Raw genomic sequence first — 56,229 nt, 5'->3', positions numbered from 1 at the left:
CAGGTGCGAAAGCCCTTCATGGTGTTGGCGTCCACCTTGTAGCCCTCCTGCACGGTGTAGAGCGGCTTGTCCTGGGCCTGCGCACCAGCGGCGCCGAACACGAGGACAAAGGGCAGGGCCAGGGCGGCGAGTTGCTTCACTTGCATGGTCTCCAGGTCGTGGTGAGGACGGGCCGGGTAGGCCACCCGGCCAGGGAACACGGGAAAGAGAAAGGGCCGGCGTTGTTCACCTGTCAACGCCGGCCCCGGTTGCTCAGACCCTGGGGCTTACCCGGGGGTCTGTCTCCACTCAGTTGGGCAGCGTGAAGACGGTCAGCGAGCCACCGAGTTCGGTGTACTGGCTCAGTTCACGGTAGCCACCGACGGCGCCCAGGCCATCCTGGTCCTTCTCGAGGCCCGCGGCCATGCCGATGCCGGCCCAGCCACCAATGCCCGAGAACACGCCGATGTACTGCTTGCCCTTGTGCTCATAGGAGAACACGTTGCCGATGATGCCCGACGGCGTCTTGAACTTGAAGAGCTCCTTGTTGATGTCCTTCTTGTCCACGCACTTCAGGTAACCCTCGAGGGTGCCGTAGCAGCTGATACCACCTGCGGTATTGAGCGCGCCGGACCAGACCGAGAACTTCTCGGGCTTGGACTGCACGATCTTGCCGTTGCCAGCGTCCCAGGTGATGTAGTTGCCCATGCCGCCATGGCTGCCCGGGGCCGGGAACATCGACAGGGTGGCACCGACGTACGGCTGACCCGCGGTGTACTCGACCTTGAACGGCTCGTAGTCCATGCAGACGTGGTTGGTCGGCACGTAGAACAGGCCGGTCTCGGGGTCGAAGGCCGCCGGCTGCTGGTCCTTGGAGCCCAGAGCCGCCGGGCAGATGCCCTTGGTGTTGACGTCAGGACCGTTCTGGGCGGTGGAGTACTGCTTCACCACCTGCGGACGACCGGTCTTCATGTCGACGTGCGTGGCCCAGTTCACCTTCGGGTCGTACTTCTCGGCGACCAGCAGGGCGCCGTTGGTGCGGTCCAGGGTGTAGGCGAAGCCGTTGCGGTCGAAGTGCACCAGCGCCTTGGTCTGCTTGCCCTTCACAGGGATGTCAGCCAGGATCATCTCGTTGATGCCGTCGAAGTCCCACTCGTCGAACGGGGTCATCTGGTAGACCCAGTTGACCTTGCCGGTATCAACGTCACGCGACCAGATGGACATCGACCACTTGTTGTCGCCAGGACGCTGCGACGGGTTCCAGGTCGACGGGTTGCCGGTGCCGTAGAACACGGCGTTCAGGCCCTTGTCGTAGCTGTACCAGCCCCAGGTGGTGCCGCCGCCGATCTTCCACTGATCGCCCTGCCAGGTCTTCAGCGAGGAGTTCGGGCCGACCGGCTTGACGGCGCCGTCCATCCAGGTGGTGGTCTTGTTCGGGTCGATCAGCATCTCGGCGTCGGGGCCGGTGGAGTAGCCCTTCCAGACCTGCTTGCCGGTGTTGATGTCGTAGGCGGCCAGGTAGCCGCGCACGCCCCACTCACCACCCGAGATGCCGGTGATGACCTTGTCCTTGAAGACGTGCGGCGCGTTGGTGTTGACCGCGCCCAGCTTCGGGTCGCCGTTCTTGACGTCCCAGACCTTCTTGCCGGTCTTGGCGTCCAGCGCCACCAGCATCGAGTCGGCCTGCTGCAGGAAGACCTTGCCTTCGGCATAGGCCAGACCGCGGTTGACGGTGTCGCAGCACATCTGCGGGATCACGGCCGGATCCTGCTTGGGCTCGTACTTCCACTTGATCTTCTGCGTGTCGAGGTCGATCGCGAAGACCTTGTTGGGGAAGGGCGAATGCAGGTACATCGTGCCGTCGATGACCAGCGGCGAGCCTTCGTGGCCGCGCAGCACGCCGGTCGAGAAGGTCCAGGCGACCTGCATCTTGCCGACGTTGCCCTTGTTGATCTGGTTGAGCTTGCTGTAGCGCTGGTTGTACATGTCACCAGCTTGCATGGCCCAGTTCTTGGGGTTGGCCGTGTTTTTCTCGACGTCGGCATTGGCCATGGCGAGCGCCGGCAAGGCCAGCAACGCCAATCCGATGCGTTGGCTGAGCTGCCGGGTCTTCATCCCGTGGAATCGCATGTGTGTCTCCTCGCTCGTGGGGTGGCTAGACAGATGGACGTCGGCCCCACCCGGAACCGACGCAACCGCTACGGATAGCAGGTGGCTTTCCGCAACTAGCGTGCCTGTCCCCTGAAGCCTGGACAGCCGGTGCAGGCTCCGTGCCTGCGGGTTGGTGTCTGGCTGCAGAGGCGCTACAGAGGGAAAACTTCCCTGCCGGCCGTTCTCATCGTCCCGGCGAACCCGGCTGTTGATCAGGGAAAGTCCGCAGGCTGGTTGGGGCGCGATGTCGGTGTTTCGGTCGTGCTGCATTGCAGCATCCGCCCTGTCCCTGCGGAGGGGGACACAGATATGACGCACTGTGTGCCAGTCGCCCTGCAGTCGTCTGGTGACACTGCCCTGAGGGCGTGTCACTCAGGTGCTGCGTTGGCGTGACAGCGCCGGATTGCGGGCGAAGTAACGGCGGATGCCGCTGTACAGCGCCTCGACCAGGCGGGCCTGGTAGTCGGGGTCGCGCAGGCGGGATTCTTCCTGCGGGTTGGAGATGAAGGCGGTCTCGACCAGGATGGACGGGATGTCGGGTGCCTTGAGCACCGCAAAGCCGGCCTGCTCAACCTGGCGCTTGTGCAGGCGGCCGACGCCGCCGATGCGCGACAACACCTCCTGACCCACCTTCAGGCTGTCCTTGATCTGGGCGGCGGTGCTCATGTCGAGCAGGGTGCGCAGCACCTGGGCATCCTTGGCAGCGATGTTGACGCCGCCCACCACGTCGGCCGCGTTCTCCTTGTTGGCCATCCAGCGCGCGGCGGCACTGGTGGCACCGCCGTGGCTGAGCGCGAAGACGCTGGCGCCGCGCGCCTCGGGCGTGAAGAAGGCGTCGGCGTGGATCGAGACGAACAGGTCCGCCTGCACCCGGCGCGCCTTGTTCACGCGCTCATGCAGCGGCACGAAGAAGTCGTCGTCGCGGGTCAGCATGGCCCGCATGGTGGGATGGGCATTGATGCGGTCGCGCAGCTGCAGCGCAATCTGCAACACCACGTCCTTTTCCTTCAGCCCGCTGGGGCCGATCGCGCCGGGATCTTCACCGCCATGGCCGGGATCGATGGCGATCACGGTCAGGCGGTTGATGCGCTCGCGCTGAGCGGCGCTGACCTCGGGCGCAGGCGTGGTCTGGCGCGGCCGGGCTGGCGCGCTGGCGGCGGGCGCCTGGGCCAGCACCGGACCGCTGGGCAGCGGGCGCTCGAGCTGTCCGATGAACTCGCCCAGTGCATCCTGAATGGCCTGGCCGGCGGCGCGCTCGGCCTGGTCGCGCTCCAGGATCATGGCCGCCAGCGGGTCGACCGCTTCGGTCGGATAGAGGTCGAACACCAGGCGATGCTGGTAGGCCGCCACCGGCGGCAGTGCGAACTGCTGCGGCTTGACGGCCTGCTTCAGGTCGATCACCAGGCGCACCACGCGCGGCTGGTTCTGGCCCACGCGCACCCCGGCAATGAAGGGGTCGTCCGGGCGCACCTTGCCCACCAGCTCGCGCAGCGCCGGGCTGAGCTCGAGGTTTTCGATGTCCACCACCAGGCGCTGCGGGCCCTCGGTGAGAAAGTGCGCGGCCTGCAGGGCCTTGTCGGACTCGATGGTGAGTCGGGTGTAGTCGCTGGCCGGCCACACCCGCACCGCGACAATGCTGGCCCCGAAAGCCAGCTCGGCCGGGCCCAGCGCCAGCACCACCGTGCCCAGGGTCTGCAGGGCCTGGCGGCGCTTCATGCGCGTGCTCCGGCCGCCAGCAGGGCCTGCCCAAGCGCACTGCCGGCCAGGGCGGTGACACGGCGGCTGTCGTCGTCCTGGGGCTCGATGGCCAGGCGCAGGTCGGGGGGCGGCAGCACGGCGCGGGCCTTGTCGGCCCATTCGCTGAGCCTCAGGCCAGGCGCGGCGAACAGCTCGCGAAAGCCGGCATCCTCCCACTCGCGGGGGTCGTTGAAGCGGTAAAAGTCAAAGTGGGAGACGGCCAGGCCGTTGACCTGGTAGGGCTCGACCACGGTGTAGGTGGGGCTCTTGATGCGGCCGCTGACGCCCAGCGCGCGCAGCAGGTGCCGCACGAAGGTGGTCTTGCCGGCGCCCAGCGGCCCGTCGAGTTCGATGCCGGCGCGGCGCAGCGCGGGCTCGGCGGCCAGCGCGGCGGCGAAGCGTTCACAGGCCGCTTCGTCGGGCCAGGAGAAGGTGCGGCTTTCTAGAATCGGCGGATGGATCAAGACGGGCGTCAGCGACAGGGGCAGGTGGAGCCACGGGCCCAGGCACTTGCGCAGCAGGTGGCGCAGGCATTGCCGGCGTGGGCCGCTGAGCTCGGATTTTCCCAGATCGGCGTCGCCGATGTGGATTTGCGCACCGCCGAGCCGGGTCTGCTGGCCTGGTTGTCGGCTGGCTGCCACGGCGAGATGGGCTACATGGCCCGCCATGGCCTGCTGCGCGCCCGGCCGGCCGAGCTGGTGCCGGGCACGCTGCGGGTGATCACCGCCCGCATGGACTACCTGCCGCGCGCCACACCCCCCACCTGGTGCCAGGACGAGCAGGCCCGGCTGGACCAGCCCGGCGAGGTGGTGGTGTCGCTCTATGCCCGCGGTCGGGACTACCACAAGGTGCTGCGCCAGCGCCTGCAACAGCTGGCCACGCGCATCGAGGCGCTGGTGGGCCCCTTCGGCCACCGCGTCTTCACCGACTCGGCGCCGGTGCTGGAGGTGGAACTGGCCAGCCGCAGTGGCCTGGGCTGGCGCGGCAAGCACACGCTGGCGCTGTCGCGCCAGGGCGGCTCGATGGCCTTCCTGGGGGAGCTCTTTGTGGACTTGCCGCTGCCGCTGACCGCGTCCGACAGCGCCCACTGCGGGGACTGCACGGCCTGCCTGTCGTCCTGTCCGACTGGCGCGATCGTGGCGCCGTACCGGCTGGATGCGCGGCGTTGCATCTCCTACCTGACGATCGAGCATGCCGGGCCGATCGACCCGGCGCTGCGGCCGCTGATCGGCAACCGGCTCTATGGCTGCGACGACTGTCAGCTGGCCTGCCCCTGGAACAAGTACGCCCAGCGAGCCATGCTGCCCGATTTCGACGCCCGCGCGCCCTGGTCGGCGCCGGGACTGCTGCCGCTGTGGGCCTGGGACGAAGCAGCCTTTCTGCGCCACACCGAGGGCAGCCCGATCCGCCGCATCGGCTGGGCGCGCTGGCGGCGCAACCTGGCGGTGGTCAGCGGCAATGCGCTGGCCGCCGGCCTGCCCGCAGACGAGGCCTTGGCACTGCGCGCAGCGCTGGCCCAGGCTCTGGAGACGGCCGAGCCGCAGGTGGGCGAGCACATCGCCTGGGCGCTGGACTGCGGTTGATCAGGCGGCCTGGGCCCAGCCCAGCGCGGCCAGCGCCAGCGGCAGACCCAGCATCGCGATCAGCGTGGACAGGCTGACCAGACCGGCCACGAAACCGCCATGGCCGCCCATGCGCGTGGCCAGCACGTAAGCGCTGGAAGCGGTGGGCAGGGCGGCGAAGGCCACCACCACGCTTTGCTGTGCGGACGGCAGACCGGCTGTGATCACCAGCGTGATGGCCCACAGGGGCAGCAGCAGATGGCGGATGCCCAGGAAGGCTGCCGCCAGCCGCGGTGCGTCGCGCAGCGCCCCCATCTGCAAGCCGGCACCCACGGCCATCAAGCCCAGCGGCAGCGCCGCGCTGCCCACCCGCGTCAGGGTGATGTTCAGCGGCTCGGGCAGGCGCAGTCCAGCGAGGTTGCACAGCAGCCCGGCCACGGTGGCGACGATCAGCGGATTGCGCGCCAGTTCGCGACCGAAGTGCTGGCCCGAGCGCCGCGCCAGCGGCCACACCGCGGCCACGTTGCACACCGGCACGCACAGCGCGATCAGCAGCGCGATCCAGGCCACGGCCTGCACGCCGCCCAGGCGCTCGGCCATCGCCAGGCCGACATAGGAATTGAAGCGGAACGCGGTCTGGGCGCCCGAGGCGTGGGTCAAGGCGTCCACCCCCTGCAGGTGACCCAGCGCATAGGCCAGCGCGATGCCCAGGCCGACCACCGCCAGGCCGCAGCCGGCAAAGCTCAGCATCTCGCCGGCCTGCAGCGGCTGACGCAGGATGGCCACGAACAGCAGCACCGGAAACAGCAGCCAATAGACCAGGCGCTCCACGCCGTCCCACACCGGCCGGTCCAGGGCGGTGTGGCGGCAGACGAGGTAGCCCGCAACAATCAGCAGGAAATCGGGCAGCAGCAGCAGGACCTGGGACATTCCCCGAGTGTGCCAGCGCCCGCCGTACGCAGTTTCCACAGCCCGGCCAGGGCCGGATGCGCTTCATCATGGCCCGGCGCTGCCTGGCGCGGTCACAATCAGTCATTGCCCCTTCTTGCGGAGACCTCCCGATGCGTTCACGCCCCCGTCTCGTCGTCCTGGCCGCGCTGTTCGGCCTGCCGCTGTGGAGCCCATCGCTGTGGGCCCAGTCCTACCCGTCCAAGCCGGTGAAGCTGGTGGTGCCGTTCGCCCCCGGTGGCACCACCGACATCATTGCCCGCGTGGTGGCCGAGAAGATCTCGCCGGCGCTGGGGCAGACGCTGGTGGTCGAGAACAAGGCGGGCGGCGGCGGCTCGGTCGGCGCCAACGAGACATCCAAGGCCACACCTGACGGCTACGCGCTGGGCATGGCCACGGTGTCGACCACCGCGGCCAACCCCGCGATCAACGCCAAGATCCCGTACAACCCGCTGACCGACTTCACGCCGATCATCAACATCGCCGCCACGCCCAATGTGATCGCGGTGCACCCGTCGTTCCCGGCCAAGGACTACAAGACCTTCCTCGAGGTGGTGCGCAAGAACCCCGGCAAGTACAGCTTCGCGTCCTCGGGCACCGGCGGCATCGGCCACCTGCAGATGGAGCTCTACAAGAGCCTGGCGGGCGTGTTCATCACGCACATCCCCTACCGGGGCGCCGGTCCGGCGCTGAACGACACCGTGGCTGGTCAGGTGCCGATCATCTTCGACAACCTGCCGTCGGCGCTGCCCTTCATCAAGGACGGCCGGCTGGTGCCGATCGTCGTGGCTGCGCCGCAGCGCCTGACGGTGCTGCCGAATGTGCCTACCTTCAAGGAAGTCGGCCTGGAGCCGGTGAACCGCATGGCCTACTACGGCGTCTACGGCCCCAAGGGCCTGCCCAAGGAGGTGGTGGACAAGGTCCATGACGCGGTCAAGCGCACAGCCGAGTTGCCTGAGGTGAAGAAGCGCATCGAGGACACCGGCTCGCTGCTGGTGCTGAACACGCCGGACCAGTTCCGCGAGCAGATCCGCGCCGAGTTTGACGTCTACAAGCAGGTGGTGGCGCGCCAGAAGCTCACGCTGGAGTGAGCACCTCGGGCGGCGACGCCGCCGTGGTTCGCCGCTTCAGCGACGCGCTGTGGCTGGAGGACGGGCTGTCGGCCAACACCCTGGCTGCCTACCGTCGCGACCTGGTGGCGCTGTCCGACTGGCTGGTCGGACAGCGCCAGACCAGCCTGCTCACGGCATCCGAATCTGATCTGCGTGCCTACACCGCGGCTCGGCACGCTGGCACGCGCGCCACCACGGCCAATCGGCGGCTGTCGGCCTTCCGCCGCTTCTACCGCTGGGCGCTGCGCGAGCGCCTGCTGGATGCCGATCCGACACTGCGGCTGGATGCTGCGCGCCAGCCGATGCGTGTGCCGCACACCCTCAGCGAGGCGCAGGTCGAGGCCCTGCTGAACGCCCCCGACACCGACACCCCGCTGGGCCAGCGCGACCGCTGCATGCTGGAGTTGATGTATGCCAGCGGACTGCGCGTGAGCGAGCTGGTGGGCTTGCAGAGCCTGCATGTCGGCCTGGCCGAAGGCGTGCTGCGGGTGACCGGCAAGGGCAACAAGGAGCGCCTGGTGCCCTTTGGTGAGCAGGCCCAGGTGTGGATCGAGCGCTACCTGGCCGAGGCCCGCGGTGCGCTGCTGGGCGCGCGCGCCTCATCGGCGCTGTTTGTCACCGTGCGCGGCGGGCCGATGACGCGCCAGATGTTCTGGCGACTGGTCAAGCAGTACGCGTTGCGGGCGGGCATCCGCGCGCCACTGTCGCCGCACACCCTGCGCCATGCCTTTGCGACCCACCTGCTCAACCACGGCGCCGATCTGCGCGTGGTGCAGCTGCTGCTGGGGCATGCCGACATCTCGACGACAACGATCTACACGCATGTGGCACGCGAGCGGCTCCAGCAGCTGCATGCGCGGCACCACCCGCGCGCCTGATTGCCGTTGTGGCGCAGCCATGAAAAAGGCCACCCGAAGGTGGCCTCGTGATGCGCTGGAGCACCCCTTTGCGGGGCGCCGCAGGATCAGAAGTTGTGGCGAACGCCCAGAGCCAGCGAGCTGACGTCGGCACCGGCGCCAGTCGAGTAGTAGGCGGCGGCGGCCTCGTTGTTGACCTTGGTGTAGAAGCCGTACACCTTGGTGCGCTTGCTCAGGTTGTAGTTCACGCCCAGGGTGACCTGGGTGGCGTCGGTGTTGGCCACGCCGCCGATTTCGCCGGCCTTGCCGTAGTTCAGGTGCAGCTCGGTGGCACCCATGGTGTACATGCCCGACAGGCGCCACGAGGTGCGATCGGCACCGGCCACGCCGCCGATGTCGCTGTTGCGGATGTAGTACGCGCCCAGGGTGGCGGCGCCGATGTCATAGGCGCCACGGACGCCCAGTTCACGGTGATCGCCGTCCTTTTCGTAGGAAGCGCCCAGGTGCAGCGGGCCACCTTCGTAGTTGCCGGTCAGCACCACGGTGCGGCCCAGGTCGCCCACGCGCTTTTCGGCGACTTGGGCGTCGATGGTCAAGCCACCCAGCGAGGGCGAGGTGTAGGCCACCATGTTGCTGCCACGACCCGGGTACAGGTAGAAGGCGTCCGACGAGATGCCGGTGTCGTGGTTGTGGTTGCTGATGTAGTCAGCCAGGGTGAAGTAGGCCATGTTCGGGCCCATGTTGCCCAGGCGCAGCTTGCCGAAGCTGCCCGACAGCCACACATTGCTTTCGCGGCCCCAGAAGGTGCCAGCGGCTTGACCGCTGGCGGCGTTGAAGCCGTGCTCGATCAGGAAACCAGCCTTCAGGCCGCCACCCAGGTCCTCGACGCCCTTGAAGCCGATGCGCGAGGAGTTGTCGTAAACGCCCTTGTCGGTGGTGTTGCCGGTCTTGCGGCTTTCGACGGTGACGTTCAGGCGGCCATAGACGGTGACCGAGCTCTGAGCGAAGGCGGGCGCCACGGTGGCGGCGGCCAGGGCGGTCAGGATGAGAGTCTTCTTCATAAGTACCTTGTACGGAAGAGAGTTGAAAACCACGCCGGTGCGGGTCTCGCCGGGCGGCGCAGGCGCTCTGAAGGCGTCGTGTCAAGATTTTAAGGGGCGGACCCGGGCCCGGTGCGTCACCACCCCCCCAAGGCCCCGCTGGCGCACTCAGACCGTGGCGTCGGCGCAACTGATCAAGGCAATCCAGGCGGTCGGCCGGCTGGGCACAATCACGCCATGGACCATACCTTTGCCTCGGCCCTGGTGCTGCTGCTGCTTGTGCTCGACCCTTTTGGCAGCCTGCCGATCTTCATTGCCGTGATGCGGGGCGTGGCGCCTGAGCGACGGCGCCTGGTGGCGCTGCGTGAGGCGGGCATCGCGTTCGCGGTGCTGCTGGCCTTCATGGTGTCGGGGCAGGGCTTCCTGAGCATCATGCACCTGTCCGAGCGATCGCTGGAAGTGGCGGGCGGTGTGATCCTGCTGATCATTGCCATGCGCATGATCTTCGCGTCGGGGGGGGAGATCTACGCCACCGACGGCGCCCGTGAGCCCATGATCTTTCCGCTGGCCGTGCCCCTGCTGGCCGGCCCGTCGGCCATGGCCACGGTGCTGCTGCTGGCCTCGCGCCAGCCGGAGAAGCTGTGGTCCTGGGTGGGCGCGCTGACGCTGGCCATGGTGGTCAGCACGGTGGTGCTGATGTCGGCCGAGCGCATCCGCAAGCTGATCGGCACGCCGATGGTCTCGGCGCTGGAAAAGCTGATGGGTCTGGTGCTGACGGCCATCGCCACCGAGATGGTGCTGGCCGGGCTGAAGCGCTATTTCTTCGACAGCCCCTGAGGCGAGCCCAGCTCAGCGGCCGCGCAAATGGTCCGGCGCCTCCAGGCGCGTGGCCAGCGTTGACAGGATCAGCGTCAGGACCAGGTACATCGCCGAGATGGCCAGGTAGGGCTCCCAGTAGCGCGAATAGGCGCCCGCCACCGTGCGCGCGGCCAGGGCCAGCTCGGCCAGGCCGATCGCCGACACCAGCGACGAGTCCTTGATGAGGGTGACGCCCTCGTTGACCAGGGCCGGCACCATGCGGCGGAAGGCCTGCGGCAGGATCACGAAGCGCATCGCCTGACTGTGGGTCAGGCCCAGGCTCCAGGCGGCCTGGGTCTGGCCGCGGTGGATGCTTTCAATGCCGGCGCGGAAGATCTCGGAGATGTAGGCGCCGGCGTTCAGCGACAGGGCCACGGCGCCCGAGAAGAAGGCGCCGTACTCCTGGCGGAACTCGCGGGCGGTGTCGCCCGCCAACAGCAGACCGCTGTCAGGGTGCACCAGGGCCGGCATCACCGCGAAGTGCACCAGCAGGATCTGCACGAACAGCGGTGTGCCGCGGAAAAAGGTGACGTAGGCCAGCGTGACGCCGCGCAGCGCCCGCAGACCCCAATCCAGCGCCATCGACTTGGGGCGAGGCGCATCGCGCGAGCTGCTGACCAGCCCGAACAGCGCGCCCAGCACCAGGCCTGCGGCGATGGCCACCACGGTGATCTTGACCGTGGTGATCAGGCCGTCCATGAACAGCGGCCAGTAGCCGCTCAGGATGTCCCAGCGCAAGTCCATGGACGGCGTCTCCCCGCGACGATCAGTTCGACGCGGCGGAGGCCGGGGCGGCCGGGGCGGCTGCCGGCGGCTCGGTGCCGAAGGTCTTCTTGTAGATCGCGGCGTAGGTGCCGTCGGCCTTCACCGCGGCCAGGCCCTTGTTGACCATGGCCAGCAGTTCGGCGTTGCCCTTCTTGACGGCGATGCCGTATTGCTCCGGCGCGAAGGACTTGGTGTCGGCCACGGTCTTGAACTTGGCACCCGGGTTGTTGGCCACATAGTGGATGACCACGCCGTTGTCGGCGACCACGGCGTCGACGCCACCGGCCTCCAGCTCCTTCAGGGCCAGCGGGGTGGACTCGAAGCGCTTGGTGGTGCTGGCGGTCTTGCCTTGCAGCTTGGTCACGACCTCGTCACCGGTGGTGCCGGTCTGCACGCCGACCTTGGCCTTCTTCAGGTCATCGAACTTGGCGACCTTGGAGCTTTCCTTCACGGCGATCAGCTGGATCGCGTCGAAGTAGGGGTCGGAGAAGTCCATGCTCTGCTTGCGCTCGTCGGTGATGGTGATCGACGAGATCAGCAGGTCGCGGTCGCCCTGGCCCAGCGCGTTGAAGATGCCTTCCCAGGGGGTGTTCTGGAACTTGACCTGGAAGCCGCCCTTCTCGGCCACGGCGGTCAGCAGGTCGACCGAGAAGCCGACGATCTCGCCCTTCTCGTTCTGGAACTCGAAGGGGGCGTAGGCGGCATCGGTGCCCACCACGTACACCTTGGGCGCCGGGGCGGCGGCGGACGCGGGGGCGGCGGCCGATGCGGCCGGAGCCGGCGGCGCCTCCTGCTTGCCGCAGGCGGCCAGCACCAGGGTGGCCAGCAGGGTGCCGGCGGCCTTCAGGAAGCGACGGGTGTCGTGTTGGGCCATGAGTTCCTCGTTTGCCGTGGGTTCGGCGTAGTGGTGAAACGGTCAGTTTACGGCGCCTGCCACCGAATGGCATGCGGTTTGTCCCGCGGAAGGCTTGCAAGCCTCATGCCTTGCTGTCGGCCTCCAGGCGCACCAACTCGGCGTCGCTGAAGCCGGCGCGGCGGCGGGCTTCCAGGTTCAGCGGTGCGCGCAGGCGCGGGGCCTGGTAGCGCTGCGCCAACTCGGGGTACAGCGCCAGCGCGTCCAGACCGCGCTGCTGGCACAGCCACAGGTACCAGTGGTTGCCGATGGCGACATGGCCCACCTCGTCGCGCAGGATGATGTCCAGGATGGCCACGGCGGCATGGTCGCCGGCCTTGGCCAGGCGCGCCTGGATCGGGGGCGTGGCGTCCAGGCCGCGCGCCTCCAGGGTGCGCGGCACCAAGGCCATGCGGGCGACGATGTCGCTGGCGGTGGCCGCGGTCATGCGCCACAGGCCGTCGTGGGCGTCGAAGTCGCCGTAGGCGTGGCCCAGCGTGGCCAGGTGGTCGCGCAGCAGCCGGAAGTGCAGCGCCTCTTCGGCGGCCACCTGCAGCCAGTCGCGGTAGAAGTCGGGCGGCATGCCGGCGAAGCGCCACACCGCGTCCAGCGCCAGGTTGATGGCGTTGAACTCGATGTGGCAGATCGCGTGCAGCAGCGCCGCACGGCCCGCCACGGTGTGGACCGAGCGCTGCGCCACCTGGGTGGCTGCCACCAGCCGTGGCCGCTGCGGACGGCCGGGCAGGGCGGCGTCATCGGCGCTCATCGTCGCCTGCGGGTCGGCGGCCGCACCTTGCTGCACCGCCTGGAAAAGGGCGGTGACCGCGACACACTTGGCCTCGGGATCGGTCAGTTGCAAGACCCTCAGTGCTTCGGCGCGGACGTCCATCCGTAGAATTATCCCCATCGCGCCCCTGGAAAACCGCCCCGGGCGCCCCACCTGAGCATCCGGCCGCCGCTGCCCCTTGTCGCAGCCGGCGGCTTTTTCCATGAGCGAACTCCACACATTCATCTTCGAAGGCCTGCCGGTGCGCGGCATGCTGGTGCGACTGACCGACAGCTGGCGCGAGGTGCTGACCCGCCGCGAGGAAGCCGGCGCCTTCCCGCCTGAGGTGCGCCAGTTGTTGGGCGAAATGGCCGCTGCCGCCACGCTGATGCAGGCCAACATCAAGTTCAACGGCGCGCTGATCCTGCAGGTGCTGGGCGACGGCCCGGTCAAGCTGGCGGTGGCCGAGGCCAACAGCGAGCTGGGTTTTCGGGCCACCGCCAAGGTGGTGGGCGAGGTGCCGGCGGGCGCCCAGCTGGAGGCCCTGCTGAACGTGCATGGGAAGGGTCGCTGCGCGATCACGCTGGACCCCAAGGACCGCCTGCCCGGGCAGCAACCCTACCAAGGCGTGGTGCCGCTGCATGGTGACCAGCGCGAGCCGCTGCAGCAGCTCTCGCAGGTGCTGGAGCACTACATGCTGCAGTCCGAGCAACTCGACACCCGCCTGGTGCTGGCTGCCAACGACGAGATCGCCGCCGGGCTGCTGATCCAGCGCTTGCCGGTGGAGGGCGAGGGCAACCTGGGGGGCCGGTACGGCGCCGGGCCGTCCCAAGCCGGACCGAGCCCCCGCGGGGGGCAGCCGGCGCAGCCGGCGTGGGGGCAGTCATGGGGCAACGAGGACGAGATCGGGCTGTCCGAGGCCTTCAACCGCATCGCCCACCTCAGCGCCACGCTCACGCGCGATGAACTGCTGACGCTGGACGCCGACACCATCCTGCGCCGGCTGTTCTGGGAAGAGACGGTGCGTCGCTTTGAGCCGCGGGCACCGCGCTTTGCCTGCAGCTGCTCGGCCGAGCGGGTGCGCGGCATGCTCAGCTCGCTGGGCCGCGACGAGGCCGACAGCATCCTTGCCGAGCGCGGCGAGATCGAGGTGGGCTGCGACTTCTGCGGCCGCCACTACCGCTTCGATGCGGTGGATGTGGGCGAGCTGTTCACGCCCGGGGCGCACCCGGGCGACGAGGGCGCGACCCGCCACTGATCAACGTTGCGCCAACTGGCGCAGCGCGTGTTCGCAGCCCGGGTCGTCGCAATGGTCGCAGCGCCACGGCCGGCCCGCCGGGCCGCTGTCACGCTCGTCCAGTCGGCTGAAGAGGCCACGGCCCGGGGTGCGCCGGGCGCGCAGCAGCGGGGCCACCGCGTCCACGGCCGATTCCAGCCGGTCCCGGCCGCTTCCGCGCACGACCGAGAACGGCAGGCCGGCGCCGACCAGCAGGCGACGCAGGCGCGCATCCACCGGCGCGCGCACCTGCGGGCCATCCCGCTGCAGCCCGTCGGCCTGCCAGGGCAGGTCCAGCGCGGTCAGCAGCGTCAGCGCGCAGTGCTTCTGCCAGGCCTGGGCGGGGGCGTCCAGGCTGTCGTCGCCAAACACCTGGTGGTGGTAGACCGCGGTCATCAGCGGCGTGGTGTCGGCCACCACCACCGCATGGGTGGCGCAGGCCTCGGCCAGGTGGCGCGCCTGCTCGGCGGCGATGCCGTCCTGCTCGTGCTGGCGCGGCGTGCGGCCCTGGCGGTCGCACCATGCGCGCAGCACCTCGGGCACAGCAGTGCAGGCCAGGCCGGTGTCGTCCACCAGGCGCTGTGCCAGAGCGGCGGCCAGCGTGCTTTTGCCGGTGCTTTCGGCGCCGACGATGGCCAGCAGCAGCGCGCCGTGCGGCGGTTCAGGCCAGCGCATCGCGGCGCTCCAGCTGCAGCCAGGCGCGCCAGCCGGCCATGGCCATCAGCGCAAACAGGCCGTACAGCGCCGTGGTCAACCACAGCGCCTTGCTGGCGAACAGCACCACGCTGATGAGGTTCACCGCCACCCACACCGGCCAGTTCTCCAGCGCCTTGCGGCCCAGCAGCAGCGTGCCGGCGATGCTGCCCACGGTGGGCAGGGCGTCCAGCCACGGTGTGGTGCTGTCGGTGGCGCTGATCAGCAGGCCGGCCAGTGCCGGCCAGGCCAGCAGGGTGGCCGCGGCGATGCGCCAGCGCTGGGCGGCGCTGAGCCGGTGCACGCGCAGTGGCGTGCCATCCTGACCGGTGCCGCGCAGCCAGCACCACCAGCCCCAGGCGGCCATCCCCACGAAGAACAGCTGCAGCGCCGCCTCACCGTACAGCTTCGAGCTGGCAAACAGCAAGGCATAGAGCAGCGAGCTGGCAATCGCCAGCGGCCAGGCCGCCGGGTGTACCCGCATGTTCAACACCACCATGGCCAGCGCCAGCAGCGTGCCCAGCAGCTCGGCGCGGCTGACCGGTGTGCCGACCAGCGTGAACACCGGCGCGAGCAGCGGCGCAGCGGCCTGCAGCAGGTCCACGGGGGCGCAGGGTCAGCGGCGCGCGCCGGAGACGACCACCAGGGTCTCGTCGGGGCGCACCATGCCCAGCTCGCGCCGGGCCTTTTCCTCGACCATCTCCAGGCCCTCCTTGAGGTCGGCGACCTCGGCCTGGGTGCGCTCGTTGCGCCCGCGCAGCACGTCGTTGGCCGCGAGCTGGGCGCTCAGCTCGGACTGCAGCGCCATCACATGCGGCACGCCGCCCTTGCCGAACCACAGCTCCGCCTGCACCAGCACCAGCAGCGCGGCCAGGACGAAGGGGACGAGTCGCATGGGCAGGGATTGTGCCGCTTACTTCAGGTTGTAGAACGCCGCACGGCCCGGGTAGACCGCGACATCACCCAGGTCTTCCTCGATGCGCAGCAACTGGTTGTACTTGGCCATGCGGTCCGAGCGCGACAGCGAGCCGGTCTTGATCTGGCCGGCGTTCAGGCCCACCGCGATGTCGGCGATGGTGGAATCCTCGGTCTCGCCCGAGCGGTGCGACACCACGGCGGTGTAGCCGGCGCGTTTGGCCATCTCGATCGCGGCGAAGGTTTCGCTGAGCGTGCCGATCTGGTTGATCTTGATGAGGATCGAGTTGGCGATGCCCTGGTCGATGCCCTGCTTCAGGATCTTGGTGTTGGTGACGAACAGGTCGTCGCCGACCAGCTGGACCTTCTTGCCCAGGCGCTCGGTCAGGTGCTTCCAGCCGTCCCAGTCGCCTTCGTGCATGCCGTCCTCGATCGAGACGATCGGGTACTTGTCGCACCAGGTGGCCAGGATGTCGGTCCACTCGGGCGCGGTCAGCTGCAGACCTTCGCCGTCCAGGTGGTACTTGCCGTCCTTGTAGAACTCGCTGGCGGCGCAGTCCAGGCCGATGGCGATCTGGGTGCCGGCGGTGAAGCCGGCCTTGTCGATGGCCTCCAGGATCAGCTGGATCGCGGCCTCGTGGCTGGGCAGGCTGGGGGCGAAGCCGCCCTCGTCACCCACGGTGGTGCTCATGCCCTTGGCGTCGATGATCTTCTTGAGCGCATGGAAGACCTCGGCGCCGTAGCGCAGCGACTCGCGGAAGCTCGGCGCACCCACCGGGATGATCATGAACTCCTGCAGGTCCAGGCTGTTGTTGGCGTGGGCACCGCCGTTGATGACGTTCATCATCGGCACCGGCAGCTGCACCGCGCCCATGCCGCCGAAGTAGCGGTACAGCGGCAGGCCGCTTTCTTCAGCGGCGGCGCGGGCCACGGCCATCGAGACCGCCAGCATCGCGTTGGCGCCCAGGCGGCTCTTGTTCTCGGTGCCGTCCAGGTCGATCAGGGTCTTGTCCAGGAAGGACTGTTCGGTGGCGTCCAGGCCCAGCACGGCCTCACTGATCTCGGTGTTGATGTGGTTGACGGCCTTGAGCACGCCCTTGCCCAGGTAGCGGCTCTTGTCGCCGTCGCGCAGCTCGATGGCCTCGCGCGAGCCGGTGGACGCGCCCGAGGGCACGGCGGCGCGGCCCAGCGTGCCGCTTTCCAGCAGCACGTCGCACTCGACGGTGGGGTTGCCGCGGCTGTCCAGGATCTCGCGGCCGACGATGTCAACGATGGCACTCATGTTTCAACACTCCATTAGGCTAAGAATTCGGTGGGGGCGGTGCGCAGCATGCCGGCTGGCGGTTACCTGCGCAGATCATTCGGTGGGCAGGCTCACTCGGGACCGTCGACGACGATCATGCGCATCACGCCGGCGCCTTCTCGCACCTGGCGGGCCTGCGTGTAGGTCTGGCTGTCATAGAAGGCCTGCGCTGCGGCGCGGCCGGCGGCAAACTTCAGCACCACGATGCGGGTGGGGGCCCAGTCGCCCTCCATCACCGCGGGGGCACCGCCACGCACGACGATCTCGGCGCCATGCTCGGCCATGGCGCGGCTGCTCCATTGGCGGTACTCGGCCATCTTCTGTTCGTCGGTGACGGTGACGTCGGCGATGACGTAGGCGGCAGGCATGGTGATCAGGCGCTGAAATCCGTTTCCAGCAGCGGCTGGCTCTTGACCACGCGGTCCAGTGCCACCAACTGCGCCAGCAGTGCGCGCATGTGCTTGAGCGGCACGGCGTTCGGGCCGTCGCTCCAGGCCTTGGCGGGCTCGGGGTGGGTTTCCATGAACAGACCGGCCACACCGGCGGCCACGCCGGCGCGGGCCAGCACCGGCACCATCTCGCGGGCGCCGCCGCTGGAGCCGCCCAGCCCGCCGGGCTTTTGCACCGAGTGGGTGACGTCAAAGACCACTGGCGCGCCGGACTGGCGCATCGCGGCCAGGCTGGTCATGTCGGCGACCAGGTTGTTGTAGCCAAAGCTCACACCGCGTTCGCAGGCCAGAAAGCGGTCTTCGCTGAGGCCGGCTTCGCGCGCGGCGGCGCGGGCCTTGTCGATGACGTTCACCATGTCCCAGGGCGCCAGGAACTGCCCCTTCTTGATGTTCACCGGCTTGCCGGACTTGGCCACGGCGCGGATGAAATCGGTCTGGCGGCACAGGAAGGCCGGCGTCTGCAGAACATCGACCACGCTGGCCACCTCGGCCACCTGCGACTCATCGTGCACATCGGTCAGCACCGGCAGACCGGTCTGGCGGCGCACCTCATCAAGGATCTGCAGGCCCTTGTCCAGGCCCAGGCCGCGCGCGGTGGTGCCGGACGATCGGTTGGCCTTGTCGAACGAGCCCTTGTAGATCAGCGGGATGCCCAGCGCCGTGCAGGCTTCCTTGAGCTGGCCGGCCACGTCCAGCGACAGCTGCAGCCCTTCGATCGAGCAGGTGCCGGCGATCAGGAAGAAGGGCCGCGTGAGGCCGACCTCGAATCCGCACAGCTGCATGGCTCAGCCCTTCTTCGCGCGGGCCGCCTGGTGGTCCAGCGCGGCCTTGATGTAGCTCTTGAACAGCGGGTGGCTGCCCCAGGGCGTGGACTTGAACTCGGGGTGGAACTGCACGCCGACGAACCAGGGGTGCACCTCGCGCGGCAGCTCGACCATCTCGGTGAGCTTCTCGCGCTGGGTGATGGCCGAGATCACCAGGCCGGCCTTCTGCAGCGCATCCAGGTAATGCTCGTTGGCCTCGTAGCGGTGGCGGTGGCGCTCGGTGACGACCGGGCCGTAGATCTCGTGGGCCAGCGTGCCGGGCTTGACGTCGGAGCTTTGCGCACCCAGGCGCATCGTGCCGCCCAGGTCGGAGTGGGCATCGCGCTTCTGGATCGAGCCGTCGGCGTCCTGCCACTCGTCGATCAGGGCGATCACCTTGTGCGGCGCGTCGGGGTCGAACTCGGTGGAGTTGGCGCCGGCCAGGCCGGCCATGTGGCGGGCGTACTCGATGGTGGCGACCTGCATGCCCAGGCAGATGCCCAGATAGGGCAGCTTGTGCTCGCGGGCAGCGCGGGCGGCCGAGATCTTGCCCTCCACGCCGCGCTTGCCGAAGCCGCCGGGCACCAGCACGGCGTCGTACTTGCCCAACTCAGCGGCGGCGTTGTCGTCGGTGAGGGTTTCCGAGTCGACGTACTCGATCGTCACCTTCACATGGTGCTGCAGGCCGGCGTGGCGCAGTGCCTCGTTGAGCGACTTGTAGGAGTCCGACAGGTCGGTGTACTTGCCGCACATGGCGATGGTGACCTCGCCGCGGGGCTGCTCGACCTCGCTGACCAGGCGGTCCCAGGTCTTCAGGTCGGCCGGGCGGGTCAGCAGCTGCAGCTTCATGCAGATCAGCTCGTCCAGGCCCTGCTCGTGCAGCATGCGCGGCACCTTGTAGATGGTGTCGGCGTCCCAGACCGAGATCACGCCATGCGGCGGCACATTGGTGAACAGCGAGATCTTCTCGCGCTCCTCGGCCGGCACTTCCACATCGGCGCGGCACAGCAGCGCGTCGGGCTGGATACCGATCTCGCGCAGCTTCTGAACGGTGTGCTGGGTGGGCTTGGTCTTCAGTTCACCCGCGGCCTTGATGTAGGGCACGTAGGTCAGGTGCACGAAGGCGGTGTTGCCGGCGCCCATCTTCAGGCTCAGCTGACGCACGGCTTCCAGGAAGGGCAGTGATTCGATGTCGCCCACCGTGCCGCCGATCTCGCAGATCGCCACATCCACCGCATCCGGCGTGCCGAAGCCGGCGCCGCGCTTGACGTACTCCTGAATCTCGTTGGTGACATGCGGGATGACCTGCACCGTCTTGCCGAGATAGTCGCCGCGGCGCTCTTTCTCGAGCACGCTCTTGTAGATCTGGCCGCTGGTGAAGTTGTTGGCCTTGCGCATGCGCGTCGTGATGAAGCGCTCGTAGTGGCCCAGGTCGAGGTCGGTCTCGGCGCCGTCGTCGGTGACGAAGACCTCGCCATGCTGCATCGGCGACATGGTGCCCGGATCAACGTTGAGGTACGGATCCAGCTTGATGAGGGTGACCTTGAGGCCGCGCGATTCGAGGATCGCAGCCAGCGAAGCCGACGCGATGCCCTTGCCCAGCGAGGACACCACACCGCCGGTGACGAAGACGAACTTGGTCATGTCATGGGGCATCCGGCGACCCGCTGAGCAGCGGCCGGAGACGAATGCCGTGGTGGTAAAGCCTGATTATACCGACCGACGGCAACCGTCTCCCTCCAACGGGGGAGGGCTCAGGGCACGGTGCAGGGACAGGGCTGGCGCCAGTCGATGCCGGAGTCGGACGTCAGCGTCCAGTCCGTGTAGACCTGTCCGGTCCAATAGTCGCGCAGCTCGACCACGCCGTCCCACAGCAGCCCGCTGGCCGGCGTGCTGGTCCGGGCGGAGCCCGGCGCGCCCATCGCCGCCGCCCCGGCGCTGGCGGTGAGCGTGGCGGCCAGCCAGAACGGGGCGTCGTTCATCACCAACAGGCTCACGCTGGCCGTGTCGTTCACTGGCAGGAACACGTCCAGGTTGCCGATCTCGGAGCGGATGCCCCAGCTGCCGCCGCCCACATAGGCACCATCGGCGAAGACGCCGGCGCTCAGCCTGGAGGACCCGGACCAGCCATGGGCTTCCAGCTCACCCTGCACCTTCAGCCGCACGGTCAGGAGCAGGGCCGCACGCGTGTCGACACCGGACACCGAGATGGTCCAACGATCGGCGAAACCGGTCAGGCTGCGGTCGGCCTCGTCGGACACCGTGCTGCTGATGGCCAGCACGGCGCCCTTGCCGGCCAGGGATTTGGCCTTGCCCCTCGAGCTGCCGCCGCTGATGCCGTTGTAGTGGCTCGCCGCCTTGCTGGTCAGCGCCGGCGCCACGCTGGACTCCTTGCACTTGTACTGGCCAGCGACAAAGCCGTCTTGCAGGTGGATGCCGTTGTAGGCATGGCCGTTGCCGCGGCCGGAGCAGCTGTAGGCGAAGTTGCCCGACTGCTGCAGTGAGGGCGTGGCATAGGCGGCCTGCAGGCCCAGGGACAGCACGACAGTGGCGCCGATGTGGAGAAGACGGGGCATGGCATGTCCTTTGACGCGCGGCCCCGGCGTCTTCACACGGCAGGGGCCTCAGGGTGGGCAGTGGGGAAGGGGTGGGGCGCTCAGGGCGCCAGGCTGCTCGAAATCGCGGAACAGCCTCAGGACCAGGTCGGCGGTGGCCTCGGGGCGCTCCATCGGAAACAGGTGGGTGCCCTCGAGGCGCACGAAACGCGGGCCGGCGAGGCGGCGTGATGCGGCATCGCCGCCCTGACGCATCTCGGCCGACTGCGTGCCGGCGATGAAACCCACTGGACAGCGCAGCGGATGGCGGCGCAGCAGCGGGCCCAGGTGATGCGGCAGGCTGTTGTAGATGCGGGTCTCGACCTCGCGCTCGAAATGCAAGCGGACCTCGCCGCTGGCGGTACCGGCCATGCCGGTGTCGACGTAGTCGCGCAGCACGCGCGGGTCCCAGCGGGCAAAGGCCGGCTTGGACTGGAAGTGGGCCAGCGCCGCGTCGCGGTCCGGCCAGGCCTGGCGGCGGCGGTTCGAGACCTGTCCCGGGCCCAGGCGCTGCACCAGCCCGGCGCGCTTGATGACATGCAGCACTTGCGCCCGCCAGCCGGTGATGAGCGGCGAGTCCAGCAGCACCACGCCGGCACACAGCGCGGGGCGGTGGCTGGCGGCCAGCATGCTGAGCAGACCGCCGAGCGAGTGACCGACCAGCAACACCGGCGCCTGGCTGGCGCCGGCGATGAAGTCGAGCAGTTCATCGCGCAGGCCGCTCCAGCGCGGGCCCACCGGGTAGCGCGGGTCGTGGCCGAAACGCTCGGGCGCGTGGACGGTGTAGCCGGCGGCGCGCCAGCGCTCGAACAGCACCCGGTAGGTCCCGGCCGGAAAGCCGTTGGCGTGGGCGAAGACGATGGTGCGCGAAGGCGCAGCGGGGCGCGGGTCCAAGCGGATTCCTGGGCAGATGGGGCGCCCGATGTTGCCATGGGCGGCGGGCGAGGCGGAGGGCGCACAGTCTAGGTCCGGTGGTCGGCGGGTGAACCCACTGTCGCCCAACGGTGGCCGACCCGCACCAACGGATGACCAACGGTTGCTGCGCTTGAACCCTTGGATCCAGGGGGGGCAGGGACTTCGTCAGGCGGGAAGCTCAGGGGCGCCCGCGGCCCGGCCCAGTGCCTGGGTCTCCTGGCCGGGGCCCACGCCCAACGCGCTGGCCAGTGCGTCGCAGCAGCGCCGGTAGGCGCGCAGCGCCTCGGCGCGCTCGCCATGCACCAGCAGCGCGCGCATCAGCGCCCGGTGCAAGGGCTCGGCCAGCGAGTCGACCCCCACCGCCTGGCGGTACAGCGCCAGTGCGCCGGCCCAGTCGCCGCGCGCCTCCAGTGCCTGGCCCCAGGCTTCGATCGACTGCAGATAGGTCAGTGACAGGCGCTCGCGCGCCAGGCGCATCGGGCCGGTGAGGGTGTCGGTGCCCAGCAGGCGGCCCCGGTACAGACCGAACAGACGCCGGGCGTCGTGGGCCAGTGCGTCCAACGGCGCGTGGCCGGCCGCCAGGCGCTCGCGCAGGCGGGCCGAGAGCTGCTCAAAAGCCGCCGCGTCGCACCACACCAGCGCCGGGTCCAGCGCCACCGTGCCCTGACTGACCAGCACAGCCTCGGGACATTCCAGCAGCTTGCGCAGGCGCGAGATCGCCATCTCCAGCGAGGCCTTGGGGGCATCGGCCTCCAGCGACGGCCACAGCGCATCGATCACCTGGTCGGTGCCCAGCGGGCCGCCGCCATGCGCGGCCAGCAGCGCCAGCAGCTCCAGCGGCTTGCGCTGCGACTTGCCGCCCGAGGCCACGGGCGTGCCCTGCCGGCTGAGCACCAGCGGCCCCAGCACCTGCACCGCCACCGGCCGCGGCCAGTCGCTGCGGGTGGGATCGGGGGCGGTCAGGTGGCGGTCGCGGATCGTCGCCTGCACGAACTCGGGCTCGATGCCGGCGTCCAGTGCCAGTTGGCACAGGCGCGCGCTGAGCTGCGGCGCGGTCATCAGGAAACGGGTGTAGCCCAGCCGGGCGGCGTCGGCCAGTGCGCTGCCCAGGCGGTCCAGGGCCACGTCGGGCTGGGTGTCCAGGCGGGCCAGCACCTCGACGAAGGCGATCATGGTCTCAAGGATCTCGGCCTGGCTGCCGGTCTGGCTGGCGCGCAGGCCGGCCAGCTCGGCCAGCGCCTGGTCAAAGCGGCCCAGGGCGGCCAGGATGTTGGCGCGCAGGCCGTGGTAGGCGCCCTGGTCGCGCTCGGGCACCTCCAGGTCGCCGCACAGGGCCAGCAGGCGATCGGTCAGGGCCAGGGCCACTGCGTTCTCGCCGCGGAAGGCGCGGTAGCTGGCCTGGGCGCGCAGGCCCTGCACCAGGAAGCCGGCACGCAACTCGGGCATCAGGGCATCGAGCTCGCGGTCGATGCGGGCGGCCCGCTCCAGCTGGCCGCCGTGCAGGGCCAGCGACATCTCGCTGCACAGCTCGGCCACGCGGTAGGTCTCCAGGCCGTGCGTGCGGATCAGCGTCTCCAACCGCTGGCGGGCCTGTTGCGCCGCGGCCAGCTCGCCGAAATACTCGGCGTGTCCCAGTACCAGCAGCCACCACTGGGCCTGCTCGGCGGGTGACAAGGGATCCAGCTTCAGCCGCTCTTGCTGCACCGCCTGCACCCGGCTGACGGCCGTGGTGTCGAGCTGCATCGAGAAGTGATCGAGCAGCACCTTGGCCAGCACCAGACGCTGCGAGGGCAGCAGGGTGTCGCTGGCGTGCAGGCCGCGCAGCAGCGCCTGGGCGACCTGGTTCAGCCAGGCTGTCGGCAGCAGTGCGGGGTCGTCGTCGATGTAGGGCAGCACCAGGGCGGCGCCACAGCGGCGCATGGCCGGGGGCTCGCCCGCGGCGGCCTGGGCCAGCAAGGGCGCCCCAGCGGTGGTGTCCAGCCGCTCACGCAGGTGACGGCACCAGCGCTGGCGGCCGCGAAAGTCGACATAGTTCAGGCCGATGCCCAGCAGGATGCCGACGCAGGCCTCGTCGGCCAGCGCGGTGTTGCCGCTGCGGGTGGCCTGCGTGAACAGGGCTTCCAGCGCGCTCCGGGCCCGCAGCTCGTCATCGACCAGCAGGGCCAGGGCGGCGGGGAGGTCCATCACGCCGGCCCGCTCAGACGATCTTGTCCTCGGGTCGGGCGATCTTGCGCATGGGCTCGTAGCGACCGGTGTCGGTCATCAGCGGGTGGTTGGCGGCGCCGCCGTCCCACTGCGGGTCGTCGATGCCCTCGAAGACCTCGCGCAGGCGCTGGCCCCAGGTCTCGTGGATCATGCGGAAGTAGGGGTTCTCGTTGTCGATGCAGACGATGCGGTCGCTCTTCAACTGCCCCTCTTCGTAGACCAGCAGGTCCAGCGGCAGGCCCACCGACAGGTTGGATTTGAGGGTGGAGTCCATTGACACCAAGGCGCACTTGGCGGCCTCGTCCAGCGGCGTGGTGGGCGTGAGCACGCGGTCGAGGATGGGCTTGCCGTACTTGCTTTCACCCACCTGGAAGAAGCAGGTCTCGCGCGTGGCCTCGATGAAGTTGCCGGCCGAATAAACCAGGAACAGGCGCATGGCCTCGCCCTTGATCTGGCCGCCGAAGATCATCGAGCAGTTGAAGTCGATGCCGGCGGCCTTCAGCGCCGGGCCATCCTGCTCGTAGACCCGGCGCACCGCGCTGCCCAGCACGCGGGCGGCGTCGAACATGCTGGTGGCGTTCCAGATGGTGATCGGCTCATCGTCGCCATTGGGCAGGCGCTCGACCTGCAGGATCTCGCGCACCGACTGGCTGATGCTGAGGTTGCCGGCCGACAGCAGGGTCATGAAGCGCTCGCCCGGCTTCTCGTAAACGATCATCTTGCGGAAAGTGCTGATCGCGTCCAGGCCCGCGTTGGTGCGCGAGTCGCTGAGGAAGACGAGGCCGGCGTTGAGCCGGATGCCGACGCAGTAGGTCATGGCTTCACTGGGATTGGAGTTTCTTCAGCCGGTACAGCGCATCCAGCGCCTCCCGGGGGGTGAGGGTATCCGGATCGATGGCGGCCAGGGCCTCCTCGACCTCTGAACAGGTGACAGGCTGTGCGGCGGGTGGGGCAGCGAACAGGTCGACCTGCGACTCGCCGCTGCGCGACTGCGCCTCCAGCGCCTCGAGTGTGGTGCGCGCCTGGCGCACGAGTGCCGGTGGCATGCCGGCCAGGCGGGCCACCTGCACGCCGTAGCTGCGGCTGGCGGGGCCGGGCTCGATGGCGTGCAGGAAGACGATGTCCTCGCCGCTCTCGGCCGCGCTGACATGCCAGTTCTGCGCCCGCTCATGGCGGCGCGGGAACTCGGTCAGCTCGAAATAGTGGGTGGCGAACAGCGTGAAGGCCTTGTTGCGGTCGTGCAGGTGGCTGGCGATCGCCGAGGCCAGCGCCAGGCCGTCAAAGGTGGAGGTGCCGCGGCCGATCTCGTCCATCAGCACCAGCGACTGCTCGGTGGCGCCGTGGATGATCTGCGCCGCCTCGGTCATCTCCAGCATGAAGGTGGACTGGGCGTTGGCCAGGTCATCGGCGGCGCCGATGCGGGTGTGGATGGCGTCCATTGGTCCCAGTCGGCAGCGCCGCGCGGGCACGCAGGAGCCCATGGCGGCCAGCAGCGCGATCAGCGCCACCTGGCGCATAAAGGTGCTCTTGCCGCCCATGTTGGGGCCGGTGACGATCAGCATGCGGGTGCGGGCGTCCAGGCGGCAGTCGTTGGCGATGAACTCGCCACCGCCGGTCTCGGCCAGCCGAGCTTCGACCACCGGGTGGCGACCGGCCTCGATCTCGATCGCCGGGTGGCGCACGAACTCGGGCGTGCACCAGCCCAGCGTGGCGGCGCGTTCGGCCAGCGCGGCCAGCGCGTCCAAGGTGGCCAGCGCGTGGGCCAGGGCGCTCAGCGGGCGCAGGTGGGCCTGCAGCTGGTCGAGCAACTGCTCAAAGAGGAACTTCTCGCGCGCCAGCGCCCGGTCCTGGGCCGACAGCGCCTTGTCCTCGAAGGTCTTCAGTTCGGGCGTGATGAAGCGCTCGGCGTTCTTCAGGGTCTGGCGGCGCTGGTAGTCGGCGGGCACGCGGTCCAGGCCGGAACTGGTGACCTCGATGTAGAAGCCGTGCACCTTGTTGAACTGCACCCGCAGGTTGGCAATGCCGGTGCGCGCGCGCTCACGGGTCTCCAGGTCCAGCAGGAAGGCGTCGCAGTTCTGGCCGATGGCACGCAGTTCATCCAGCTCGGCATCGAAGCCGGTGGCGATCACGCCGCCGTCGCGCAGCAGCACGGCCGGCTCCTCGGCCACGGCGCGCAGCAGCAACTCGGCGATGGCGGGCTCGGGCGACAGGTCGGCCAGGCTCTGGTCGAGCAGCGCGGTGCCGAAAGGCACGACCGCGCGCAGCGCCGGCAGCGAGGCCAGCGTGTGGCGCAGGCCGGAGAGCTCGCGCGGGCGCACCTGGCGCAGCGCGATGCGCGCGGTGATGCGCTCGACATCGCTGACCTGGCGCAGGGCTTCGCGCAGGGCCTCGAAGCCGGCCTCCTGCAGCGTGCCGATCGCCGCCAGCCGCGCGCTGGCGGTGCTGCGATCGCGCTGCGGGTGGGTCAGCCAGTGGCGCAGCGCGCGGCTGCCCATGCCGGTGCGGCAGGTGTCGAGCAGCGACAGCAGTGTCGGCGCGCGTTCGCCGCGCAGCGTCTCGGTCAGTTCCAGGTTGCGCAGCGTGGCGGGGGGCAGCTCGATCAGGTCGGAGCTGCGCTCCACCGTCAGCGTCTGCACATGGGCCAGCGCCCGGCCCTGGGTGTGCTCGGCATAGGACAGCAGCGCGGCGGCGGCGGCGTGGCCGGCGCCCATCTCCTGGGCATTGAAGCCGGCCAGCGTGGCCACGCGCAGCTGTTCGCACAGCTTGCGCAGGCCCAGGCCGGCGTCGAACTGCCAGGCGGGGCGCATCGTGCGCGCGGCTTGGCATTGCCGCACGGCCGGCGGCAGGTCCTCGCGGTCGACCAGGATCTCGGCCGGCGCCAGGCGGGCCAGCCAGCCGGCCAGTTCACGCTCGCCGCACTCGGCCAGGCCCAGCTGCCCGCTGGCCAGGCCCAGCCAGGCCAGGCCGAAGGTGGCCTTGTGGCGCGACAGCGCCAGCAACAGGGTCTCGCTGCGTTCGTCCAGCAGCTCGGCATCGGTGACGGTGCCGGGGGTGACCACGCGCACCACCTTGCGCTCGACCGGCCCCTTGGCCGTCGCCACGTCGCCCACCTGCTCGGCCACGGCCACGGCCTCACCCAGCTTCAGCAGCCGCGCGAGGTAGTTCTCGACCGAATGCACCGGCACGCCGGCCATGACCACCGGCTCGCCATTGCTCTGGCCGCGGGTGGTGAGCGTGATGTCGAGCAGCCGGTGCGCCTTGCGGGCGTCGTCGAAGAACAGCTCGTAGAAGTCGCCCATCCGGTAGAAGAGCAGGGTCTCGGGGAACCCGGCCTTCAGGCGGAAATACTGGGCCATCATTGGCGTGTGGCCCGCGAACTCGTCGGCGCCTGGCGGCGCGTCGGCTGCCCTGCTCACGCTGCTGGCGGGCCGATCAGAACGGGGCGTCGTCGCCCGGGGCGGGCTCGGCGGCCTTCTTGCGCAGCCGGATGGGCTTGCGCTCGACCGGCGCGGCGTCGGCGGCCGGTGCCGGCGGCGGGGCGGGTTCTTCGTCGCTGATCACGCGGGTGAACGGGGTCAGCAATTGCACCAGCTGCGCATAGACCTTGGGGTTGCCGGCCACCACCTCGCGCTGGTGCAGGAAGTCGGCCTCGCCGGTGAAGTTGCCGATCAGGCCACCGGCCTCGGTGATGATCAGCGAGCCGGCGGCGATGTCCCAGGGTGACAGGCCGGTCTCGAAGAAGCCGTCGGTGTAGCCGGCGGCCACGTAGCACAGGTCCAGCGCGGCCGAGCCCGGGCGGCGCACACCGGCGCAGTGCGGCAGCACCGCCTCGAACATCTTCAGGTAGCGCTGGACGTTGTCGCCCTTGCGGAACGGAAAGCCGGTGCCGACCAGCGAATCGGCCAGGCGGGTGCGGCGCGAGACGCGCAGGCGCTTGTCATTGAGGTAGGCGCCACGGCCCTTGGAGGCGATGAAGAGGTCGTTGCGGGTGGGGTCGTAGACGACAGCCTGCTCGATCTTGCCGCGGAAGGACAGCGCGATCGACACGCAGTAGACCGGGAAGCCGTGGATGAAATTGGTGGTGCCGTCCAGCGGGTCGATGATCCAGACGAAGTCGCTGTGCTTGGCGCCGTGGGTGCGGCCGGACTCTTCCGCCAGGATGCCGTGGCCGGGGTAGGCGGTCAGCAGGGTCTCGATGATGGCCTGCTCGGCGGCCTGGTCGACCTCGGTGACGAAGTCATTGGGCGCCTTGGTGTTGACCTTCAGCGAATCCACGTCCAGTGAGGCCCGGTTGATGATCGAGCCGGCCGCGCGGGCCGCCTTGATGGCAATGTTGAGCATCGGGTGGAGGGATTGCGACATGGGACTTCAGGCGGCAAGGGAGCCGGCGCCCAGAGGCGCTGGCGGGACGTGGCGACGAGGATCAAAGAGCACGGGCCCGCGCGTCCGTTCAGCGACAGGCGCGACAATGCCCAGGGCAAACCCGCATTCTAGCCGCAGCCATGTCCGACCCGACCGTTGATTCCTCACAAGCGACCGCGCCGTCGGCCGCCCGCTTCGTGCTGGTGGGCACCAGCCATGCCGGCAATGTGGGCGCGGCGGCGCGCGCGATGAAGGTCATGGGCTTTCATGATCTGGTGCTGGTGGCGCCGCGCTGGCCCGATGTGCTGACGCGCGACGAAACCCTGGCCCTGGCCAGCGGCGCCGACGACGTGCTGCGCGCTGCGCGCGTGGTGGACACGCTGGTGGAAGCGCTGGATGGCATCACCTGGGCCTGCGCCACCGCGATGACCCCGCGCGATTTCGGCCCGCCCACCGAGGCGCCGCGGCCGCACCTCGCCGCGCTGGCGGATGGCGATCACCGCGTGGCCTTTGTCTTCGGCAGCGAGCGCTTCGGCCTGGGCAATGACGATGTCTACCGCTGCCACGCCTGCCTGAGCATCCCCACCGCGCCGGACTTTGGCTCGCTGAACCTGGCGCAGGCGGTGCAACTGATCGCCTACGAGTGGCGAGAGGCGCTGGGCAGTTTCCCGGTGCAGCCGCGGACCGCCCCGGTGCGCCAGGCCGACGCGACCATGGTGCAAGGCCTGCTGGCCCACTGGCGCGAGATGCTGGTGCAGATCGGCTTTCTGGACCCGGCCGCGCCCAAGAAGCTGATGCCGCGCCTGAACCAGTTGGCCAACCGCCTGCAGCCCACCGAGGAGGAGGTGCACATCCTGCGCGGCATCGCGCGCACCATGCAGCAGCGTGATGGTGGCGGGCGTCAGCGCTGACAGCAGGTTTTCCGGGCGCGGGCTACACTGGTCCTGACATTGTCGTCCCCACTGCCATGTTCCACCGCCTGCGCGAAGACATCGCCTGCATCCTTGAGCGTGACCCGGCTGCCCGCAGCACCTGGGAGGTGCTGACCTGTTATCCGGGCCTGCACGCGCTGGTGCTGCACCGCCGGGCGAACTGGTGCTGGCGGCATGGCTTCAAGTGGCTGGGCCGTTTCATCTCGCATGTCTCGCGCTGGGCCACCGGTATCGAGATCCACCCGGGCGCCACGATCGGCCACCGGGTCTTCATCGACCACGGCATGGGCGTGGTGATCGGCGAGATGGCCGAGATCGGCGACGGCTGCACGATTTACCAGGGTGTGACGCTGGGCGGCACCTCGCTGGTCAAGGGCGCCAAGCGCCACCCCACGCTGGAGGCCGGCGTGATCGTCGGTGCCAACGCGGCGGTGCTGGGTGGCTTCACCGTGGGCGCAGGGGCCCGCGTGGGCTCGGGCGCAGTGGTGACCAAGCCGGTGCCGGCGGGCGCCACGGCGGTGGGCAACCCGGCGCGCATCATCCAGGCTGACAAGGACCAGGAGCGCGAGGCCGCGGCTGCGCGCATGGGCTTCTCGGCCTACGGTGTGACAGCGGGCGATGATCCGGTGGCGCAGGCGATGAAAGGCCTGATCGACAACGCCTCGACCCACGAGCACCAGATCGCGCTGCTGTGGCAGGCGATCGAGAAGCTCTCGGCCCAGGCGCGCGAGCTGCCGGCCGCCGAATGCGTGCCGCAAGACGCCCACACCACCGAGCAGTTCGACGCCGAGCGCCTGAACCGCCTGGTCAAGTGATGCAGTACCCGGCGCCGCCGGGCCACCGTCACAGTGCGAACAGCAGCGGCAGCAGCAGGCCCCAGGCGCCGCTCCAGTCGCGCGGCAGCTCGATCTTCTGCGTGCTGCTCCAGGGCGTGGTGAAGCCGTCGGGCTCGACCGTGCGGTAGCGGAAGTAGTAGGTGCCGGGCTGATCGGGCTTGGCCAGTTGCCAGCGCGGCTCGGCCAGGTTGGCCTCGGCCACGCGGGTGGCGAAGTCCGGCTCGCGCGAGAGCTGCACCTGCTGCTTGTCCTCGGGGCGGCCGCTCCAGGCCAGCGTCAAGGCGTGGCCGTCCAGCGCCAGGCTGGGCGGCGTGGGCAGCGCGCGCAGCTCGAAGGGCTGGGCGTCGCCCCAGGGGCCGGCGCTGCCATCGGCGCGCACACTGGCCAGGCGCCAGTAGACGATGCCGGGCTCGGCCAGCGTGAGCGTGGTGCGCGCGCCGGCCAGATCATCCAGCCGCTGCACACCGGTGGCGAAGGCTGGGTCGCGGGAGAGTTCGATGCGGTAGCGCGCGGCCTCGGTGTTCTCGGCCCAGTTCAGCGCGACTTCACCCACGCTGAGCTTGCCGCGGTGGACCGGCGACACCGCCGCGGGCGGCTCGGGGCGGGCGTGCAGCCGCACCTTCAGCTGGGCGTTGCGGCCCTCCAGGCCCTGCTCGTTGCTGCGGCGTACGCGCAGGTGCCAATCGCCGTCGGGCAGGCCGGTCAGGCGCACCTCGGCGCCTGCAGCGAAACGCTCGTCGCGCAGGATGCGGCTGAAGCCGGCGTCGGGCGCCACCTGCACACGCAGCGGCTGCTCTCCCGGCAGCTGGAAACGCAGCACCGGCCGCTCGAACAGCGTGGGCACCGGCGACAGGTCGGGCGCCGACGGCAGCGCCACCGGCGTGGCCGTGCGGCCGGGCTGCAGCGTGCTGCCGAAACCGGCGTCCAGCAGCACGCTGCTGGCGCCCACATCGGCTTGCACGCGGCCCTCCAGCACTTCGGCTGCGGAGCGATCGTCCTCGTGCCGCACCCGGTACTCGGTGCCGCGCACGCCGATCACCGCGGTGGGTGTGGTCACCTCCAGGGGCTTGGCGCGTTGCAGCTGGGTGGCCAGCACCTCCAGCGTGCCGCGCAGCAGGCGCATCGTGCCGGCGAACAGGCCCTCGTCCTCGGGCTGCCCGGGGCGCAGCAGGTAGCGCCGGCTTTCACTCAGCTCGCCCAGGCTCAGCGGCGCCAGCTGCAGGCGGCTGCCATCGGCCAGGATCAGCACGGCCGAGCTGTTGGCCGCCACGTCCAGGGCCTGGCCGGGCTGCACGGTGTCGCCCACCTGGGCGTCGCGGCCAGCCAGGCGCACGCGGCCTTCGATCGCGTCGATGCGGGCCGGGACCTGGGCCGAGCGCAGCAGGCGCAGCGGCATCTGCAGCACCTGACCGATCAGGATGCGGTTCGGGTCGGGCAGTCGGTTCAGGCGGGCCACCTCGGGCCAGGCCTGCGGGTTGATCAGGACATCGCGGCCCAGGCCGATCAAGGTGTCCTGCGGCTGCACGGTGTAGGGCAGCACCGCCTCGGCGGCCGACGCCGTCGTGCTGACGGCCAGCAGCAGCGCCGCCAGCGCGCCGGAGAAGCGGCGGCGGTTGGCGCTCATGCCCGCGGCGGCCGCTGGGCCGACTTGGGTCGGAAGGCCACGATCACCTCGGGATCGGTCTCGATGTAGGGGCCGCCAATCAGGTCGATGCAGTAGGGCACGGCGGCGAAGATGCCGGGCGCGGGCGGCTCGGCCCGGGGCAGGCCTTCCAGTGTCTCGGCGATGCTCTTGGGCTGGCCGGGCAGGTTGATGATCAGGCTGCGGCCGCGGATCACCGCCACCTGGCGCGACAGGATGGCCGTGGGCACGAAGCGCAGGCTGATGGCCCGCATCTGCTCGCCAAAGCCGGGCATCAGCCTGTCGGCCACGTCCATGGTGGCCTCGGGCGTGACGTCGCGCGGCGCCGGGCCGGTGCCGCCAGTGGTCAGCACCAGGTGGCAGCCGGCCTGGTCGACCAGTTCGGTCAGCGTGGCAGCGATCAGCGCACGCTCGTCGGGGATCAGGCGGGTTTCCCAGTCGATCGGGTTGGTCAGTGCGCGGCTGAGCCAGTCGCGCAGCGCCGGGATGCCCTTGTCCTCATAGGTGCCGCTGCTGGCCCGGTCGCTGATCGACACCAGGCCGACGCGCAGGCGGTCGGGCTCATTCATCGTCGCTCTCCTCGCTGTGCTCGGGGTCATCGGTGCCCGCATCGGTCTGGGCCAGGGCTTGCTTGATCAGCTGGAACAGCTCGCGGTAGGCGCGGCCGTGGCGCACGGCGCCGGTGGCGGTGTCGGGCTGCGCATCCTTGCGCGCGGCGCGCACCAGGCTGCGCAGCTGCTGGATGTCGGTGTCCGGGTGCTCGGCCAGCCAGCGCGGGAGGGCCTCGTCGTCGGCCAGCAACTGCTCGCGCCATCGCTCGGCGGTGTGCAGCGCCAGCGACTGGCGGGCACTGCCCAGGCGAAACTCGTCCACTGCGGCCTGCAGCGGCGCTGGATCGATTTGGCGCATCAGCTTGCCGATGTACTGCAGCTGGCGGCGCAGGCCTTCGTGCGAGCGGATGCGGCGGTAGTCGGCGATCGCGCCGGCCAGGGACTCGGGCAGGGCCAAGGCCTCCAGGCGCGAGGCGGGCAGTTCGCTCAGCGCGCGGCCCAGGGCCTGCAGGTCATGGCTCTGCCGCTTGAGTGCCGACTTGCTGGGGCGGGCGCTGAAGTCGTCGTCGGGGAGCTTGGGGTGGGCGGGCGCGGAGCGCATCAGGGAAGCCGACGGTCGGGCAATGTGGGTATGGCTATGATTGTCCCCGCAATTCTGACCGGGCGGCGTACCGTCCACGAGACCGAGCACCCCGATGACCGCCACCGCCTCCCAGGGCTTTGCCTTTGACCGTGAACAATTCCAGCAGATCGTGGAGGATGTGCTGACGATGGCGCGCCACCTGGGCGCCAGCGACGCCGGGGTGGAGGTGTCCGAAGGCGCCGGGCTGTCGGTGTCGGTGCGCCGCGGCGAGGTGGAGCATGTCGAGCGCAACCGCGACAAGTCGGTGGGCGTGTCGGTTTACCTGGGCCAGCGACGCGGCAATGCCAGCAGTTCCGACTTTTCGCGCCAGGCGCTGGAGCAGACGGTGCGCGCCGCCTACGACATCGCCCGCTTCACCGCCGAGGACCCGGCCGCCGGCCTGCCTGACGAGGCCGACATGGTCAGCCCCGACGAGGCCGCCCGCGATCTGGACCTGTTCCATCCCTGGGCGGTGGACGCCGAGGGCGCGGCGCGCCTGGCCCGGCGGGCCGAGGACGCGGCCTTTGCCGTCGACAAGCGCATCACCAACAGCGAAGGCGCGTCGGTGTCGGCGCAGCAGTCGCATTTCTGGGCGGGCAACAGCCGCGGTTTTCGTGGTGGCTATGCCAGCTCGCGCCACTCGCTGTCGGTGTCACCGATCGCCGGGAGGGGCGCCGGCATGGAGCGCGACTACTGGTACAGCTCCGAGCGCGACGCGCTGCAGCTGGCCTCGCCCGAGGCGGTGGGCCGCTACGCCGCCGAGCGCACGCTGGCGCGGCTGAAGGCGCGCAAGATCGCCACCTGCGAGGTGCCGGTGCTGTTCGAGAACACCGCGGCCGCCGGCCTGCTGGGCTCCTTTGTGCAGGCCGTCAGCGGCGGCGCGCTCTACCGCAAGGCCAGCTTCCTGGTCGACAGCCTGGGTCAGCCGGTCTGGGCCGACCACATCGACATCCACGAGGACCCGCTGCAGCCGCGCGGCAAGGCCAGCGCGCCCTTCGACGACGAAGGCGTGCGCACGCGGGCCCGGCGCGTGGTCGAGGCCGGCGTGGTGCAGGGCTATTTCCTGTCCAGCTATTCGGCCCGCAAGCTGGGCATGAAGACCACCGGCCATGCCGGCGGCTCGCAGAACCTGCGCCTGTCCAGCCGCCTCACCCAGGCCGGTGATCACCTCGACGAGATGCTGCGCAAGCTGGGCCGCGGCCTGTTCGTGACCGACCTGATGGGCCAGGGTGTGAATCCGGTGACCGGCGACTATTCGCGCGGCGCGGCCGGCTACTGGGTCGAGGGTGGGCGCATCGTCCACCCGGTGCACGAGATCACCATCGCCGGCAACCTGCGGCAGATGCTGCGGGACGTGGTGGCGGTGGGCGCCGATGCCTTCACGCTGGGCGGCAAGACCATCGGTTCGGTGCTGCTGCAACGCATGAAAGTGGCAGGTAGCTGAGCGCTGTTCCGGCCGGTCCGGAAATTTCTTCCTGTCGGGCCGACGCGGCTCGGGGGAAACCCGCCGCAGGGCGGTGAGGACCCACTCCTAGAATCCTTCGACCGACCCTCTTTCCGCGGTCGCTCACTTCTGAGGAGTTCACCTACATGGAACGTCGTTCCTTTGTCCGTGGTGCCGGCCTGGCTGGCGTGCTCGCGGCGGGTACCGCCCCCGCGATCGTCCACGCGCAGGCCCAGATCCGCTGGCGCCTGGCCTCGAGCTTTCCCAAGTCGCTCGACACCATCTTTGGCGCCGCCGACGTGTTCGCCAAGAAGGTCTCCGAGATGTCTGGCGGCAAGTTCCAGATCTCGGTGCACGCCGGTGGTGAGCTGATGCCGGCCTTTGGCGTCGTCGATGGCGTGCAGAACGGCACCGTCGAGATGGCCCACACCGCGCCGTACTACTTCTTCGGCAAGGACGAGACCTTCGCCCTGGGCTGCGCCATTCCCTTCGGCCTGAACAGCCGTCAGATGACCGCGTGGATGGTTGAGGGCAACGGCCTGAAGCTGATGCGCGAGTTCTACAAGGGCTTCAACATCGTCAACTTCCCCGGTGGCAACACCGGTGCCCAGATGGGCGGCTGGTACCGCAAGCCGGTCGCCTCGCTGGCCGACATGAAGGGCCTGAAGTTCCGCGTCGGCGGCTTCGCCGGCAAGGTGGTGGAGCGTCTGGGTGGCGTGCCGCAGAACATCCCCGGTGGCGAGATCTACCAGTCGCTGGAAAAGGGCACGATCGACGCCGCCGAGTGGGTCGGTCCGTACGACGACCAGAAGCTGGGCTTCAACAAGGTGGCCCCGAACTACGCCTACCCGGGCTGGTGGGAAGGTGGTCCGCAGCTGGACTTCTTCGTCAACAACAAGGCCTATGATGCCCTGAGCGCCGAGTACAAGGCCATCATCGAGTGCGCTGCTGCCAATGCGCATGTCGACATGCAGGCCAAGTACGACGCCCGCAACCCGGCCGCCCTGCGCCAGCTGGTGGCCGGTGGCACCAAGCTGTTCCGCTTCCCGAAGGACGTGATGGAAGCGGCCTTCAAGGAGTCGATGGCGCTCTACAGCGACATTTCTGCCAAGAACCCGAACTGGAAGAAGGTCTACGACGACTACGCCAAGTTCCGCGCCGAGCAGAACCTGTGGTTCCGCTTCGCGGAAGCCGGCTTCGACGACTTCATGCAGCAGCAAAAGCTCTGAGTCCGGTCGCCGCCGAGCGGCGGCGCTCCAGCCCGAAGGGCCCTGTGCGATGCACGGGGCCTTTTTTCTTGTTCGCACCGTGCCTGGTGCGAAGCCGCGATAGGCATGAAAAAAGCCCGCGACGCCATGGCGCTCGCGGGCCCCGAGGGCGCCGGCCGGTGCAGCACCGGCCGGTGCGCCTGGATCACTTCTTGAAGGCGTCCATCGGATCGGGCTCCTTGCCGCCCTGCGGGGCGCTGGCCGGCGTGCCGAACAAGGCGTTCATGTCGACCTCCTTGTCGTTGCCGTTGTCCGCCGGCTGCGCCTCGATGACCACGTTGCTGGTGTCCAGATCCGCCTTCTTGTCCAGGCCGCCCGACACCAGGTTGGGGAAGGCGATGATCAGGCCGACCATGATGATCTGGATGATCACGAAAGGCACCGAACCCCAGTAGATCTGGCCGGTGGTGACCGGGGCGATCTCGGCATTCGTGACCTTGTCCTTGTACTTGTCGATCGGCGCCACGCTGCGCAGGTAGAACAGCGCGAAGCCGAAGGGCGGGTGCATGAACGAGGTCTGCATGTTCACCGCCAGCAGCACGCCGAACCAGACCAGGTCGATGCCCAGCTTCTCGGCCACCGGGCCCAGCAGCGGCACCACGATGAAGGACAGCTCGAAGAAGTCCAGGAAGAAGGCCAGCACGAAGATCAGGATGTTCACCACGATCAGGAAGCCGATCTGGCCGCCCGGCAAGCTGGTCAACAGGTGCTCCACCCAGATCGGGCCGTCCACAGCCTGGAAGCTCAGGCTGAAGACCGTGGAGCCCAGCAGGATGAACAGCACGAAGCACGACAGCTTCATCGTCGAGTCCATTGCCTGCTTCATCAGGTGCATCGACAGCCGGCGACGCGAGATCGCCATCACCAGCGCGCCGACGGCGCCCATCGCTCCGCCTTCGGTCGGGGTGGCAATGCCCAGGAAGATCGTGCCCAGCACCAGGAAGATCAGGGCCAGCGGCGGGATCAACACGAAGGTGACGCGTTCGGCCATCTTCGACAGCAGGTTCATGCCGGTCAGCTTGTTGATCACCGCCAGCGTGAACGCCACCGCGACGCCCACACACATCGACAGGACGATCAGCTCGTCGGTGGGCATGGTGTCAGGGCGGGTCTTGGCGAAGGCCACCGCGGCGGCCACTGACAGACCGGTCACCACGCCCAGCGAGCGCAGGCCGGAGCTGCCATCCGCTTCGCGGATCGTGCGGGCCTCCGGGGGCAGGGCAGGCGTCCAGTGGGGACGGAACAGTGCCACCAGGACAATGAACCCGACGTACAGGCCGGTCAGCACGAAGCCAGGCAGGAAGGCGCCCTTGTAGAGGTCACCGACCGAGCGGCCAAGCTGGTCGGCCATGATGATCAGCACCAGCGAGGGAGGGATGATCTGCGCCAGCGTGCCCGAGGCGGCGATGACGCCCGAGGCGATGCGCCGGTCGTAGCCGTAGCGCAGCATGATGGGCAGCGAGATCAGGCCCATCGAGATCACCGAGGCCGCCACCACGCCGGTGGTGGCCGCCAGCATCGCGCCGACGAAGATCACCGCAAAGGCCAGGCCGCCGCGGATCGGGCCGAACAGCTGGCCGATGGTGTCCAGCAGGTCCTCGGCCATCCCGGATCGCTCCAGGATCAGGCCCATGAAGGTGAAGAACGGGATCGCCAGCAGCGTGTCGTTCTGCATGATGCCGAACACCCGCAGCGGCAGCGCCTGCATCAGCGAGGCGGGCAGGATGCCCAGCTCGATGCCGATCAGCCCGAAGAACAGGCCGGCCGCGGCGAGCGAGAACGCCACCGAGAAGCCCATCAGCAGGAAGACGATCAGGCCCGCGAACATCACGGGCGCCATGTTGTGCGTCAGGAACTCGATCACTTCGCGGCTCCTTCTTCACGGGCACGGATGACTTCAGCCAGTTCTTCCTCGGCCGACTTCTGCTGGTGGCGCTTGGTCGGGTCGTCGATCAGGCCTTGCAGGAAGGCAAAGCGCTTGATCAGCTCGGACACGCCCTGCAGGCCCAGCAGCGTGAAGCCGATCGGCACCAGCGCATACACCGGCCAGCGCACCAGGCCGCCGGCGTTGCTCGACATCTCGCCAGTGACATAGGCCTTGATGACCAGCGGCGTCACCAGCGTGATGACCGCGATCACGAAGGGGAACAGGAAGACGATGATGCCGAAGATCTCGACCTTGATCTGAGTGCGCTTGGAGAACTTGCCCAGGATGACGTCGATCTTGACGTGCTCCTGGCGCATCATGGTGTAGCCCGCCGCCAGCAGGAAGACGGCGGCGAACAGGTACCACTGGATCTCGAGAAAGGCGTTCGAGCCGATGCTGAAGGCCTTGCGGACCACGGCGTTGCCGGCGCTGATCAGCACCGCGGCCAGAACCAGCCAGGAGGTCCAGCGGCCGACGCGCTCGCTGAGCGCGTCGATCAGCTTGGAGAGCTTGAGAAGTGCCGTCACGGTGACTCCATCGTTGGGCATGACAAACAAAGCGCCGCGCCGACTTTTGGCCGGCGTGGCGCGGGTGGCGAGACTGTAGCGGCTCGGCCCCGATCAGAGCGCACCGTGCCGGTGCCGATCAGGGGAAACGCTGAGCTTTTGGGGCTGAAAAGTTTTCAGCTGCGACCGGAAAAAAATGTCACGCGCAGACGCTCACAGGCTGATCGCCTGTTGGTACAGCCGGGTCGAGCGTGCACCCGAGCGGCAAAAGCACAGCAGCGGTCGCGGCAGCTCCGCCAGCAGCGCGGCGAAGGCGGCGATCTCTTCGGGCGACTGGTAGCCCCCAGCCACCGGCAGGTGGCGGTAGACCAGACCGGCCGCCTCAGCCGCCGCCTGGACCGCGGCGCTGGTGGGTTGGTCGGGGCCATGCTCGAAGTCGGGGCGGTTGTTGACCACCGCCTTGAAGCCCAGGCGGGCGGCCTCGGCCATGGCCTCGGGGCTGAGTTGCGGGGCGACGCAGACGTCGGCGGCGATCTGTTGCAGCGGCAGGTTCACGGCAGCTTCCTCACTTCGACAGCGCGGCCTTGACGGCGGCCGAGACCAGACCCATGTCGGCCTTGCCGGCCAGCTGCGCCTTCACGGCGCCCATCACCTTGCCCATGTCGCCTGGGCCGGCGGCGCCGACCTCGGCCACGATGCGCGCCACCTCGGCGGTGATCTCGTCGGCCGTCAGGCGCACCGGCAGGTAGGCTTCCAGCACGGTGATCTCGGCGGCTTCCTTGGCGGCCAGGTCCTCGCGGGCGGCCTGCTGGTAGGCGGCCACCGAGTCCTTGCGCTGCTTGATCAGCTTGTCGACCAGGCCGATCACCATGGCGTCGTCCAGTGTCACGCGCTCGTCGACTTCCTTCTGCTTGCAGGCGGCCAGCAGCATGCGGATGGTGGACAGGCGCTCGGCCTCCTTGGCCCGCATGGCGGCCTTCATGTCCTCGGTGATGCGGTCTTTCAGACTCATGGTGGGGGATGGGTTGGCTGCGAAACCCGCGGATTGTCGCAAACCCCGCCGATCAGGTGGCTTCCAGGGCCAGCAGCTCGTCCACGGTCTGGCGGCGGCGGATCAGCCGCACGGTGTCGCCATCGACCAGCACCTCGGCGGCCAGCGGACGGCTGTTGTAGTTGCTGGACATGGAGGCGCCGTAGGCGCCGGCATCGTGCAGCACCAGCAGGTCGCCCACGCGGGCCTCGGGCAGCGCGCGTTTGAGCACCATACCGCCTTCGCCCTGGGTAAAGACATCGCCCGATTCGCACAGCGGGCCGGCCACCACGGTGTCGATCGTGGCGCGTGGCGTACCGTCCAGGGCGATCAGGCTCATGCCGTGGAAGGCGCCGTACATGGACGGGCGCATCAGGTCGGAGAAGCCGGCATCGACCAGGGTGAAGCGGTTGGCGCCCATGGGTTTGCAGGCGCGCACCTCGCTGAGCAGCACGCCGCTTTCGGCCACCAGGTAGCGACCGGGCTCGATCTCGAGGTGCACCGCGTGGCCCAGGTGGGCGGCCACGGCCTGGCGGGCGGCGTCCCACAGGCTGAAGTAGTGGGCGGTGTCGATGCGCGCATCGCCATCGCGGTAGGGGATGGACAGGCCGCCGCCAGCCGAGATGGCCTGCAGGTCGCAGCCCGCGCGCCGGACCAGGTCGACCATCGCCTGGCAGACCTGCTGCAGATGACCGTAATCCACACCCGAGCCGATGTGCATGTGCAGGCCCACCAACTGCAGGCCATGCTGGCGCACCGCGGCCAGCGCGGCGTCCAGCTCGGCATGCCAGATGCCGTGCTTGCTGTGCTCGCCGCCGGTGTTGGTCTTCTGGCTGTGGCCGTGGCCGAAGCCGGGGTTGATGCGCAGCCACACGCGGTGGCCGGGCGACGCGGCGCCCAGTTGGTGCAGCATGTCGATCGAGCCCGCGTTCACCGGCACGCGGTGTTCCACCACCGTGGCCAGCGTGGCCGGGTCGAACAGGTCGGCGGTGAAGACGATGCCGCTGGCGCCGCAGGGCGCGTCGGCGGCGGTATAGCCGGCGGCCAGGGCGCGCAGGATCTCGCCGCGTGACACCGCATCGACCACCACACCCTGCTCGCGCATCAGGCGCAGCAGGTGGGTGTTGGAGTTGGCCTTCTGGGCGAAGCGGATGGTGTCGAAGGCGCGCAGGTCGGCGATGCGCTGGCGGATGGTGGCGGCGTCGTAGACCCACAGCGGGGTGCCGTGCTGGCGCGCGAGGGCGCGCAGCGTGTCGTCGGTGAACGGGTTCATGGGGCGGGATCGTGCCGGAAACAATTCATATTGCAAAATACTGATTCGTCATCCAGCCATTCATTGCTGATATGCATTTGACCCACCGCCAGGTCGAGGTCTTCCGCGCCGTCATGGGCACCGGCCATGTCACCCGCGCGGCCGAGCTGCTGCACACCTCGCAGCCCACGGTCAGCCGCGAGCTGGCGCGGCTGGAGCAGGTGCTGGGCTATGCGCTGTTCGACCGCGTGCGCGGCCGCCTGCACCCCACGCCGCGGGCGCTGGCGCTGCTGGACGAGGTGACCACGTCCTACGTGGGCCTGGAGCGGATTGCCGCCACCGCCGAGGCGCTGAAGCACTTTGCCCAGGGCCGGCTGCAGCTGGCCAGCCTGCCGGCGCTGGCCCATGCGCTGGTGCCTGAGGCGCTGGCGGACTTTGCGGCCGGGCAGCCCCAGGCGCGGGTGAGCCTGGAGAGCCTGGAGTCGCCGCTGCTGGAGTCGGCGCTGGCCGAGCAGCGCTACGACCTGGGCCTGGTCGAGCGCCGCGAGGCGCCGGCCGCCTGCACCTTGCAGACCCTGCTGGTGGCCGACGAGGTGGCGGTGCTGCCGGCCGGGCACCCGCTGGCGGCTCGGGCGCGGCTGGCACCGGCCGATTTCGCGGACCAGGCCTTCGTCAGCCTGGCCCCGACCGACCCGTACCGCCAACAGGTCGATGCACTGTTCGCCCAGGCCGGCATCGCCCGCGAACTGCGCCTGGACACGCCCAGCGCAGTCTCGGTCTGCGCGCTGGTGCGCCAGGGCCTGGGGGTGGGCATCGTCAACCCGCTGACGGCGCTGGCAATGGCGGGCCCGGCGCTGGTGGTGCGGCCGCTCGCCGTGTCGATCCCCTTCCACGTGGCGATGGTGCGGCCCGACTGGCGGGCCGTGCATCCGCTGCGGGCCGCGCTGGAAGCCTCCCTGATCGCTGCGGCCGAGCGGCTGCAGCGGCGCCTGGCCTGAGCCCGTCTGGTGGTGCGGGGCCGATGGGGTCGGTGAAGATCCGATCCGTTCAACCGGGCACCCTTGGCAGGCAGACACAAAAAAACCCGCAGCGGCGTCCCGCGGCGGGTTTTTCAGGGGAGGCGACTGACGATCAGTACAGCTTCTTGGGCAGCTGCATGCTGCGCACGCGCTTGTAGTGGCGCTTGACGGCGGCGGCCTTCTTGCGCTTGCGCTCCGACGTGGGCTTCTCGTAGAACTCGCGGGCGCGCAGTTCGGTCAGCAGGCCGAGCTTTTCGATGGTGCGCTTGAAACGGCGCAGGGCGACGTCGAAAGGCTCGTTTTCCTTGACACGGATGGTGGTCATTGAGGGAGGTTTCCTAGGGGTTTTGCGCTCGGTGTCCGGCGCCGGCCGGTGAAGACTCCTCTTGAGGAGCCCGCACATGTTCCGGAACGTTGGCCGGGGCTGGATCGACACGCGTTTGCCAGCAAAGACTGCGATTCTATGCCATTTTGAACTGGCTGGGCAAATCGCCGTGATGTCAGCCGCCTGACATCCGGCGCTGGGTAGACTGCGTCATCCGCAATCTTCTCCCCGTCCAGGCGGGGCACAGACCATGAGCATTCAGACAGTGGGCGTCGTCGGCGCCGGCACCATGGGCAACGGCATCGCGCAGGCCTGCGCGGTGGTGGGCATCGACGTGGTGATGGTGGACATCAGCGAGCAGGCCGTGGCCAAGGGCCTGGCCACCGTGGCCGGCAGCCTGGACCGCCTGATCAAGAAGGACAAGATGACCGAGGCCGAGAAGGCCGCGGCGCTGGCCCGCATCCAGGGCAGCACCGACTACGCCGCGCTGACCCGCGCGCAGCTGGTGATCGAGGCCGCCACCGAGAACGAGGCGCTGAAGGTCAAGATCCTGCAGCAGCTCGATGGCCTGCTGCCGGCCGAGACCCTGGTGGCCACCAACACCAGCTCGATCAGCATCACCAAGCTGGCCGCCGCCACGCAGCGCGCCGACCGCTTCATCGGCATGCACTTCTTCACCCCGGTGCCGATGATGGCGCTGGTGGAGATCATCCGCGGTCTGCAGACCAGCGATGCCACCCATGACGCGGTCAAGGCCATGGCGCTGCGCCTGGGCAAGCAGCCGATCACGGTGAAGAACGCGCCCGGCTTCGTGGTCAACCGCATCCTGGTGCCGATGATCAACGAGGCCTTCTTCGTGCTGGCCGAGGGCCTGGCCACGCCTGAGGAGATCGACGCCGGCATGAAGCTGGGCTGCAACCACCCGATCGGCCCGCTGGCGTTGGCCGACATGGTGGGCCTGGACGTGTGCCTGGCGGTGATGAACGTGTACTTCGAGGAGTTCGCCGACTCCAAGTACCGTCCTTGCCCGCTGCTCAAGGAGATGGTGGCCGCCGGTTGGCTGGGCCGCAAGACGGGCCGCGGCGTCTACACCTACTGAGGCCTACAGCCGGCCGACGCAGCCGGGCGCGCCGCAGCGGCAGGTCAGCCGGCCCTCGTGGTGCGTCTCGCCGTAGTTGACGGTGATTTCCTCGCCGGGGGTGATGTCGCGCAGCGCGTAGAACTCGATGCGGCCGTCGCGGATCGTCAGCCGGCCATTGGGCTGGCAGCTGTGGTTGGTGAAGCGCATGGGGTCGGTGGACGAGGCCAGATCGACCGCCGATTTGTGGCTGACCTCGACAATCATGATGCGCGCCAGCGTGGCGGCACGGCGGCGTGCCTCAGCCACGCTGATCGACTCGCCGCGCACCTCGCCGATCTTGTGGCCGCGCCGCGCCGGCTCAAGTGCGAAGACGCCGTAGCCGTCGATCGGGCTGCGGCGCACCGCCACATCCACCTTCTGGTAGGGCTGGCGAACGAAGAGGGCGCCCATGGCCGTGCGCCGGGTCAGAGTCCGGTGGCGGTCGGCAGGTGTGGTGCCGGAATGATCGTGTCGCCCTTCCAGCCCTTCTTGCGGTGCTCGGCCACCACATTGGTGTAGATGCCGCCGCGCACGTACCAGCGCGCGGTGATGCGGGCATAGCGCGGTTTCGTGGTGGCGACGATGGTCGACAGGATGTCGTTGGTCACCTTCTCGTGGAAAGCGCCCTCGTGGCGGAAGCTCCACATGTACATCTTCAGGCTCTTGAGCTCCACGCAGAGCTGGTCGGCGACCATGTCGATCGTGAAATGCGCGAAATCGGGCTGACCGGTCAGCGGGCAGTGGCAGGTGAACTCGGGCACCTGGAACTGGATCACATAGTCGCGCTCGGGCGCCGGGTTGGGGAAGACGTGCAGTTCCTTGCTGGGCGCGCTGGGCGGGTTCGGCGGCAGCGGACGCTGCTGCGGCGCATCGGTCTGGGCGCTGCGGGCGGGCTTCTTCGGGGCGGCGGAGGTGCGGGCCATGGTGGGCTGTCGTGCTCGGTCAGGGAAAGGGCGGATGCTACCATCGCCGCTCACCATGTGCAGGCCAGCGTTTGTTGATTAGTCCAAATAAATCAACAACTTAGCTTGATTTTGGGGTGTCGCGGCGGCTGGTGACCGAGGTCGTCCGGGTGCTTTGCAATACTTGACCTGGCGCCGGGTCAACCGCGATGCCCGCTGCGCCGTGAGAGACGTCGGAGGAATGCCCAGATGGCCACCAACTTTGCCGCTTACATTGCCGCCTTCCGCTTCGGCCTGGGCGAGGCCTCGCTGGAGGTCGTCGGCGCCGACCCGCGGGCCTGGCTGCTGTCCCAGGTCGGACCGGCCGACCCGCCGGCTGGCACCGTGCGCAACGCCGAGGATGTGCTGGCCGACCGCAAGCGCATCCACAAGCTGGCGCGCGAGCTCAAGCGCAGCAGCAAGGACGCCCCCAGCCGGATGGCGCCCGACCAGCCCGACGGCGAGATGGCGCCGGCCAAGGCGCCCAAGAAGGTGGTGCGCGCCTCGGAAGCCGGCAAGGGCAGCGTCGACCTGAACCGGGCCACCCGCGAGGACCGCCATGTCCGCGTGCGCACGGCGCTGGCCACCGGCCGGCCCTTTGCCGAGCATCTGGTGTGGTTCTGGGCCAATCACTTCACTGTCTCGGCAGCCAAGGGCAAGGCGCGGGGCCTGGTGGGCAGCTTCGAGCGCGACGCCATCCGTCCTCACATCGCCGGCACCTTTGAGGCCATGCTGCGTGCCAGCACCGTCCATCCGGCGATGCTGCAGTACCTGGACAACCAGCGGTCGGCCGGCCCCAACTCGCCGCAGGTCAAGCGCGCCCGGGCCGGCCTGGGCGACGACAAGGCCGGCAACAGGCTGCTGGGTCTGAACGAGAACCTCGCGCGCGAGGTGATGGAGCTGCACACCCTGGGCGTGGCGCGCACTGACGGCAGCGCGGCCTACACCCAGGCCGACGTCACCGCGATGGCCGCCGTGCTCACGGGCTGGCGACCGCCGCTGGAGGCCACCGGCCGGCGCGCCCACCCGATCTTCGACGCCGGCTGGCACGAGCCCGGCAGCAAGCAGGTGATGGGCCGCACGCTGCCCGAAGGCCCCGGCGCACTGGACGAGGCGCTGCACCTGCTGGCCACCCACCCGTCCACGGCGCGCCATGTCTGCGCCCGCATGGCCAGGCACTTCGTGGCCGATGAGCCGCCGCCGGCCCTGGTCGAGCGCATGGTCAGCGCCTGGCAGCGCAGTGGCGGCCAGCTGGCCCAGGTCACCCAGGCCATGGTCACCGCGCCCGAGGCCTGGGTGGCCACGGCCGCCAAGCTGCGCACGCCGGAAGAATTCGCGGTCTGCAGCCTGCGCATGCTGGGCCAGAACAGCGAGTCGGTGGCCGTGTCGGCCGATGCCGGCATCGTGGGCATGGGCCAGGAGATCCAGTCGGCGCCGTCGCCGGCCGGCTGGCCCGAGCGCTCCGAGGAGTGGCTGGGCCCCGAGGCGATGTGGACCCGCGTGGAATGGGCCCAGCAGCTGGCCCGCCGCGTCGGTGGCCAGCAGGATGCGCGCAGCATCGCCCGCCAGGCGCTGGGCGACGGCCTGTCCGAGCGCACGGCCCGCCAGCTGAGCCAGGCAGCCGATGGCGAACAGGCCCTGACCATGCTGTTGCTGGCCCCCGAGATCCAGCGCCGCTGAGGAGCACGACGATGAACCACGACGACTTGCCGCTGAACAGCCTGTCCCGCCGCCGCTGGCTGGGGGGCGTGGCCGCCCTGGCCTCCACGATGGCCTGCCCCAGCCTGGTGATGGCCGGTGCAGCGGGGCCCGATGATCCGCGCATGGTGCTGGTCATCCTGCGTGGCGGGATGGACGGCCTGGCCGCGGTGCCTGCGCTGGGCGACCCCGACTTCCAATCGGCCCGCGGGCCGATGGCCCAGTTCGGCCGCCCGACGCTGCCGCTGGACCAGGGCTTTGCGCTGCACCCCGAGCTGGCCAAGCTGCACGAGGCCTACCGGGCCGGCGAGCTGACCGTGGTCCACGCGGTGGCCCAGGCCTACCGCGAGCGCTCGCACTTCGACGGCCAGCAACTGCTGGAGTCTGGCGGCCTGCAGCCCTACACGCTGCGTGACGGCTGGCTCGGCCGCGCGCTGAAGGTGGGTGGCCTGCGCAAGGGCCTGGCGATCGGCAATGCCGTGCCATTGGTGCTGCGCGGTGCCGCCGGCGTGGACACCTGGGCGCCGTCGGCCTTGCCCGACCCGCCCACCGAACTGCTTGAGCGGCTGCGCATGCTCTATGCCGACGACAAGGAGCTGCTCGCGGCGCTGACGCGCGCGCAATCGCTGCGCGACGACGCTGCTGGCGGCATGGCCTCGGTCGATGCGCGCAAGGGCGGGCACGACGCCTTCCGCACGCTGGCCAAGCGCGCCGCCGAGTTCCTGTCGCAGCCCAACGGCCCGCAGATCGCGGTGCTGGAGCTGGGTGGCTGGGATTCGCACACCAATGCGGTGTCGCCCACCGGTCGCCTGGCGCACAACTTCAGTGTGCTCGACGCCGGTTTGGGACAGTTGCGCGAGACCCTGCAGGCCTCGTCGGCCTGGCGCCGCACGGTGGTGGTCGCGGCCACCGAGTTCGGCCGCACCGTGGCCACCAATGGCACGCAGGGCACCGACCACGGCACTGCCAGCGCAGCCTTCGTGCTGGGTGGCGCCGTGAAGGGCGGGCGCGTGCTGACCGACTGGCCCGGCCTGGCCGCGGCGCAGCTGCACGAGCGGCGCGACCTGCGCCCGACCACCGACCTGCGCGCCGTCTTCAAGGGCGTGCTGGCCGACCACCTGCGCGTGCCCAGCCAGGCGCTGTCGCAGCAGGTGTTCCCGGACAGCGCGGCGATCGCGCCGCTGCGCTTGATCGCCTGATGCCCGGGCCTGCGCCTGGGCCCGCACGCCGCCTGGCGCGGCGGGCCGCGGTGGTATCATCCGGGCCTTCCGGGCCACCCCGCGGTGGTTGAATTGTCTAAATAAATCAATGACTTAGAGCGACGGCTCGGTCGCTGCCAGGGCTTGCATGGCGAGGCCGGCCGGCCTGCCGTTCACGTCTTGTTTCATGCGGCTCAACCAGATCAAGCTCTCCGGCTTCAAGTCGTTCGCCGAGCCCACCACCTTCCAGCTGCCAGGCCAGCGCGTCGGCGTGGTGGGCCCCAATGGCTGCGGCAAGTCCAACATCATGGACGCGGTGCGCTGGGTGCTGGGCGAGAGCAAGGCCAGCGAGCTGCGTGGCGAGTCCATGCAGGACGTCATCTTCAATGGCTCCGGCAACCGCAAGCCGGCCAGCCGCGCCAGCGTGGAGCTGGTCTTCAGCAACGAGGATGGCCGCGCGGGCGGCAGCTGGAACCAGTACAGCGAGATCGCCGTCAAGCGCGTGCTCACGCGCGACGGCGCCAGCAGCTACTACATCAACAACCAGCCGGTGCGCCGGCGTGACGTGCAGGACGTGTTCCTGGGCACCGGCCTGGGCCCGCGCGCCTACGCCATCATCGGCCAGGGCACGATCAGCCGCATCATCGAGTCAAAACCCGAGGAACTGCGCTTGTTCCTCGAAGAGGCTGCCGGCGTCTCCAAGTACAAGGAGCGCCGCCGCGAGACCGAGAACCGGCTGAAGGACACGCGCGAGAACCTCACCCGCGTGGAAGACATCCTGCGCGAGCTGGGCAGCAACCTCGACAAGCTTGAGCGCCAGGCCGAGGTGGCCGCGCAGTACCGCGGCCTGCAGGAGCAGGGCACGCTGAAGCTGCACCAGCTGTGGTTCCTGAAGCACCGCGACGCGGCGGCCGAGGAAGAGCGCGTCAAGCTGGCCGCGCTGGAAGCCACCAACGCGCTGGAGTCGCGCCTGGCCGAGCTGCGGCATGTCGAAGCCGATCTGGAAACCATCCGCCAGGCCCACTACGCCGCCAGTGACGCGCTGCACGCGCGCCAGGGCGACCTGGCGCAGGCGCAGCTGGAGGTGAGCCGGCTGGAGGAGCGCATCCGCTATGTCGTGGAAGGTCGCCAGCGCGCCCAGGCCCGGCTGGCCGAGCTGGTGGCGCAGAACGCCCAGTGGACTGAGCGCCGCGCCGAGGCCGAGGCCGAGCTCGAATCCATCGCCGAGCAGATCGCCGCCGCCGAGGAACAGGCCGAGGTGCTGGCTGCGCAGGCCGAGGAAGAAGCCCTGAACGCGCCGACCCATGAGGACGCGGTGCGCGCCGCCCAGGCCCGCGCCAATGAGCAGCGCCAGCAGGTGGCCCAGGTCCAGCAGCAGATCCAGCTGCTGGCCGCCGAGAGCCGCAACATCGACGAGCAGATGAAGGGCCTGCGCGGCCGCCGCGAGCGCCTGGCCACCGAGCGCCAGGGCCTGGCCACGCCCGACCTGGACAAGCTGGCCGCATTGCGCGAGGACAGCGCCGCCGCCGACGAGCTGCAGGCCGAGGCCGAGGCCCGCGCCCAGTCGCTGGGCGATGAAGTGCCGCAGCTCGATGAGCGCCGTCGCGCCCAGCAGGACCTGGTCAACCGCGAGTCGGCCCGCCAGGCGGACCTGAGCGCCCGTCTGGAGGCGCTGCGTGCGCTGCAGGAGAAGGTGCAGACCGAGGGCAAACTCAAGCCCTGGCTGGCCAAGCACGGGCTGCAGGACCTGCCGGGCCTGTGGACCAAGATCCACATCGAGGCCGGCTGGGAAGTGGCGCTCGAATCCGCGTTGCGTGAGCGCATGAATGCGCTGGCGGTGGGACGGCTCGACATCGTGCGCGCCTTCGCGGCCGATGCGCCGCCAGCCAAGCTGGCCTTCTATTCGCCGCCGGCCGCGGGCATCCAGAACACCCACCAAACGCTGCCGCGCCTGTCCGAATTGCTGCGCCTGAACGACGCCGGCCTGTCGGCGCTGCTGGGCGACTGGCTCGAGGGCGTCTACACCGCCGACAGCCTGGACACCGCACTGGCGCAGCGCGGGCAGCTGACCCACGGCGAGGTCATCATGACCCGCGAGGGCCATGCGGTCTCGCCGTTTGCGGTGGGCTTCTACGCCCCCGATTCCGAGCAGGCCGGCCTGCTGGCGCGGGCGCAGGAGATCGAGAACCTGGAGCGCGAGTCGCGTGCCCAGCATCTGCTGGCCGATGAGGCCCGCACCGGGCTGGTCCGTGTCGAGGCCGCGTTCACCGAGGCTTCGTCGCGCCTGGCCCAGGCCCGGCGCGAGGCCACTGAGGCGCAAACCCGCGCCCACCAGTTGCAGGTTGAGCTGCTGCGCTTGTCGCAGCAGGCCGAGGCCTCGTCGGCGCGCCGCGGCCAGCTCGATGAGGAACTGGCCGAAGTCGACGCCCAGTTGGACGAGCTGGCCGAGCGCCGCGCCACCGGCGAGGGCCGCTTCGAGGCGCTGGACCTGCAACTGGCCGACACCCAGGAGCGCCATGCGCAACTGGACGAAGGCGTGATCGAGGCTGAGCGCCGCCTGGCTGGTGCGCGCGAGCAACTGCGCTCGCTGGAGCGCCAGGCGCAGGAGGCGCAGTTCCAGGCCCGTGCGCTGTCGGCCCGGCGTGGCGAGCTGCAGCGCCAGGTCGAGACCGCCGCCCAGCAGGTGCGCACCAACGAACAAGCCGGTGAACAGCTGCAGCTGGAGCTGGGTGCCTTTGACGACCAGGCCGCTCAGGCTGGCCTGCAGGACGCGCTGGCGCTGCAGGCCGAGAAGGCCGAGATCCTGGGCGCCGCCCGCAGCGAGTACGACGACCTCAGCGCCAAGCTGCGCGCTGCCGATGAGCAGCGCCTGCAGTTCGAGCGCAGCCTGGACCCGCTGCGCGAACAGATCACCAAGCTGCAGCTGGAACAGCAGGCCGCCAGCCTGGGCGGTGCCCAGTACCTGGAGCAGCTCACCGCCGCCGAGGTGGACCTGGCCGCCTTGGCCCAGAACATCGCCGACCACCACGTCAAGCTGTGGGGCCTGCAAGGCGAGATCGACCGCATCAACCGTGAGATTGCGGCGCTGGGTGCGGTCAACCTGGCGGCGCTGGATGAGCTGACGGCGGCGCGCGAGCGCAAGACCTTCCTGGACGCGCAGAACGCCGACCTGATCGACGCCATCACCACGCTGGAAGACGCGATCCACAAGATCGACCTGGAAACCCGCGACCTGCTGATGACCACCTTCAACCAGGTCAACGAGGGCTTCGGGCGCATGTTCCCCAGCCTGTTCGGCGGCGGCCAGGCCAAGCTGATCATGACCGGCGACGAGGTGCTCGACGCGGGCGTGCAGGTGATGGCGCAGCCGCCGGGCAAGAAGAACAGCACCATCCATCTGCTGTCGGGCGGCGAGAAGGCGCTCACCGCGATCGCCCTGGTGTTCGCGATCTTCCTGCTCAACCCGGCGCCGTTCTGCCTGCTCGACGAGGTGGACGCGCCGCTGGATGACGCCAACACCGAGCGCTACGCGCGGTTGGTCAGCGAGATGTCCCAGGGCACGCAGTTCCTGTTCATCTCGCACAACAAGATCGCGATGGAGATGGCCGAGCAACTGATCGGCGTGACGATGCAGGAGCAGGGCGTGTCGCGCATCGTGGCGGTGGACATGGAAGCCGCCGTCGGCATGGTCGAGGGATGACAGGAAGAGGCGGGCAATGAATCTGACCGTGGCACTGGCCATCCTGGCCGGCGTGGTGTTGCTGGGCGTGGTGGTGCATGGCGCCTGGACGACGCGCCGTGCCGGCCCGCGCCAGGCGCAGGCCGTGGACACCGCTGAGCCTGCCCACCGGCTGGAGCCCACGCTGGGCGGCGTCGACGGTGCGCCAGTGTCACTCGGCGGCGAGCCGGTGGTCGGCCTGCCTGATCCATTGCGCACCGCGGTGGCCGCACGCCGCGCCGCACGCATCGATGCCTTGATCGACGCCATCGCCACCGTCGCGCCTGACGCTCCGGTCAGCGGCGAGATGGCACTGCAGCACCTGCCCACCACCCGCCGCGCCGGCTCCAAGCCCTTCCACATCGAGGGCCTGGACAGCGAAACCGGTGACTGGGAACAGCCGCAGGCCGGCCACCGCTACACCGAGTTCCAGGCCGCGGTGCAACTGGCCAACCGCCACGGCGCGCTCAACGAGATCGAGTACTCCGAGTTCGTTCAGAAGGTGCAGGCCTTCGCCGACGCGGTGGGCGCGATGCCCGACTTTCCCGACATGCTCGATGCCGTGGCGCGCGCCCGCGAGCTGGACACCTTCTCCAGCGCCCACGATGCCCAGCTGACCGCGGTGCTGCGTGCCAATTCGGTGGCCTGGAGCGTGGGCTACCTGCAGCAGTGCGCCGGCCGCCATGGTTTCGTGCCGGGCGTGGTGCCGGGCCGGCTGGTCCTGCCCTCCACCGAGGAAGGGGCGCCGCCGGTGCTGGTCCTGGCCTTCGACCACCAGGCCGCGCTGGCCGAGGACCCGGGCGAGGCCGCGCTGCGCGAGGTCACGCTGAGCCTGGACGTGCCGCAGACGCCCGAGGGCGCCGAGCCCTTTGCCGCCTGGCAGGAGCAGGCCCGCCGTCTGGCCGATGACCTGGACGCCACGCTGGTGGATGACCAGGGCCAGCCGATCACGCTGCACGCCTTTGCAGCGATCGGCGCTGAGCTGCTGCGCCTGTACCGCGCGCTGGAATCGCGCGACCTGGCTGCTGGCAGCCTGGCGGCGCGACGCCTGTTCAGTTGACGCCGCGCAGACCGGCGGCATGAGGCCGGCCGGTGATGGCGGGCGTCTCTGTATCATCTCGTATCTACACTGCCTGCCCGTACGGAGGCCCACATGCATCGTTGGGACATGCGCGCGCTGCGGCGACGCGCCCTGGGTCTGTTTGCCTGCCTGAGCGTCAGCGCGGCGTTGGCGCAGACCGCCGCGCCCGACGCCAAGGCCCTGGAGCGAGGGGCCAGGCTGATCGGCTTTTGCGCCAACTGCCACGGCGCCAACGGCAACTCCACCGCGCCCGAGATTCCCAACCTGGCGGGGCAGAACCCGGCCTACCTGGAAGAGCAGATGCGGCGCTTCGTCGATGGCCGCCGCAAGGACCCGTTCATGAGCGGCCTGATCAAGGCGATGAGCCCCGCCGAGCGCGCCGATGCCGTGGCCTACCTCGCGGCCCAGACCATGCAGCCCAGCGCGCCCCCGGCGCCAGCAGCCCAGATTGCCGAAGGCCGCAGCTACTACGCCAAGGTGTGCTTTCGCTGCCATGGTGAGCAGGCCCGGGGAGATGCCACCGTGCCGCGCCTGGCCGGCCAGCAGCCCGGCTACGTCGTCAAGAGCCTGAAGCGCTACCGCGACGGCACCGGCGAGCGGCTGGAGCCGGTGATGGCGGCCAACACGAAGATGATGAGCGACGCGCAGATCCAGGCCGTCGCCGCCTACGTGGCGAGCCTGCGATGAGGCGATCGGCTGCGTACACTCGCAGCCATGTCCCAGACGCCTGATCTTTTCGGCCCCAGCCCCGCCGAGCAGGCGGCTGCGCTGCGCGCGCAGCTGCACCACCACGCCCACCGCTACTACGTGCTGGATGCGCCGGAGATTCCCGACGCCGAATACGACCGTCTGTTTCAGGCGCTGCAGGCGCTGGAGGCCCAGCATCCCGAGCTGCTGACGCCCGACTCGCCCACGCAGCGCGTGATCGGCCGGGTGCTCGATGGCTTCGCGCCGGTGCGCCACGCGGTGCCGATGCTCAGCATCCGCACCGAGACCGACACCACGCCCGCCGGCGCCGAGGCCTTTGACGCCCGCGTGCGGCGCGAGCTGGCACTGCCTGAGGACGCGGTGGCCATCAGGTACGCCGCCGAGCTGAAGTTCGACGGCCTGGCGATCAACCTGCGCTACGAGCGCGGCGTGCTGGTCCAGGCAGCCACCCGCGGTGACGGCGAAACCGGCGAAGACGTCACGCAGAACATCCGCACCGTCAACCAGATTCCCCTGCGCCTGCGCGGCACCGAGCCCCCAGTGCTGGAAGTGCGCGGCGAGGTCTACATGCGCCGTGACGATTTCGAGGCGCTCAACGAGCGCCAGCGCGGCCTGATGGCGGCCGGCGCGAAAAACGAGAAGACCTTTGTCAACCCGCGCAATGCCGCGGCCGGCGCGGTGCGGCAGCTCGATCCGGCGATCGCCGCGAAGCGCCCCTTGAGCTTCTTTGCCTACGGCCTGGGCGAGGTGCAGGGCTGGGAGGTGCCCGCCACCCACCACGGCCTGCTGGACGCCCTGGCGGCGCTGGGCCTGCCGGTGTGTGAGCACCGCGCCGTGGTCGAGGGCGCGGCCGGGTTGTCGGCTTTCCACCAGCGCATCGGCGCGCTGCGAGACAGCCTGCCGTTTGATATCGACGGCGTGGTCTACAAGGTGGACGACCGCGCGCTGCAGGAACGACTGGGCTTCGTCACGCGCGAGCCGCGCTGGGCGGTGGCGCACAAGTACCCGGCCCAGGAGCAGATGACGCGCCTGCTGGACATCGACATCCAGGTCGGCCGCACCGGCAAGCTCACGCCGGTGGCCAAGCTGGAGCCGGTGTTCGTGGGCGGCACCACCGTCAGCAATGCCACGCTGCACAACGAGGACGAGGCCCGGCGCAAGGACGTGCGGGTGGGCGACACCGTGATCGTGCGCCGTGCCGGCGACGTGATCCCCGAGGTGGTGGGCGTGGTGCTGGAGCGCCGCCCGGCCGACGTGGGCGAGCCCTTCGACCTGTACCAGCGCCTGCAGGGCCGCTGCCCGGTGTGCGCCAGCCCGATCGAGCGCGAGGAGGGCAGCGCCGACTGGCGCTGCACCGGCGGCCTGACCTGCCCGGCGCAGCGCAAGCAGGCGCTGCTGCACTTCGCCGGCCGCCGGGCGATGGACATCGAGGGCCTGGGCGACAAGTTGGTCGACCAGCTCGTGGATGCCGGCATCGTCCAGGCCGTGCCCGACCTCTACAAGCTGGGTTTCACCGCGCTGGCCGCGATGGAGCGCATGGGCGAGAAATCGGCGCAGAACCTGCTGGCCGGCATCGAGAAGAGCAAGTCCACCACGCTGGGCCGCTTCCTGTTCGCGCTGGGCATCCGCCAGGTGGGCGAGGCCACGGCCAAGGATCTGGCGCGCCACTTCGGCACGATCGATCGGCTGATGGACGCACGGGTGGAGGAACTGCTGGAGGTCAACGACGTCGGACCGATCGTGGCCGAGAGCATCCGCCATTTCTTCGACCAGCCGCTGCACCGCGAGGTGGTCGAGCAGTTGCGCGCCGCCGGTGTCCACTGGCCCGACGAGCAAGGCACCGCCAGCGACGCGCCGCGACCGCTGCTGGGCAAGGTGCTGGTGCTGACCGGCACGCTGCCCACGCTGGGCCGCGACGAAGCCAAGGACCTGATCGAGGCCGCGGGCGGCAAGGTCAGCGGCTCGGTGTCGAAGAAGACGACCTGGGTGGTGGCCGGCGAGGAGGCCGGCTCCAAGCTGGACAAGGCGCGCGATCTGGGCGTGCCGGTGATCGATGAGGCCGGCCTGCGCGCGCTGCTGGCCGGTGATGGGCAGGAGACCTGACGATGGCCGTGCGAGAGATCCTGAGAATGGGCGACCCGCGTCTGCTGCGTGTGGCGCAGCCGGTGACCGCCTTTGACACGCCCGAGCTGCATGCGCTGGTGGCCGACATGGAAGAGACCATGGCGGCCGCCCGCGGCGCCGGGCTGGCCGCGCCGCAGATCGGCGTGGACCTGCAGCTGGTGATCTTTGGCGTCGAGCGCAGCGAGCGCTACCCGGATGCGCCCGCCGTGCCACGCACCGTGCTGCTCAACCCGGTGATCACGCCGCTGCCCGGGCCTGGTGGCGCGCCGGACGAGGAGGAGGGCTGGGAAGGCTGCCTCAGTGTGCCCGGCCTGCGCGGCGTGGTGCCGCGCCACCGCCGCATCCGCTACCGCGGGGTCGACCTGGCCGGTCGGCCGATCGAGCGCGAGGCCGAGGGCTTCCACGCCCGCGTGGTGCAGCACGAATGCGACCACCTGATCGGCCGCCTGTACCCCACGCGGATGCGCGATCTGACGAAGCTGGGCTTCACCAGCGTGCTGTTTCCGGGCCTGGACGACGCCGACGACTGAATGTGACCGGGCGCAACGCTGTCAGCCGCGTTGCCGCTGGGGGCGTTGATGTCCCTGGAGGCTTGATGACCATGTCCATGCAACTGATTGTTCGCACCCGTGCCGGCCGCTGGCTGGCGGTGGGTGTTCTGGCCCTGACCGGCCTGGCCGCCCAGGCCATGGACGACCCGCCCGGGCGCGTTGGCCGGGTGGCTGACGTGCAGGGCCGCGCCTGGCTGCAGGAGGCCGGGCAGGGCGAATGGATCGATGGCCTGCGCAACCGCCCGCTGACCAGCGGCGACCGCCTGTCCACCGACCGCGATGGCCGCCTGGACCTGCAGATCGGCTCCACCGCGCTGCAACTGGGTGCCGGCAGCGAGCTGCAGGTGCTGCGCCTGGACGACGACCGCATCGAGCTGATGCTGGTGGCCGGCAGCCTGGGCCTGCGCGTGCAGGAGCCCGAGGTGGCGCGCGAGATCGAGCTGCGTGCCGGCGACTACCGCTTCCTGCCGGTGGCACCCGGTGCCTACCGCATTGATCAGGACAGCCGCAGCAGCCATGGTGGCGTTGGGTCGGCGGGCGAACTGGCCTTTGAGTCGCGCGACGCGCAACTGAACCTGCGCGCCGGACAGCGCGCCGAGTTCTGGCATGACCCAGCCGACGGTCGTACGCATTACAGCTGGTCCACGCTGCCGGCCGATGGCTTGGCCGCCTGGCTGCAGCAACCGGTGTGGGCGCCGGAGCGCCGTGCCGAGTCGCGCTATGTGTCGCCCGAGATGACCGGTGCCGACGATCTGGACCGCTACGGCCGCTGGGCCGAACACCCTGAATACGGCGCGCTGTGGACGCCGTCCACCGTGGTGGCCGGCTGGGCGCCGTACCGCTACGGCCGCTGGGCCTGGGTCTCGCCCTGGGGCTGGACTTGGGTGGATGACGCGCCCTGGGGCTTTGCGCCCTTCCACTACGGCCGCTGGGTCTTCTGGGGCGGCCGCTGGGCCTGGGCGCCGGGCCGCTACGTGCGCCGCCCGGCCTATGCGCCGGCGATGGTGGCCTGGGTGGGCAGTCCGGGGGTGAGCGTCAGCGTGCACATCGGTCCGCAGGTGGGCTGGGTGCCCCTGGCGCCGCGCGAGGTGTATTACCCGGCCTATCGCTACTCGCCGCGCTACCTGGAGCACGTCAACCAGCCCTATGTCCACGGTCGTCCGCTGCCGCCGCAGCCGCCACGTGAGCCCGTCATGTACACCAACCGCGGCGTGCCCGGTGGCGTGACGATGGTGCCGTCCAACGCGCTGCAGCAGCGCCAGACGGTGGCCGTGATGCAGCACCGCCTGGACGATCACCAGGTGCAGCGAGTGGTGCAGAGCCAGCCCACCCGTGCCCTGCCGGCCGTGGCGCCGCCGGCGCCCCAGGGCGCGGTCCAGGCACCCCGCGTGCTGCCCACGGCCTCGCCAGCGCTGGCCCAGCCGCGCTCGCCGGCCCAGCGCACGCTGCCGGGTGCGGCGGTGCGGCCCGAGATCGAGCCCGACGGCAACAGCCGCCGCGACCTTCCCCCGCGCATGGCCGTGCCGCAGGCGCCGGCGCGGGCCGAGGCGCCG

The 56,229-nt window shown here is 69.7% G+C and carries 52 protein-coding genes (1 of these 52 only partly in view); 19 read left to right on the top strand and 33 right to left on the bottom strand.

The features are described from left to right. From KAK06_RS17010 to tsaE, 4 genes are all read right to left on the bottom strand, one after another. On the bottom strand, window positions 1-146 hold the 5' end (the start) of the coding sequence (locus KAK06_RS17010) for a c-type cytochrome (protein WP_210803332.1). It extends 253 nt beyond the left edge of the window; 146 of the gene's 399 nt are visible here — the first part of the coding sequence; the start codon lies at window positions 144-146; the stop codon falls past the left edge of the window. 142 nt (window positions 147-288) lie between these two features. Then, complete coding sequence (xoxF, locus tag KAK06_RS17005; protein ID WP_375140899.1) at window positions 289-2,031, bottom strand: PQQ-dependent ethylene glycol dehydrogenase XoxF; 1,743 nt, start codon at window positions 2,029-2,031, stop codon at window positions 289-291. Between the two features lie 471 nt (window positions 2,032-2,502). Then, window positions 2,503-3,846, bottom strand: a complete 1,344-nt coding sequence (locus tag KAK06_RS17000; RefSeq protein WP_210803331.1) for an N-acetylmuramoyl-L-alanine amidase — start codon at window positions 3,844-3,846, stop codon at window positions 2,503-2,505. Beyond that, window positions 3,843-4,328, bottom strand: coding sequence for a tRNA (adenosine(37)-N6)-threonylcarbamoyltransferase complex ATPase subunit type 1 TsaE (gene tsaE, locus KAK06_RS16995; RefSeq protein WP_310741114.1), 486 nt, complete (start codon window positions 4,326-4,328; stop codon window positions 3,843-3,845). Before tsaE ends, KAK06_RS17000 begins: the two co-directional genes overlap by 4 nt. Window positions 4,329-4,451: 123 nt before the next feature. Between tsaE and queG the strand changes: the two genes are divergently transcribed. Then, window positions 4,452-5,450 carry a tRNA epoxyqueuosine(34) reductase QueG gene (gene queG, locus KAK06_RS16990; protein WP_310741111.1) on the top strand — a complete coding sequence of 333 codons (999 nt, stop codon included), beginning with the start codon at window positions 4,452-4,454 and terminating at the stop codon, window positions 5,448-5,450. Here the strand turns inward: queG and KAK06_RS16985 are convergent, their stop codons facing one another. Continuing rightward, window positions 5,451-6,359, bottom strand: a complete 909-nt coding sequence (locus KAK06_RS16985; protein ID WP_210803329.1) for an AEC family transporter — start codon at window positions 6,357-6,359, stop codon at window positions 5,451-5,453. Between the two features lie 131 nt (window positions 6,360-6,490). Between KAK06_RS16985 and KAK06_RS16980 the strand changes: the two genes are divergently transcribed. After that, complete coding sequence (locus KAK06_RS16980) at window positions 6,491-7,468, top strand: tripartite tricarboxylate transporter substrate binding protein BugE (protein ID WP_210803328.1); 978 nt, start codon at window positions 6,491-6,493, stop codon at window positions 7,466-7,468. Further along, on the top strand, window positions 7,465-8,367 hold the full coding sequence (gene xerD, locus KAK06_RS16975) for a site-specific tyrosine recombinase XerD (RefSeq protein ID WP_210803327.1): 903 nt from the start codon (window positions 7,465-7,467) through the stop codon (window positions 8,365-8,367). Before KAK06_RS16980 ends, xerD begins: the two co-directional genes overlap by 4 nt. Before the next feature lie 86 nt (window positions 8,368-8,453). Here the strand turns inward: xerD and KAK06_RS16970 are convergent, their stop codons facing one another. Then, window positions 8,454-9,407, bottom strand: a complete 954-nt coding sequence (locus KAK06_RS16970) for a porin (RefSeq protein ID WP_210803326.1) — start codon at window positions 9,405-9,407, stop codon at window positions 8,454-8,456. Window positions 9,408-9,623: 216 nt separating this feature from the next. On the opposite strand from KAK06_RS16970, the gene KAK06_RS16965 reads away from it, so the two are divergent. Continuing rightward, complete coding sequence (locus KAK06_RS16965) at window positions 9,624-10,223, top strand: MarC family protein (RefSeq protein ID WP_210803325.1); 600 nt, start codon at window positions 9,624-9,626, stop codon at window positions 10,221-10,223. 12 nt (window positions 10,224-10,235) lie between these two features. On the opposite strand, the gene KAK06_RS16960 is transcribed toward KAK06_RS16965, so the two are convergent. From KAK06_RS16960 to KAK06_RS16950, 3 genes are all read right to left on the bottom strand, one after another. Beyond that, window positions 10,236-10,988 (bottom strand): amino acid ABC transporter permease, encoded by a 753-nt coding sequence (locus KAK06_RS16960; RefSeq protein ID WP_210803324.1) that lies wholly within the window; start codon window positions 10,986-10,988, stop codon window positions 10,236-10,238. Window positions 10,989-11,010: 22 nt separating this feature from the next. Further along, entirely contained in the window at window positions 11,011-11,883 is an 873-nt protein-coding gene (locus KAK06_RS16955) for a basic amino acid ABC transporter substrate-binding protein (RefSeq protein ID WP_210803323.1), read from the bottom strand. Window positions 11,884-11,986: 103 nt separating this feature from the next. Further along, the gene (locus KAK06_RS16950) at window positions 11,987-12,790 is read right to left on the bottom strand and encodes a ferritin-like domain-containing protein (protein WP_210803322.1); all 804 of its coding nucleotides are present in this window, start codon (window positions 12,788-12,790) and stop codon (window positions 11,987-11,989) included. Between the two features lie 100 nt (window positions 12,791-12,890). Here KAK06_RS16950 and hslO point away from each other — a divergent pair, with 100 nt between their 5' ends. Beyond that, window positions 12,891-13,925, top strand: coding sequence for an Hsp33 family molecular chaperone HslO (gene hslO, locus KAK06_RS16945; RefSeq protein WP_210803321.1), 1,035 nt, complete (start codon window positions 12,891-12,893; stop codon window positions 13,923-13,925). Here hslO and KAK06_RS16940 read toward each other — a convergent pair whose 3' ends face one another. From KAK06_RS16940 to KAK06_RS16880, 13 genes are all read right to left on the bottom strand, one after another. Beyond that, window positions 13,926-14,618: an AAA family ATPase gene (locus tag KAK06_RS16940; protein WP_210803320.1), complete on the bottom strand. Its 693-nt coding sequence runs from the start codon at window positions 14,616-14,618 to the stop codon at window positions 13,926-13,928. Beyond that, window positions 14,605-15,240 (bottom strand): nicotinamide riboside transporter PnuC, encoded by a 636-nt coding sequence (pnuC, locus tag KAK06_RS16935; RefSeq protein ID WP_310741110.1) that lies wholly within the window; start codon window positions 15,238-15,240, stop codon window positions 14,605-14,607. The genes KAK06_RS16940 and pnuC overlap by 14 nt, the downstream gene beginning before the upstream one ends. Window positions 15,241-15,252: 12 nt before the next feature. Beyond that, on the bottom strand, window positions 15,253-15,531 hold the full coding sequence (locus KAK06_RS16930) for a septum formation initiator family protein (protein WP_210803319.1): 279 nt from the start codon (window positions 15,529-15,531) through the stop codon (window positions 15,253-15,255). An 18-nt stretch (window positions 15,532-15,549) separates the two neighbouring features. Then, window positions 15,550-16,833: a phosphopyruvate hydratase gene (gene eno, locus KAK06_RS16925; RefSeq protein ID WP_210803318.1), complete on the bottom strand. Its 1,284-nt coding sequence runs from the start codon at window positions 16,831-16,833 to the stop codon at window positions 15,550-15,552. Window positions 16,834-16,925: 92 nt separating this feature from the next. Next, window positions 16,926-17,222 carry a DUF1330 domain-containing protein gene (locus KAK06_RS16920; RefSeq protein ID WP_210803317.1) on the bottom strand — a complete coding sequence of 99 codons (297 nt, stop codon included), beginning with the start codon at window positions 17,220-17,222 and terminating at the stop codon, window positions 16,926-16,928. A gap of 5 nt (window positions 17,223-17,227) precedes the next feature. Next, the gene (kdsA, locus tag KAK06_RS16915; protein WP_210803316.1) at window positions 17,228-18,085 is read right to left on the bottom strand and encodes a 3-deoxy-8-phosphooctulonate synthase; all 858 of its coding nucleotides are present in this window, start codon (window positions 18,083-18,085) and stop codon (window positions 17,228-17,230) included. A 3-nt stretch (window positions 18,086-18,088) separates the two neighbouring features. Then, entirely contained in the window at window positions 18,089-19,750 is a 1,662-nt protein-coding gene (pyrG, locus tag KAK06_RS16910) for a CTP synthase (RefSeq protein ID WP_210803315.1), read from the bottom strand. A 110-nt stretch (window positions 19,751-19,860) separates the two neighbouring features. Then, window positions 19,861-20,682, bottom strand: coding sequence for a hypothetical protein (locus KAK06_RS16905; RefSeq protein ID WP_210803314.1), 822 nt, complete (start codon window positions 20,680-20,682; stop codon window positions 19,861-19,863). Window positions 20,683-20,730: 48 nt separating this feature from the next. Continuing rightward, window positions 20,731-21,594: an alpha/beta fold hydrolase gene (locus KAK06_RS16900; RefSeq protein WP_210803313.1), complete on the bottom strand. Its 864-nt coding sequence runs from the start codon at window positions 21,592-21,594 to the stop codon at window positions 20,731-20,733. Window positions 21,595-21,780: 186 nt separating this feature from the next. Then, window positions 21,781-23,799, bottom strand: coding sequence for an AfsR/SARP family transcriptional regulator (locus KAK06_RS16895; protein ID WP_210803312.1), 2,019 nt, complete (start codon window positions 23,797-23,799; stop codon window positions 21,781-21,783). Between the two features lie 13 nt (window positions 23,800-23,812). Next, complete coding sequence (locus KAK06_RS16890) at window positions 23,813-24,637, bottom strand: proteasome-type protease (RefSeq protein WP_210803311.1); 825 nt, start codon at window positions 24,635-24,637, stop codon at window positions 23,813-23,815. A 4-nt stretch (window positions 24,638-24,641) separates the two neighbouring features. Further along, window positions 24,642-27,179 (bottom strand): DNA mismatch repair protein MutS, encoded by a 2,538-nt coding sequence (gene mutS / locus KAK06_RS16885; RefSeq protein WP_210803376.1) that lies wholly within the window; start codon window positions 27,177-27,179, stop codon window positions 24,642-24,644. A 73-nt stretch (window positions 27,180-27,252) separates the two neighbouring features. Continuing rightward, on the bottom strand, window positions 27,253-28,182 hold the full coding sequence (locus KAK06_RS16880; RefSeq protein WP_210803310.1) for an inositol monophosphatase family protein: 930 nt from the start codon (window positions 28,180-28,182) through the stop codon (window positions 27,253-27,255). Window positions 28,183-28,322: 140 nt separating this feature from the next. On the opposite strand from KAK06_RS16880, the gene KAK06_RS16875 reads away from it, so the two are divergent. Then, window positions 28,323-29,093, top strand: coding sequence for an RNA methyltransferase (locus KAK06_RS16875; protein WP_210803309.1), 771 nt, complete (start codon window positions 28,323-28,325; stop codon window positions 29,091-29,093). A 56-nt stretch (window positions 29,094-29,149) separates the two neighbouring features. Beyond that, the gene (gene cysE, locus KAK06_RS16870) at window positions 29,150-29,929 is read left to right on the top strand and encodes a serine O-acetyltransferase (RefSeq protein WP_210803308.1); all 780 of its coding nucleotides are present in this window, start codon (window positions 29,150-29,152) and stop codon (window positions 29,927-29,929) included. A gap of 28 nt (window positions 29,930-29,957) precedes the next feature. Here the strand turns inward: cysE and KAK06_RS16865 are convergent, their stop codons facing one another. From KAK06_RS16865 to yjgA, 3 genes are read right to left on the bottom strand one after another with little or no spacing between them, the layout of a single operon-like run. Next, window positions 29,958-31,574 carry a FecR domain-containing protein gene (locus KAK06_RS16865; RefSeq protein WP_210803307.1) on the bottom strand — a complete coding sequence of 539 codons (1,617 nt, stop codon included), beginning with the start codon at window positions 31,572-31,574 and terminating at the stop codon, window positions 29,958-29,960. Next, window positions 31,571-32,161, bottom strand: a complete 591-nt coding sequence (gene mog / locus KAK06_RS16860) for a molybdopterin adenylyltransferase (RefSeq protein WP_210803306.1) — start codon at window positions 32,159-32,161, stop codon at window positions 31,571-31,573. The genes KAK06_RS16865 and mog overlap by 4 nt, the downstream gene beginning before the upstream one ends. After that, on the bottom strand, window positions 32,154-32,744 hold the full coding sequence (gene yjgA, locus KAK06_RS16855) for a ribosome biogenesis factor YjgA (protein ID WP_210803305.1): 591 nt from the start codon (window positions 32,742-32,744) through the stop codon (window positions 32,154-32,156). The genes mog and yjgA overlap by 8 nt, the downstream gene beginning before the upstream one ends. Window positions 32,745-32,838: 94 nt before the next feature. Between yjgA and pmbA the strand changes: the two genes are divergently transcribed. Further along, window positions 32,839-34,209, top strand: a complete 1,371-nt coding sequence (pmbA, locus tag KAK06_RS16850) for a metalloprotease PmbA (protein WP_210803304.1) — start codon at window positions 32,839-32,841, stop codon at window positions 34,207-34,209. A 146-nt stretch (window positions 34,210-34,355) separates the two neighbouring features. After that, a complete protein-coding gene (locus tag KAK06_RS16845; protein ID WP_210803303.1) occupies window positions 34,356-35,438 on the top strand; it encodes a TRAP transporter substrate-binding protein in 1,083 nt (360 codons plus the stop codon). Window positions 35,439-35,622: 184 nt separating this feature from the next. Here the strand turns inward: KAK06_RS16845 and KAK06_RS16840 are convergent, their stop codons facing one another. The 5 genes from KAK06_RS16840 to lysA all read right to left on the bottom strand — a co-directional run bounded on the left by KAK06_RS16840 (window position 35,623) and on the right by lysA (window position 40,213). Then, window positions 35,623-37,338: a TRAP transporter large permease gene (locus KAK06_RS16840; RefSeq protein ID WP_210803375.1), complete on the bottom strand. Its 1,716-nt coding sequence runs from the start codon at window positions 37,336-37,338 to the stop codon at window positions 35,623-35,625. Next, window positions 37,338-37,931 carry a TRAP transporter small permease subunit gene (locus KAK06_RS16835; protein ID WP_210803302.1) on the bottom strand — a complete coding sequence of 198 codons (594 nt, stop codon included), beginning with the start codon at window positions 37,929-37,931 and terminating at the stop codon, window positions 37,338-37,340. The genes KAK06_RS16840 and KAK06_RS16835 overlap by 1 nt, the downstream gene beginning before the upstream one ends. 192 nt (window positions 37,932-38,123) lie before the next feature. Next, on the bottom strand, window positions 38,124-38,465 hold the full coding sequence (locus KAK06_RS16830) for a protein tyrosine phosphatase family protein (RefSeq protein ID WP_210803301.1): 342 nt from the start codon (window positions 38,463-38,465) through the stop codon (window positions 38,124-38,126). A 10-nt stretch (window positions 38,466-38,475) separates the two neighbouring features. Further along, a complete protein-coding gene (locus tag KAK06_RS16825; protein WP_210803300.1) occupies window positions 38,476-38,922 on the bottom strand; it encodes a GatB/YqeY domain-containing protein in 447 nt (148 codons plus the stop codon). Between the two features lie 52 nt (window positions 38,923-38,974). Further along, a complete protein-coding gene (gene lysA, locus KAK06_RS16820) occupies window positions 38,975-40,213 on the bottom strand; it encodes a diaminopimelate decarboxylase (RefSeq protein WP_210803299.1) in 1,239 nt (412 codons plus the stop codon). A gap of 71 nt (window positions 40,214-40,284) precedes the next feature. Between lysA and KAK06_RS16815 the strand changes: the two genes are divergently transcribed. Next, window positions 40,285-41,190: a LysR family transcriptional regulator gene (locus KAK06_RS16815; RefSeq protein ID WP_210803298.1), complete on the top strand. Its 906-nt coding sequence runs from the start codon at window positions 40,285-40,287 to the stop codon at window positions 41,188-41,190. 133 nt (window positions 41,191-41,323) lie between these two features. On the opposite strand, the gene rpsU is transcribed toward KAK06_RS16815, so the two are convergent. Beyond that, window positions 41,324-41,536 (bottom strand): 30S ribosomal protein S21, encoded by a 213-nt coding sequence (gene rpsU, locus KAK06_RS16810; RefSeq protein WP_009551973.1) that lies wholly within the window; start codon window positions 41,534-41,536, stop codon window positions 41,324-41,326. A 250-nt stretch (window positions 41,537-41,786) separates the two neighbouring features. On the opposite strand from rpsU, the gene KAK06_RS16805 reads away from it, so the two are divergent. After that, window positions 41,787-42,635: a 3-hydroxybutyryl-CoA dehydrogenase gene (locus KAK06_RS16805; RefSeq protein WP_210803297.1), complete on the top strand. Its 849-nt coding sequence runs from the start codon at window positions 41,787-41,789 to the stop codon at window positions 42,633-42,635. Window positions 42,636-42,638: 3 nt separating this feature from the next. On the opposite strand, the gene KAK06_RS16800 is transcribed toward KAK06_RS16805, so the two are convergent. Then, window positions 42,639-43,067 (bottom strand): SET domain-containing protein, encoded by a 429-nt coding sequence (locus KAK06_RS16800; protein WP_210803296.1) that lies wholly within the window; start codon window positions 43,065-43,067, stop codon window positions 42,639-42,641. 14 nt (window positions 43,068-43,081) lie between these two features. Then, on the bottom strand, window positions 43,082-43,579 hold the full coding sequence (gene queF, locus KAK06_RS16795) for a preQ(1) synthase (RefSeq protein WP_210803295.1): 498 nt from the start codon (window positions 43,577-43,579) through the stop codon (window positions 43,082-43,084). 228 nt (window positions 43,580-43,807) lie between these two features. Here queF and KAK06_RS16790 point away from each other — a divergent pair, with 228 nt between their 5' ends. The 8 genes from KAK06_RS16790 to KAK06_RS16755 all read left to right on the top strand — a co-directional run. Next, window positions 43,808-45,277, top strand: a complete 1,470-nt coding sequence (locus KAK06_RS16790) for a DUF1800 domain-containing protein (RefSeq protein ID WP_210803294.1) — start codon at window positions 43,808-43,810, stop codon at window positions 45,275-45,277. An 11-nt stretch (window positions 45,278-45,288) separates the two neighbouring features. Beyond that, window positions 45,289-46,494 (top strand): DUF1501 domain-containing protein, encoded by a 1,206-nt coding sequence (locus KAK06_RS16785; RefSeq protein ID WP_210803293.1) that lies wholly within the window; start codon window positions 45,289-45,291, stop codon window positions 46,492-46,494. 187 nt (window positions 46,495-46,681) lie between these two features. After that, window positions 46,682-50,194 (top strand): chromosome segregation protein SMC, encoded by a 3,513-nt coding sequence (gene smc, locus KAK06_RS16780; protein WP_210803292.1) that lies wholly within the window; start codon window positions 46,682-46,684, stop codon window positions 50,192-50,194. 16 nt (window positions 50,195-50,210) lie between these two features. Further along, on the top strand, window positions 50,211-51,272 hold the full coding sequence (locus KAK06_RS16775) for a cell division protein ZipA C-terminal FtsZ-binding domain-containing protein (protein WP_210803291.1): 1,062 nt from the start codon (window positions 50,211-50,213) through the stop codon (window positions 51,270-51,272). A gap of 93 nt (window positions 51,273-51,365) precedes the next feature. Beyond that, the gene (locus tag KAK06_RS16770) at window positions 51,366-51,980 is read left to right on the top strand and encodes a c-type cytochrome (RefSeq protein WP_210803290.1); all 615 of its coding nucleotides are present in this window, start codon (window positions 51,366-51,368) and stop codon (window positions 51,978-51,980) included. Between the two features lie 27 nt (window positions 51,981-52,007). Then, entirely contained in the window at window positions 52,008-54,104 is a 2,097-nt protein-coding gene (ligA, locus tag KAK06_RS16765) for an NAD-dependent DNA ligase LigA (protein ID WP_210803289.1), read from the top strand. A 2-nt stretch (window positions 54,105-54,106) separates the two neighbouring features. Then, window positions 54,107-54,655 carry a peptide deformylase gene (gene def, locus KAK06_RS16760; RefSeq protein ID WP_210803288.1) on the top strand — a complete coding sequence of 183 codons (549 nt, stop codon included), beginning with the start codon at window positions 54,107-54,109 and terminating at the stop codon, window positions 54,653-54,655. A 77-nt stretch (window positions 54,656-54,732) separates the two neighbouring features. Continuing rightward, the coding region (locus KAK06_RS16755) for a DUF6600 domain-containing protein (protein WP_210803287.1) at window positions 54,733-56,229 on the top strand (1,497 nt) is incomplete at its 3' end.

The organism is Ideonella aquatica (assembly GCF_018069755.1).
Classification (GTDB): Bacteria; Pseudomonadota; Gammaproteobacteria; order Burkholderiales; family Burkholderiaceae_C; genus Ideonella; species Ideonella aquatica.
Note: the sequence above shows the minus strand (reverse complement) of the source record. Positions and strands in the feature narration are given on the sequence as shown.

Bases quoted from the DNA above. Each gene is read 5' to 3' on its own strand.
- pmbA (WP_210803304.1), top strand. From the start codon at position 32,839: ATGACCGCCACCGCCTCCCAGGGCTTTGCCTTTGACCGTGAACAATTC.
- KAK06_RS16775 (WP_210803291.1), top strand. From the start codon at position 50,211: ATGAATCTGACCGTGGCACTGGCCATCCTGGCCGGCGTGGTGTTGCTG.
- KAK06_RS16940 (WP_210803320.1), bottom strand. From the start codon at position 14,618: ATGCGCTGGCCTGAACCGCCGCACGGCGCGCTGCTGCTGGCCATCGTC.
- KAK06_RS16960 (WP_210803324.1), bottom strand. From the start codon at position 10,988: ATGGACTTGCGCTGGGACATCCTGAGCGGCTACTGGCCGCTGTTCATG.
- KAK06_RS16815 (WP_210803298.1), top strand. From the start codon at position 40,285: ATGCATTTGACCCACCGCCAGGTCGAGGTCTTCCGCGCCGTCATGGGC.
- KAK06_RS16980 (WP_210803328.1), top strand. From the start codon at position 6,491: ATGCGTTCACGCCCCCGTCTCGTCGTCCTGGCCGCGCTGTTCGGCCTG.
- KAK06_RS16875 (WP_210803309.1), top strand. From the start codon at position 28,323: ATGTCCGACCCGACCGTTGATTCCTCACAAGCGACCGCGCCGTCGGCC.
- KAK06_RS16965 (WP_210803325.1), top strand. From the start codon at position 9,624: ATGGACCATACCTTTGCCTCGGCCCTGGTGCTGCTGCTGCTTGTGCTC.
- KAK06_RS16865 (WP_210803307.1), bottom strand. From the start codon at position 31,574: ATGAGCGCCAACCGCCGCCGCTTCTCCGGCGCGCTGGCGGCGCTGCTG.
- KAK06_RS16985 (WP_210803329.1), bottom strand. From the start codon at position 6,359: ATGTCCCAGGTCCTGCTGCTGCTGCCCGATTTCCTGCTGATTGTTGCG.
- KAK06_RS16825 (WP_210803300.1), bottom strand. From the start codon at position 38,922: ATGAGTCTGAAAGACCGCATCACCGAGGACATGAAGGCCGCCATGCGG.
- KAK06_RS16905 (WP_210803314.1), bottom strand. From the start codon at position 20,682: ATGCCCCGTCTTCTCCACATCGGCGCCACTGTCGTGCTGTCCCTGGGC.
- pyrG (WP_210803315.1), bottom strand. From the start codon at position 19,750: ATGACCAAGTTCGTCTTCGTCACCGGCGGTGTGGTGTCCTCGCTGGGC.
- def (WP_210803288.1), top strand. From the start codon at position 54,107: ATGGCCGTGCGAGAGATCCTGAGAATGGGCGACCCGCGTCTGCTGCGT.
- xoxF (WP_375140899.1), bottom strand. From the start codon at position 2,031: ATGGCCAATGCCGACGTCGAGAAAAACACGGCCAACCCCAAGAACTGG.
- hslO (WP_210803321.1), top strand. From the start codon at position 12,891: ATGAGCGAACTCCACACATTCATCTTCGAAGGCCTGCCGGTGCGCGGC.
- KAK06_RS16770 (WP_210803290.1), top strand. From the start codon at position 51,366: ATGCATCGTTGGGACATGCGCGCGCTGCGGCGACGCGCCCTGGGTCTG.
- KAK06_RS16880 (WP_210803310.1), bottom strand. From the start codon at position 28,182: ATGTCGCAATCCCTCCACCCGATGCTCAACATTGCCATCAAGGCGGCC.
- KAK06_RS16955 (WP_210803323.1), bottom strand. From the start codon at position 11,883: ATGGCCCAACACGACACCCGTCGCTTCCTGAAGGCCGCCGGCACCCTG.
- KAK06_RS16895 (WP_210803312.1), bottom strand. From the start codon at position 23,799: ATGGACCTCCCCGCCGCCCTGGCCCTGCTGGTCGATGACGAGCTGCGG.
- KAK06_RS17000 (WP_210803331.1), bottom strand. From the start codon at position 3,846: ATGAAGCGCCGCCAGGCCCTGCAGACCCTGGGCACGGTGGTGCTGGCG.
- kdsA (WP_210803316.1), bottom strand. From the start codon at position 18,085: ATGCAGCTGTGCGGATTCGAGGTCGGCCTCACGCGGCCCTTCTTCCTG.
- yjgA (WP_210803305.1), bottom strand. From the start codon at position 32,744: ATGCGCTCCGCGCCCGCCCACCCCAAGCTCCCCGACGACGACTTCAGC.
- KAK06_RS16970 (WP_210803326.1), bottom strand. From the start codon at position 9,407: ATGAAGAAGACTCTCATCCTGACCGCCCTGGCCGCCGCCACCGTGGCG.
- KAK06_RS16920 (WP_210803317.1), bottom strand. From the start codon at position 17,222: ATGCCTGCCGCCTACGTCATCGCCGACGTCACCGTCACCGACGAACAG.
- KAK06_RS16785 (WP_210803293.1), top strand. From the start codon at position 45,289: ATGAACCACGACGACTTGCCGCTGAACAGCCTGTCCCGCCGCCGCTGG.
- mutS (WP_210803376.1), bottom strand. From the start codon at position 27,179: ATGATGGCCCAGTATTTCCGCCTGAAGGCCGGGTTCCCCGAGACCCTG.
- lysA (WP_210803299.1), bottom strand. From the start codon at position 40,213: ATGAACCCGTTCACCGACGACACGCTGCGCGCCCTCGCGCGCCAGCAC.
- smc (WP_210803292.1), top strand. From the start codon at position 46,682: ATGCGGCTCAACCAGATCAAGCTCTCCGGCTTCAAGTCGTTCGCCGAG.
- KAK06_RS16845 (WP_210803303.1), top strand. From the start codon at position 34,356: ATGGAACGTCGTTCCTTTGTCCGTGGTGCCGGCCTGGCTGGCGTGCTC.
- eno (WP_210803318.1), bottom strand. From the start codon at position 16,833: ATGAGTGCCATCGTTGACATCGTCGGCCGCGAGATCCTGGACAGCCGC.
- rpsU (WP_009551973.1), bottom strand. From the start codon at position 41,536: ATGACCACCATCCGTGTCAAGGAAAACGAGCCTTTCGACGTCGCCCTG.
- KAK06_RS16800 (WP_210803296.1), bottom strand. From the start codon at position 43,067: ATGGGCGCCCTCTTCGTTCGCCAGCCCTACCAGAAGGTGGATGTGGCG.
- mog (WP_210803306.1), bottom strand. From the start codon at position 32,161: ATGAATGAGCCCGACCGCCTGCGCGTCGGCCTGGTGTCGATCAGCGAC.
- cysE (WP_210803308.1), top strand. From the start codon at position 29,150: ATGTTCCACCGCCTGCGCGAAGACATCGCCTGCATCCTTGAGCGTGAC.
- KAK06_RS16790 (WP_210803294.1), top strand. From the start codon at position 43,808: ATGGCCACCAACTTTGCCGCTTACATTGCCGCCTTCCGCTTCGGCCTG.
- KAK06_RS16805 (WP_210803297.1), top strand. From the start codon at position 41,787: ATGAGCATTCAGACAGTGGGCGTCGTCGGCGCCGGCACCATGGGCAAC.
- queF (WP_210803295.1), bottom strand. From the start codon at position 43,579: ATGGCCCGCACCTCCGCCGCCCCGAAGAAGCCCGCCCGCAGCGCCCAG.
- KAK06_RS16950 (WP_210803322.1), bottom strand. From the start codon at position 12,790: ATGGACGTCCGCGCCGAAGCACTGAGGGTCTTGCAACTGACCGATCCC.
- KAK06_RS16930 (WP_210803319.1), bottom strand. From the start codon at position 15,531: ATGCGACTCGTCCCCTTCGTCCTGGCCGCGCTGCTGGTGCTGGTGCAG.
- ligA (WP_210803289.1), top strand. From the start codon at position 52,008: ATGTCCCAGACGCCTGATCTTTTCGGCCCCAGCCCCGCCGAGCAGGCG.
- KAK06_RS16890 (WP_210803311.1), bottom strand. From the start codon at position 24,637: ATGACCTACTGCGTCGGCATCCGGCTCAACGCCGGCCTCGTCTTCCTC.